This window comes from Ensifer sp. NM-2 (assembly GCF_003024455.1).
Taxonomy (GTDB): domain Bacteria; phylum Pseudomonadota; class Alphaproteobacteria; order Rhizobiales; family Rhizobiaceae; genus Ensifer; species Ensifer canadensis.
In genome coordinates, this window is the sequence record NZ_PVZR01000008.1 from 1 (window position 1) to 55,499 (window position 55,499).

At 61.7% G+C, this 55,499-nt stretch carries 56 protein-coding genes (1 of these 56 running past the window's edge); 24 read left to right on the top strand and 32 right to left on the bottom strand.

The window, feature by feature from the left end:
* Window positions 1-213 precede the first annotated feature (213 nt).
* From C6558_RS17125 to alr, 5 genes are all read right to left on the bottom strand, one after another.
* Window positions 214-954: an SDR family NAD(P)-dependent oxidoreductase gene (locus tag C6558_RS17125; RefSeq protein ID WP_025426434.1), complete on the bottom strand. Its 741-nt coding sequence runs from the start codon at window positions 952-954 to the stop codon at window positions 214-216.
* 12 nt (window positions 955-966) lie between these two features.
* Complete coding sequence (gene purF, locus C6558_RS17130) at window positions 967-2,457, bottom strand: amidophosphoribosyltransferase (RefSeq protein ID WP_025426435.1); 1,491 nt, start codon at window positions 2,455-2,457, stop codon at window positions 967-969.
* Between the two features lie 144 nt (window positions 2,458-2,601).
* Entirely contained in the window at window positions 2,602-3,225 is a 624-nt protein-coding gene (locus tag C6558_RS17135; protein ID WP_025426436.1) for a CvpA family protein, read from the bottom strand.
* 134 nt (window positions 3,226-3,359) lie between these two features.
* A complete protein-coding gene (gene radA, locus C6558_RS17140; RefSeq protein WP_025426437.1) occupies window positions 3,360-4,763 on the bottom strand; it encodes a DNA repair protein RadA in 1,404 nt (467 codons plus the stop codon).
* A gap of 158 nt (window positions 4,764-4,921) precedes the next feature.
* A complete protein-coding gene (gene alr / locus C6558_RS17145) occupies window positions 4,922-6,061 on the bottom strand; it encodes an alanine racemase (protein WP_025426438.1) in 1,140 nt (379 codons plus the stop codon).
* A gap of 154 nt (window positions 6,062-6,215) precedes the next feature.
* Here alr and C6558_RS17150 point away from each other — a divergent pair, with 154 nt between their 5' ends.
* From C6558_RS17150 to C6558_RS17160, 3 genes are all read left to right on the top strand, one after another.
* Window positions 6,216-7,073 (top strand): AraC family transcriptional regulator, encoded by an 858-nt coding sequence (locus C6558_RS17150; protein ID WP_025426439.1) that lies wholly within the window; start codon window positions 6,216-6,218, stop codon window positions 7,071-7,073.
* 123 nt (window positions 7,074-7,196) lie between these two features.
* Window positions 7,197-7,850, top strand: coding sequence for an AzlC family ABC transporter permease (locus C6558_RS17155; RefSeq protein WP_051509157.1), 654 nt, complete (start codon window positions 7,197-7,199; stop codon window positions 7,848-7,850).
* On the top strand, window positions 7,847-8,152 hold the full coding sequence (locus C6558_RS17160) for an AzlD family protein (protein WP_057226531.1): 306 nt from the start codon (window positions 7,847-7,849) through the stop codon (window positions 8,150-8,152). Before C6558_RS17155 ends, C6558_RS17160 begins: the two co-directional genes overlap by 4 nt.
* A gap of 18 nt (window positions 8,153-8,170) precedes the next feature.
* On the opposite strand, the gene C6558_RS17165 is transcribed toward C6558_RS17160, so the two are convergent.
* Window positions 8,171-9,673 (bottom strand): replicative DNA helicase, encoded by a 1,503-nt coding sequence (locus C6558_RS17165; RefSeq protein WP_025426442.1) that lies wholly within the window; start codon window positions 9,671-9,673, stop codon window positions 8,171-8,173.
* 328 nt (window positions 9,674-10,001) lie between these two features.
* Between C6558_RS17165 and C6558_RS17170 the strand changes: the two genes are divergently transcribed.
* From C6558_RS17170 to C6558_RS17180, 3 genes are all read left to right on the top strand, one after another.
* Window positions 10,002-10,445: a MarR family winged helix-turn-helix transcriptional regulator gene (locus C6558_RS17170; RefSeq protein WP_025426443.1), complete on the top strand. Its 444-nt coding sequence runs from the start codon at window positions 10,002-10,004 to the stop codon at window positions 10,443-10,445.
* A gap of 119 nt (window positions 10,446-10,564) precedes the next feature.
* Window positions 10,565-12,151 (top strand): MFS transporter, encoded by a 1,587-nt coding sequence (locus C6558_RS17175; protein ID WP_057226544.1) that lies wholly within the window; start codon window positions 10,565-10,567, stop codon window positions 12,149-12,151.
* Between the two features lie 18 nt (window positions 12,152-12,169).
* The gene (locus tag C6558_RS17180; RefSeq protein ID WP_025426445.1) at window positions 12,170-13,234 is read left to right on the top strand and encodes an HlyD family secretion protein; all 1,065 of its coding nucleotides are present in this window, start codon (window positions 12,170-12,172) and stop codon (window positions 13,232-13,234) included.
* A gap of 73 nt (window positions 13,235-13,307) precedes the next feature.
* On the opposite strand, the gene rplI is transcribed toward C6558_RS17180, so the two are convergent.
* From rplI to C6558_RS17215, 6 genes are all read right to left on the bottom strand, one after another.
* Window positions 13,308-13,883: a 50S ribosomal protein L9 gene (gene rplI, locus C6558_RS17185; RefSeq protein ID WP_025426446.1), complete on the bottom strand. Its 576-nt coding sequence runs from the start codon at window positions 13,881-13,883 to the stop codon at window positions 13,308-13,310.
* Window positions 13,884-13,916: 33 nt separating this feature from the next.
* Window positions 13,917-14,801, bottom strand: coding sequence for a DUF2232 domain-containing protein (locus tag C6558_RS17190; protein ID WP_225906189.1), 885 nt, complete (start codon window positions 14,799-14,801; stop codon window positions 13,917-13,919).
* 264 nt (window positions 14,802-15,065) lie between these two features.
* Entirely contained in the window at window positions 15,066-15,314 is a 249-nt protein-coding gene (gene rpsR / locus C6558_RS17195; RefSeq protein WP_025426448.1) for a 30S ribosomal protein S18, read from the bottom strand.
* 27 nt (window positions 15,315-15,341) lie between these two features.
* Window positions 15,342-15,788, bottom strand: a complete 447-nt coding sequence (gene rpsF, locus C6558_RS17200) for a 30S ribosomal protein S6 (protein ID WP_025426449.1) — start codon at window positions 15,786-15,788, stop codon at window positions 15,342-15,344.
* A gap of 284 nt (window positions 15,789-16,072) precedes the next feature.
* Window positions 16,073-16,585 carry a ClbS/DfsB family four-helix bundle protein gene (locus C6558_RS17210; protein WP_025426450.1) on the bottom strand — a complete coding sequence of 171 codons (513 nt, stop codon included), beginning with the start codon at window positions 16,583-16,585 and terminating at the stop codon, window positions 16,073-16,075.
* Between the two features lie 14 nt (window positions 16,586-16,599).
* Window positions 16,600-17,643, bottom strand: coding sequence for an aldo/keto reductase (locus C6558_RS17215; protein WP_057211451.1), 1,044 nt, complete (start codon window positions 17,641-17,643; stop codon window positions 16,600-16,602).
* A gap of 249 nt (window positions 17,644-17,892) precedes the next feature.
* On the opposite strand from C6558_RS17215, the gene fabD reads away from it, so the two are divergent.
* From fabD to gmk, 7 genes are all read left to right on the top strand, one after another.
* Window positions 17,893-18,837: an ACP S-malonyltransferase gene (gene fabD, locus C6558_RS17220; RefSeq protein ID WP_025426452.1), complete on the top strand. Its 945-nt coding sequence runs from the start codon at window positions 17,893-17,895 to the stop codon at window positions 18,835-18,837.
* A 27-nt stretch (window positions 18,838-18,864) separates the two neighbouring features.
* Entirely contained in the window at window positions 18,865-19,602 is a 738-nt protein-coding gene (fabG, locus tag C6558_RS17225; protein ID WP_057211450.1) for a 3-oxoacyl-[acyl-carrier-protein] reductase, read from the top strand.
* A gap of 336 nt (window positions 19,603-19,938) precedes the next feature.
* Window positions 19,939-20,175 (top strand): acyl carrier protein, encoded by a 237-nt coding sequence (locus C6558_RS17230; RefSeq protein WP_003531676.1) that lies wholly within the window; start codon window positions 19,939-19,941, stop codon window positions 20,173-20,175.
* 221 nt (window positions 20,176-20,396) lie between these two features.
* Window positions 20,397-21,662 carry a beta-ketoacyl-ACP synthase II gene (gene fabF / locus C6558_RS17235; RefSeq protein ID WP_025426454.1) on the top strand — a complete coding sequence of 422 codons (1,266 nt, stop codon included), beginning with the start codon at window positions 20,397-20,399 and terminating at the stop codon, window positions 21,660-21,662.
* 366 nt (window positions 21,663-22,028) lie between these two features.
* The gene (gene mltG, locus C6558_RS17240; protein ID WP_025426455.1) at window positions 22,029-23,219 is read left to right on the top strand and encodes an endolytic transglycosylase MltG; all 1,191 of its coding nucleotides are present in this window, start codon (window positions 22,029-22,031) and stop codon (window positions 23,217-23,219) included.
* Between the two features lie 103 nt (window positions 23,220-23,322).
* Window positions 23,323-24,210 carry a YicC/YloC family endoribonuclease gene (locus C6558_RS17245; RefSeq protein ID WP_025426456.1) on the top strand — a complete coding sequence of 296 codons (888 nt, stop codon included), beginning with the start codon at window positions 23,323-23,325 and terminating at the stop codon, window positions 24,208-24,210.
* Between the two features lie 3 nt (window positions 24,211-24,213).
* Window positions 24,214-24,873, top strand: a complete 660-nt coding sequence (gene gmk, locus C6558_RS17250; RefSeq protein ID WP_025426457.1) for a guanylate kinase — start codon at window positions 24,214-24,216, stop codon at window positions 24,871-24,873.
* A gap of 202 nt (window positions 24,874-25,075) precedes the next feature.
* Here the strand turns inward: gmk and rsmA are convergent, their stop codons facing one another.
* From rsmA to lptF, 6 genes are all read right to left on the bottom strand, one after another.
* Window positions 25,076-25,903, bottom strand: coding sequence for a 16S rRNA (adenine(1518)-N(6)/adenine(1519)-N(6))-dimethyltransferase RsmA (rsmA, locus tag C6558_RS17255; protein WP_025426458.1), 828 nt, complete (start codon window positions 25,901-25,903; stop codon window positions 25,076-25,078).
* Window positions 25,903-26,931, bottom strand: coding sequence for a 4-hydroxythreonine-4-phosphate dehydrogenase PdxA (gene pdxA, locus C6558_RS17260; RefSeq protein ID WP_025426459.1), 1,029 nt, complete (start codon window positions 26,929-26,931; stop codon window positions 25,903-25,905). Before pdxA ends, rsmA begins: the two co-directional genes overlap by 1 nt.
* A 15-nt stretch (window positions 26,932-26,946) precedes the next feature.
* Window positions 26,947-27,888: a peptidylprolyl isomerase gene (locus C6558_RS17265; RefSeq protein ID WP_025426460.1), complete on the bottom strand. Its 942-nt coding sequence runs from the start codon at window positions 27,886-27,888 to the stop codon at window positions 26,947-26,949.
* 184 nt (window positions 27,889-28,072) lie between these two features.
* Window positions 28,073-30,421, bottom strand: a complete 2,349-nt coding sequence (locus tag C6558_RS17270; protein ID WP_025426461.1) for an LPS-assembly protein LptD — start codon at window positions 30,419-30,421, stop codon at window positions 28,073-28,075.
* Window positions 30,421-31,503, bottom strand: a complete 1,083-nt coding sequence (lptG, locus tag C6558_RS17275; RefSeq protein WP_025426462.1) for an LPS export ABC transporter permease LptG — start codon at window positions 31,501-31,503, stop codon at window positions 30,421-30,423. The genes C6558_RS17270 and lptG overlap by 1 nt, the downstream gene beginning before the upstream one ends.
* The gene (lptF, locus tag C6558_RS17280; RefSeq protein ID WP_025426463.1) at window positions 31,500-32,669 is read right to left on the bottom strand and encodes an LPS export ABC transporter permease LptF; all 1,170 of its coding nucleotides are present in this window, start codon (window positions 32,667-32,669) and stop codon (window positions 31,500-31,502) included. Before lptF ends, lptG begins: the two co-directional genes overlap by 4 nt.
* Window positions 32,670-32,994: 325 nt before the next feature.
* On the opposite strand from lptF, the gene C6558_RS17290 reads away from it, so the two are divergent.
* Together C6558_RS17290 and C6558_RS17295 are read left to right on the top strand one after the other, a co-directional pair.
* Window positions 32,995-34,485 (top strand): leucyl aminopeptidase, encoded by a 1,491-nt coding sequence (locus C6558_RS17290; RefSeq protein ID WP_025426464.1) that lies wholly within the window; start codon window positions 32,995-32,997, stop codon window positions 34,483-34,485.
* Window positions 34,486-34,526: 41 nt separating this feature from the next.
* Window positions 34,527-34,976 carry a DNA polymerase III subunit chi gene (locus C6558_RS17295; RefSeq protein ID WP_107027578.1) on the top strand — a complete coding sequence of 150 codons (450 nt, stop codon included), beginning with the start codon at window positions 34,527-34,529 and terminating at the stop codon, window positions 34,974-34,976.
* Window positions 34,977-35,052: 76 nt separating this feature from the next.
* Here C6558_RS17295 and C6558_RS17300 read toward each other — a convergent pair whose 3' ends face one another.
* Window positions 35,053-35,979, bottom strand: coding sequence for a Gfo/Idh/MocA family protein (locus tag C6558_RS17300; RefSeq protein ID WP_025426466.1), 927 nt, complete (start codon window positions 35,977-35,979; stop codon window positions 35,053-35,055).
* A 329-nt stretch (window positions 35,980-36,308) separates the two neighbouring features.
* On the opposite strand from C6558_RS17300, the gene C6558_RS17305 reads away from it, so the two are divergent.
* Complete coding sequence (locus C6558_RS17305; RefSeq protein ID WP_025426467.1) at window positions 36,309-37,151, top strand: GNAT family N-acetyltransferase; 843 nt, start codon at window positions 36,309-36,311, stop codon at window positions 37,149-37,151.
* A 39-nt stretch (window positions 37,152-37,190) separates the two neighbouring features.
* On the opposite strand, the gene C6558_RS17310 is transcribed toward C6558_RS17305, so the two are convergent.
* Entirely contained in the window at window positions 37,191-39,080 is a 1,890-nt protein-coding gene (locus tag C6558_RS17310) for an ABC-F family ATP-binding cassette domain-containing protein (protein WP_057211449.1), read from the bottom strand.
* A 324-nt stretch (window positions 39,081-39,404) separates the two neighbouring features.
* On the opposite strand from C6558_RS17310, the gene C6558_RS17315 reads away from it, so the two are divergent.
* From C6558_RS17315 to C6558_RS17325, 3 genes are all read left to right on the top strand, one after another.
* Window positions 39,405-39,692, top strand: coding sequence for a hypothetical protein (locus C6558_RS17315; protein ID WP_025426469.1), 288 nt, complete (start codon window positions 39,405-39,407; stop codon window positions 39,690-39,692).
* Between the two features lie 69 nt (window positions 39,693-39,761).
* Window positions 39,762-40,040 carry a hypothetical protein gene (locus tag C6558_RS17320; RefSeq protein ID WP_025426470.1) on the top strand — a complete coding sequence of 93 codons (279 nt, stop codon included), beginning with the start codon at window positions 39,762-39,764 and terminating at the stop codon, window positions 40,038-40,040.
* An 88-nt stretch (window positions 40,041-40,128) separates the two neighbouring features.
* Window positions 40,129-40,599 (top strand): MarR family winged helix-turn-helix transcriptional regulator, encoded by a 471-nt coding sequence (locus C6558_RS17325; RefSeq protein ID WP_025426471.1) that lies wholly within the window; start codon window positions 40,129-40,131, stop codon window positions 40,597-40,599.
* A gap of 22 nt (window positions 40,600-40,621) precedes the next feature.
* Here C6558_RS17325 and C6558_RS17330 read toward each other — a convergent pair whose 3' ends face one another.
* Window positions 40,622-41,707: a GGDEF domain-containing protein gene (locus C6558_RS17330; protein ID WP_025426472.1), complete on the bottom strand. Its 1,086-nt coding sequence runs from the start codon at window positions 41,705-41,707 to the stop codon at window positions 40,622-40,624.
* Window positions 41,708-41,976: 269 nt separating this feature from the next.
* Between C6558_RS17330 and C6558_RS17335 the strand changes: the two genes are divergently transcribed.
* Window positions 41,977-44,622, top strand: coding sequence for an AMP-binding protein (locus C6558_RS17335; RefSeq protein ID WP_371412275.1), 2,646 nt, complete (start codon window positions 41,977-41,979; stop codon window positions 44,620-44,622).
* Here C6558_RS17335 and C6558_RS17340 read toward each other — a convergent pair.
* Window positions 44,563-45,075 carry a DinB family protein gene (locus C6558_RS17340; RefSeq protein WP_025426474.1) on the bottom strand — a complete coding sequence of 171 codons (513 nt, stop codon included), beginning with the start codon at window positions 45,073-45,075 and terminating at the stop codon, window positions 44,563-44,565. The two genes, C6558_RS17335 and C6558_RS17340, sit on opposite strands and share 60 nt — an antisense overlap.
* 141 nt (window positions 45,076-45,216) lie before the next feature.
* Here C6558_RS17340 and C6558_RS17345 point away from each other — a divergent pair, with 141 nt between their 5' ends.
* Both C6558_RS17345 and ndk read left to right on the top strand, forming a co-directional pair.
* On the top strand, window positions 45,217-45,906 hold the full coding sequence (locus tag C6558_RS17345; protein ID WP_025426475.1) for a glutathione S-transferase family protein: 690 nt from the start codon (window positions 45,217-45,219) through the stop codon (window positions 45,904-45,906).
* Between the two features lie 103 nt (window positions 45,907-46,009).
* A complete protein-coding gene (ndk, locus tag C6558_RS17350) occupies window positions 46,010-46,432 on the top strand; it encodes a nucleoside-diphosphate kinase (protein ID WP_025426476.1) in 423 nt (140 codons plus the stop codon).
* A 75-nt stretch (window positions 46,433-46,507) separates the two neighbouring features.
* Here ndk and C6558_RS17355 read toward each other — a convergent pair whose 3' ends face one another.
* Together C6558_RS17355 and C6558_RS17360 are read right to left on the bottom strand one after the other, a co-directional pair.
* Window positions 46,508-47,020 (bottom strand): hypothetical protein, encoded by a 513-nt coding sequence (locus tag C6558_RS17355; RefSeq protein ID WP_038575989.1) that lies wholly within the window; start codon window positions 47,018-47,020, stop codon window positions 46,508-46,510.
* Entirely contained in the window at window positions 47,017-47,574 is a 558-nt protein-coding gene (locus C6558_RS17360) for a CGNR zinc finger domain-containing protein (RefSeq protein ID WP_025426478.1), read from the bottom strand. Before C6558_RS17360 ends, C6558_RS17355 begins: the two co-directional genes overlap by 4 nt.
* 68 nt (window positions 47,575-47,642) lie before the next feature.
* On the opposite strand from C6558_RS17360, the gene C6558_RS17365 reads away from it, so the two are divergent.
* Complete coding sequence (locus C6558_RS17365; protein ID WP_025426479.1) at window positions 47,643-48,539, top strand: branched-chain amino acid ABC transporter permease; 897 nt, start codon at window positions 47,643-47,645, stop codon at window positions 48,537-48,539.
* A gap of 2 nt (window positions 48,540-48,541) precedes the next feature.
* Here C6558_RS17365 and C6558_RS17370 read toward each other — a convergent pair whose 3' ends face one another.
* The 5 genes from C6558_RS17370 to C6558_RS17390 all read right to left on the bottom strand — a co-directional run bounded on the left by C6558_RS17370 (window position 48,542) and on the right by C6558_RS17390 (window position 52,871).
* Entirely contained in the window at window positions 48,542-49,006 is a 465-nt protein-coding gene (locus C6558_RS17370) for a molybdenum cofactor biosynthesis protein MoaE (RefSeq protein ID WP_084814304.1), read from the bottom strand.
* A 4-nt stretch (window positions 49,007-49,010) separates the two neighbouring features.
* Complete coding sequence (moaD, locus tag C6558_RS17375) at window positions 49,011-49,271, bottom strand: molybdopterin converting factor subunit 1 (protein ID WP_057211447.1); 261 nt, start codon at window positions 49,269-49,271, stop codon at window positions 49,011-49,013.
* Window positions 49,268-49,855 carry a CDP-diacylglycerol--glycerol-3-phosphate 3-phosphatidyltransferase gene (pgsA, locus tag C6558_RS17380; RefSeq protein ID WP_025426482.1) on the bottom strand — a complete coding sequence of 196 codons (588 nt, stop codon included), beginning with the start codon at window positions 49,853-49,855 and terminating at the stop codon, window positions 49,268-49,270. The genes moaD and pgsA overlap by 4 nt, the downstream gene beginning before the upstream one ends.
* 230 nt (window positions 49,856-50,085) lie before the next feature.
* Window positions 50,086-52,110: an excinuclease ABC subunit UvrC gene (gene uvrC, locus C6558_RS17385; RefSeq protein WP_025426483.1), complete on the bottom strand. Its 2,025-nt coding sequence runs from the start codon at window positions 52,108-52,110 to the stop codon at window positions 50,086-50,088.
* Window positions 52,107-52,871 (bottom strand): SDR family oxidoreductase, encoded by a 765-nt coding sequence (locus tag C6558_RS17390; RefSeq protein WP_025426484.1) that lies wholly within the window; start codon window positions 52,869-52,871, stop codon window positions 52,107-52,109. Before C6558_RS17390 ends, uvrC begins: the two co-directional genes overlap by 4 nt.
* 364 nt (window positions 52,872-53,235) lie before the next feature.
* On the opposite strand from C6558_RS17390, the gene C6558_RS17395 reads away from it, so the two are divergent.
* A complete protein-coding gene (locus C6558_RS17395; RefSeq protein ID WP_025426485.1) occupies window positions 53,236-53,874 on the top strand; it encodes an outer membrane protein in 639 nt (212 codons plus the stop codon).
* A 50-nt stretch (window positions 53,875-53,924) separates the two neighbouring features.
* On the opposite strand, the gene C6558_RS17400 is transcribed toward C6558_RS17395, so the two are convergent.
* The 3 genes from C6558_RS17400 to C6558_RS17410 form a co-directional block, all read right to left on the bottom strand.
* Entirely contained in the window at window positions 53,925-54,515 is a 591-nt protein-coding gene (locus C6558_RS17400) for a glutathione S-transferase (RefSeq protein ID WP_025426486.1), read from the bottom strand.
* Between the two features lie 106 nt (window positions 54,516-54,621).
* On the bottom strand, window positions 54,622-55,338 hold the full coding sequence (locus C6558_RS17405; RefSeq protein ID WP_057211525.1) for a ribonuclease T(2): 717 nt from the start codon (window positions 55,336-55,338) through the stop codon (window positions 54,622-54,624).
* A 2-nt stretch (window positions 55,339-55,340) separates the two neighbouring features.
* A protein-coding gene (locus tag C6558_RS17410; RefSeq protein WP_025426488.1) for a hypothetical protein crosses the window boundary here: on the bottom strand, window positions 55,341-55,499 show its end. It continues 288 nt past the right edge of the window; 159 of the gene's 447 nt are visible here — the last part of the coding sequence; its start codon lies beyond the right edge, outside the window; its stop codon occupies window positions 55,341-55,343.

Genomic DNA, 55,499 nt, shown 5'->3' on the forward strand with positions numbered 1-55,499 from the left:
TTGCGATAACAACATGCGCAAAACGAGAGCTTAAAGCGCGGTAAGCGAATCCTACAGCGCCGCGCATCTTATTAGACGCGCGGCGCTGTAGCGCTTTGAATTGCTGCACATGCAGTAGAGATCGCGGCGCGCATTAACGCTGAATGTCAGCGCAAAATAAAAGGGCCACCGTGGAAACACGGTGGCCTTTTTGATCTCGGCTTTGTGGTGACGTCACTCCGGCAGGCGGTAGTCGACGATCTTCTTTTCGCGAACGATGTAAAGCTTGCCGGTCTCGGTCTGGTCCGGGCCGACCAGTGGCAGAAGCTCCGCCGCGACCTCGGAGGGGTGCGGCACGGTCTCCGGATCTTCACCGGGCATCGCCTGGGCGCGCATCGCGGTGCGGGTTGCGCCCGGATCGACGCTGAGGATGCGCAGCGGTAGTCGCTGTGTCTCTCCGGCCCATGTGCGGGCGAGCGCTTCGACGGCGGCCTTGGAGGCAGAGTAGGGGCCCCAGAACGGCTTGCACTTGTGGGCAGCGCTAGAGGAGAGAATGAGCGCACGTCCGGCATCGGACTTGATGAGCAACGGCTCGAGCGTGCGGATCAGGCGCCAGGTGGCATTGACGTTGATGTTCATCACCTTCTCGAACACCTTGGCCTCGACATGGCCGATCGGCGAGATGGTGCCGAGCACGCCGGCATTGGCGACCATGATGTCGAGTTTGCCCCAGCGCTCGTTGATCGCGCCGCCGAGCTTGTCGATCGCAGCCATGTCGGCGAGATCGAACGGAACGAGCGTTGCCGAGCCGCCGACCGCCTTGATCGCGTCATCCAGCTCTTCGAGGCCACCGACGGTGCGGGCGCAGGCGACGACGTGGGCGCCAGCCTTGGCGAGTTCGAGGGCCGTGAAATAGCCGATACCGCGCGATGCGCCGGTGACGACGGCGACCCGGTCTTTCAAATTGATCGTCATTTTATTGTCTGATTATCCGTTGCTGGCGAGAACCGAGAGTTTGCGGACATTGCTGGCGCCTTCCTGGTCGAGAAGGCGGGTCGGATAGTCCCCGGTGAAATAGTGATCGGTGAACTGCGGCGACTTGAGATCGCGCTTGATGCCGCCCACAGCCTCGTAGAGGCCGTCGATCGACAGGAACTCGAGCGAGTCCGCGCCAATGAAGCGGCACATGGACGCAAGGTCGGCATGCTGGTTGGCGAGCAGCTTGTCGCGGTCCGGCGTGTCGATGCCGTAGAAGTCCGGATGGAAGATCATCGGGCTGGCAACACGCACATGCACTTCGCGTGCACCGGCATCGCGGATCATCTGCACGATCTTGACCGAGGTGGTGCCGCGAACGATCGAATCGTCGACGAGCACGACGCGCTTGCCCTCGATCATCGCGCGGTTCGCCGAGTGCTTCAGCTTGACGCCGAAGGCGCGGATCTGCTGCGTCGGCTCGATGAAGGTCCGGCCGACATAATGGTTGCGGATGATGCCGAGCTCGAAGGGAATGCCGCTCTGCTGTGCGTAGCCGATTGCGGCGGGCGTACCGCCATCGGGAACCGGGACGACGACATCGGCCTCGACAGGGGCTTCCTTGGCCAGGTTCTGGCCCATGTTCTTGCGCGCCACATAGACGTTGCGGCCGCCGACGACCGAATCCGGACGGGCGAAATAGACGTATTCGAACAGGCAGAGCCGCTCCGGTTGCGGAGCCAGCGGCTTGCGCGAATCGATCGAGATCGAGCCGTCGGGCTGGATCTCGCAGATGATGATTTCGCCATTCTCCACGTCGCGCACGAACTTGGCGCCGATGATGTCGAGTGCGCAGGTTTCCGAGCAGAAGATCGGCTTGCCGTCGAGGTCGCCCATGACGAGCGGGCGGATGCCGTGCGGGTCGCGGGCGGCGATCAGCTTGGTGCGTGTCAGCGCCAGCATCGAGTAGCCGCCCTCGACCTGCGCGATCGCATCGGCGAAGCGGTCGGTGGTCGAAGCGTGCTTGGAGCGGGCGATGAGGTGGAGGACAACTTCGGTGTCGGAGGTCGACTGACAGATGGCGCCGTCCGAGATGATCTGGCGGCGCAGCGTCAGGCCGTTGGTGAAGTTGCCGTTATGGGCAATCGCGATGCCGCCTTCATGCAGCTCGGCAAAGAGCGGCTGGACGTTGCGCAGCGCCACTTCGCCTGTCGTCGAGTAGCGCGTGTGGCCGATGGACATGAAGCCCGGGAGCTTCGCGAGCGTTGCGGGATCGGTGTAGTGATCGCCGACGAGACCCATGCGCTTTTCGGTGCAGAACTGCTTGCCGTCGAAGGTGACGATACCGGCGGCCTCCTGGCCGCGATGCTGGAGCGCATGCAGGCCGAGCGCCGTCAGCGCCGCCGCATCCGGGTGCCCCAGGATGCCGAAGACGCCGCACTCTTCGTGCAGGGTATCGCCATCGAGTTCGTCATGGATTTCCGTGGATCTCAGATCGGTCATCACAGTCGCCTTTGCTCCGTGCCGGTGCGCATATCGTGATCAGGCCCGCCGTCTTCAAGCGATCTTAGCTGAAAACGGACACAAGCGTTATTCCCAAAAGGACAAAGCCCGCGCAGCGGGCTTTGTCGGCAGTTCTTCCATGTCTCAGCCGTTGGTGGCCGGGGCGTCGTCAACGGGCGCCTGGTCGGGCGAACCCGACGGTGCCTGTCCGGGCGTGCCGGCCGGGGTCTCGCCTTCGCCTTCGCCGGTCGTGTCCTTGCCGCGCAGGCGGTCGAGGATGGTGGCGTCGGCTTCCTCGGGCAGAAGCGCGATCAGCTTGTTGCCGAGATTGTCGAGAAGCGGCTTGGACTTCGCCTGCGTGACCCAACCCGGCTGCTGCTGCGGAGCGACCAGCCAGTTGAAGAACAGCATGGCGACGACCACGAGCAGGATGCCGCGCGCGGCGCCGAAGAGAAAGCCCAGCGTGCGGTCGAGCGCGCCGATGCGGCTGTCGATGATGAAATCGGCGACGCGCATGGTGATGAAGGAAATGATGATCAGCGCAACCAGGAAGATCACTGCCGCCGAGCCGATCAGCGCGACCGTGTCGCTGCTGGTATACTGCTTGGCATAGGGCAGGAGGTGCGGGTAGAGGAAGTAGGCCGCCGCCGCCGCGCCAACCCAGCTGGCAACCGACAGGACTTCGCGTGAGAAGCCTCGGACCATTGCCAGGATTGCTGAAAACAGCGCGACGCCGAGAACGATACCGTCGAGAATTGTAATGGGCATTTTGTCCTTACTCCGAACCCGGTTCGTCCGGGTCTCCTCAAGCCTATCCGCCGTCGGCCCTGCCTGATGTTCAGGGCATTGTTATGAGCCTGCTCAGAAGGCGTCCCGTGGAGCCGCTTGCAGCACCCGCACCTTCAATCTGCATCCTCTGCCGGTCTCAAGGCGTTTCGCGATCCCGCGATGCGCGCCACCAGATCCGGCAGGCTTTCCAACTCGCTCCACCGGCCATTGCCGTTCTTCGGCAATTCGGTCGAGGCAGCTGGCAGAACAGCCTGCGAGAAACCGAGCTTCTCGGCTTCCTTGAGGCGTTGAGCGGTATGCGCAACCGGCCGGATGGCGCCCGACAAGCTGACTTCGCCGAAATAGACGCAATCAGCCGGAAGGGCAAGCCCGGCAAGCGACGAAACCAGTGCGGAAGCCACAGCCAAGTCGGCGGCAGGCTCGGAAATTCGGTAGCCGCCGGCGATGTTGAGGTAGACGTCGTGCTGCCCGAGCCGCACGCCGCAATGGGCTTCAAGCACCGCAAGGATCATCGAGAGGCGGGCGGAGTCCCAGCCGACGATGGCACGGCGCGGCGTGCCGAGCGAGGTCGGCGCCACCAGCGCCTGCACCTCAACCAGGATCGGCCGTGTTCCCTCCATGCCGGCAAAGACGGCGGCCCCCGGCGATTTTTCGTTGCGCTCGCCGAGGAACAGTTCCGATGGATTGGCGACCTCGCGCAGACCCTTGTCCGACATCTCGAAGACGCCGATCTCGTCCGTCGGCCCGAAGCGGTTCTTCACTGTTCTCAAGATGCGGTAGTGATGGCCGCGGTCGCCTTCGAAATAGAGCACGGCATCGACCATGTGCTCGACCACGCGGGGACCGGCGATCTGGCCTTCCTTGGTGACGTGGCCGACGAGCACGACGGCGGTTCCCGTCTGCTTGGCAAAGCGGATCATCGCCTGCACGCCGGTCCGCACCTGGGTCACCGTGCCGGGCGCCGAATCGACGATGTCGCTCCAGAGTGTCTGGATCGAGTCGATGATGACGAGATCGGGGCGCTTGCCCTCGGCAAGCGTCGCGAGAATGTCCTCGACGTTGGTTTCAGCTGCCAGCAGCACGTCGCTGTCGGCAGCACCCAGCCGTTGGGCGCGAAGGCGCACCTGGGCCACGGCCTCTTCACCCGAGACATAGATGACACGGTGTTTCTGGCGCGCAAGGGCCGCTGCCGCCTGCATCAGCACTGTCGATTTACCGATGCCGGGATCGCCGCCGATGAGGAGGGCAGAGCCGCGAACGAAGCCGCCGCCGGTGGCGCGGTCGAGCTCGGATATCCCGGTCTGGATGCGCGGGGCGTCCTCGATTTCACCCGATAGCGTGGTGAGCGCAACCGGGCGCCCCTTCTTCGGCGCGCGGGACGGGCCGCCGCCGATGCCGGCTGTCGGGTCGTCCTCGATGATCGTGTTCCATTCGCCGCAGCCCTCGCACTTACCGGCCCAGCGGGTATGGATGGTGCCGCAGTTCTGGCAGACGAATTGTGTGCGGGCTTTCGCCATCGGCAACGACTTTCACAGTGCGGAGACTTTCGACGTGCCGTCTGTGGCGGCACTGCCGGTGATCGGAGAATCACTTTTGCCTTCACATAATGCCGCGAAACGCGGAACAAAAGGTGATTTTCGACGACGGACTGTAAAGTATCGGTGCGAAAGCCGGCTCAGACCGCGCCGATATAGTGGCGGTCGTAGCGATGGCCGAGGCTGGTCAGCATCTCATAGCCGATCGTGCCGCCGGCGCGCGCCACGTCGTCCAGTGCGACATGCCGGCCGAACAGCTCGATATAGTCGCCGGCGCGCACCGCGTTTTCCGGCAGGTCGGTGACGTCGAAGAGGCTGAGGTCCATCGTCACCCGGCCGACATGCGGCACCTTCTCGCCGTGCAGAAAGCCGAAGGCGCCCGAAGGCGTCGCCTGGCGCAAGGTCACGCCACCGCCCGAGACGGAGCGGTGATAGCCATCGGCATAACCGACGGCGACGGTGGCGATGCGGCTGTCGCGGTTGAAGCGGGCAGACGCTCCGTAGCTTGCGTGCCCGCCGGCGGCGACGTTGCGTACCTGAATGATGCGGGCTTCTGCCGTCACGACCGGCTTCATCGGATTGGCGACGTCATTGACCGCTTCGCCGCCATAGACGGCGATGCCCGGGCGCGTCAGGTTGAAATGGTAGTCGTCGCCCAGGAACACGCCGCCGGAGTTTGCCAGGCTGGCATCAACGCCTTCGAATGCAGCAGAGGCTTCGCGGAAGCGTTGCAACTGATAACTATTGAGCGGGTTGCCCGGATCGTCGGCGCAGGCGAGGTGGCTCATGATCAGGACCGGCGAGAAGCTCGCCGGGCGGGCCGGATCGTTGGCAAGAGCGACGGCTTCTTCGACCGACAGCCCCAGGCGGTTCATGCCGGTATCGACATGCAACACGCAAGGGTGGTCGCCGCGCTCGGACAGCGCCGCCATGAAAACGGCAAGCTGCTCCTCCGAGTTGATCACCGGCACGAGATCATTGTCGAAGAACAGCACCTCATTGCCGGGCCACATGCCGGCCAGAATGTAGATCCGGCCTTCCGGCACCAGCGGCCGCAGGTCAGCACCTTCTTCCGCATTGGCGACGAAGAAATCGCGGGCACCGGCGGCGTAAAGCGCTGGCGCCGCCTCGTCGATGCCGAGGCCGTAGGCATCCGCCTTCAGCACCGCAGCGGCACGGGCCTTGCCCGAGCGGGCATTCATCGAGCGCCAGTTGTCTGCCAATGCGTTGAGGTCGATCGTGAGCCGGTTGGAGGCGGAGAGGAATTCTGGACTGAGCATGCCTGGCACTCTGCGTGGACGATGAAGGACCAATACAGCCAACCACGCTTGCCCGCAAATGCCGTCCTGTCGGATGGCGGCATTCGGTTGGGCGGCGAGGGCGAAGAGCACTTTTATGCAAGACGCTGGTCGTGGCGGACGTTAGGATCGCCACATGCACACGATTTCGCAGGAACAGGCCATCGATGTCATGCCGCTGGAAGGCGCGGAGCGGACCCGATTCTGGCGGGACCTCCGGTTCGATGGCATGGAATGCCTGACCGCGACTTTCATTACGCACGAATTTGCGCCGCACGCGCACGACACCTTCAGCATCGGCGCGATCGAGGCCGGCTCGCAGATCAGCAAGATCAGGGGCGAACGATCGCAAGCGGGGCCCGGCGACTTCTATCTCATCAATCCAGACGAGATCCATGACGGTCACCCAGGTGGTAGCGGTTACCGCTATCGCATGGTCTATCCGAGTACCGAATTGCTGGTGAACATTCTGGAAGATGTCACCGGGCGGCCGTTCAAGGGAACGCCGTCCTTTTCCAAGCGCATGCTGTGCGATCCGGATCTGGCCCACTCCTTCTATCACGCCCACAAGGCGCTGGAGCACGCGACTGGCGCGCTCGAAGCCGAGGAACGCATGTTCGGCGTGCTCGCCACCATGTTCGAGCGGCACGGCAGCACGATCATCGTGCCGGTCGAAACGAAGGAGCAGTCCGCGGTCCAGCGGGCGCGCGACTATCTGACCGAGAACTACGCGCAGGATATCGGCCTGGAGGAGCTGGCCAAGGTCGCGGGCCTCAGCCGGGCGCATCTGATCCGCGCCTTCCGGCGCCAGTTTCACATCACACCGCATGCCTTCCTGACTGACAAGCGCGTGCGGGCGGCAAAGACACTGCTGCGGCACGGCTGGTCGGCGGTCGATACCGCCTATCAGTGCGGGTTTGCCGATCAGGCGCATTTCAGCCGACACTTCAAGGCTCGAACCGGCGTCACGCCCGGCGCCTTCCGCGCCGGTTGATCACTTTCGTTCAATACGCCCCGCTCGGGCCGGTTTAGGTGTGCTCCGTTCGTTATCGATCGGGAGGCATGAACATTGAGCGACACGGGATTCGGTCCAGACTTTCGAGCCGGAGCCATGGCGATGGCGCCGCTCATCGTGGCGGTCATGCCGATTGGGCTCGTCTTCGGCGCAGTTGCCGCCGGCAAGGGGCTTTCGGGCGCGGAGGTGACATTGATGAGCGCGCTGGTTTTTGCCGGCGGCTCGCAATTCGTGGCCATGGACATCTGGACGCATCCGGCCTCTTGGGCGGCACTCGCTTTCTCCGCCTTGCTGGTCAATGTCAGGCACGTGCTGATGAGCGCGTCGCTCGGCGCCAAGCTCCAGGGGTTCTCAGGCCCGACGAAATACGCCTCGATGCTGCTGCTTGCCGACGAGATATGGGCAATGGCGGAGATGCGCGCGAAAGAGGGCAGGCTGACGCCCGCCTGGTTCGCGGGAATCGCCGTGCCGTTCTACTTCGTCTGGGTGACGACAAGCCTTGCCGGCGCGTTGCTGGGGGCCTTCCTTGGCGATCCGAAGGTGACGGGGCTCGACTTCGCCTTTCCCGCGGTTTTCATCGTGCTGGTGATGGGTTTCTGGAAAGGCCGTGAGACCGGGGTTGTGCTTGCCGCAAGCGCCGCTGCCGCGGTGCTGACGCATCAGTTTCTGCCGGGTGTCTGGTACATCGCCGCTGGTGCTGCTGCCGGGGTTGCGGTCGCGCTTCTTGCCGGCCGTAGCCAGGAGGTGCACGCATGACCGTCGATCCGAACACGCTTCTGGCCATCGTCGCCATGGCAATCGCAACCATTGCCACCCGCATCGGCGGCCTGGTGCTCATTCGGTTTGTGACGATCGGAGAAACGCAGAAGCGGGCCCTGGAGGCGATCCCGCCGGCCGTGTTGATGGCGGTGATCGCGCCGACGGTGCTGGTCACCGGGCCGGCGGAAACGATCGCTACGGTGGTAACGGCACTCGTCGCCATGCGGTTGCCGTTGCTCGCCGCTGTCGCGGCCGGCGTCGTGACCGTGGCGATCTTCAGAATGTTGCTGGGGGCGTAAAGACGCCCCCCGACTTTCTCAGTGTTCTTCGTATTGGGTGAAGGACGGATCGGCCAGATCGGTAAAGCGGGTGAATTCCGACTGGAAGGCGAGCTTGACGGTGCCGGTCGGTCCGTGACGCTGCTTGGCGATGATCACGTCGGCCGTGCCCTTCACCTGTTCCATCTTCATCTTCCACTCGTCGTACTTCGGATCGAATTCGTCGCGAGGCTCGAGGTTCTTCACGTAGTATTCCTCACGGAACACGAAGAGCACGACGTCGGCGTCCTGCTCGATCGAGCCCGATTCGCGAAGGTCGGAGAGCTGGGGGCGCTTGTCTTCGCGGCTTTCCACCTGACGGGAGAGCTGCGACAGCGCGATGATCGGCACGTTCAGCTCCTTGCCGAGTGCTTTCAGGCCGGTGGTGATCTGGGTGATTTCCTGCACGCGGTTGTCGCTCGATTTGCCCGAGCCGGTCATCAGCTGAATATAGTCGACGACCAGGCAATCGAGGCCGCGCTGGCGCTTGAGGCGGCGCGCACGGGCGGAGAGCTGGGCGATCGAGATACCACCGGTCTGGTCGATGAACAGCGGAACTTTCTGCATCATCTGCGAGCAGGCGACGAGCTTTTCGAAGTCGGCTTCGGAGATGTCGCCGCGGCGGATCTTCGAGGAGGAGACTTCGGTCTGCTCGGAGATGATACGCGTTGCCAGCTGTTCGGACGACATTTCGAGCGAGTAGAAGCCGACGACGCCGCCGTTCTTGGCCTTGAACGAACCGTCCGCCTGAACCTCCGGGTCGTAGGCGGCGGCAATGTTGTAGGCGATGTTGGTGGCAAGCGAGGTCTTGCCCATGCCGGGACGTCCCGCAAGTACGATCAAGTCCGAGCGCTGCAGGCCGCCCATGCGGGCGTCGAGCGACAGGATGCCCGTCGAAATACCCGACAGGCTGCCGTCGCGCTCGAACGCCGCGCCGGCCATGTCGATGGCAAGCGCGACCGCATCGTTGAAGGACTGGAAACCGCCGTCGTAGCGGCCGGTTTCGGCGAGCTCGAACAGGCGCCGTTCCGCGTCCTCGATCTGGCCCTGCGGCGGCATGTCGAGCGGTGCGTCAAAGGCGATATTGACCATGTCCTCGCCGATGGTGATCAGCGAACGGCGCAGCGCCAAATCGTAGATTGCGCGGCCGTAGTCTTCGGCGTTGATGATCGAGACGGCGCCGGCGGCAAGGCGGGCAAGATACTGCGCGACCGTCAGGTCGCCGACCTTTTCGTCGGCCTTGAGGAAGGTCTTGATCGTCACCGGGTTGGCGGTCTTGCCCATGCGGATGATGTCGCCGGCAACCTCGTAGATGCGGCGATGCAGGGGTTCGAACAGGTGGACCGGCTTCAGGAAGTCCGAGACGCGATAGAACGCATCATTGTTGACGAGGATCGCGCCGAGCAGCGCCTGTTCGGCTTCAAGGTTGTTCGGCGCCTCGCGGTAATGCTGGTCCGATTGGTCCTTGCCGATAGGGGCGAGCTTTCGCGCTGCGTCGTTCATGGTCGTTCGTCTCTGCCTCTTCTGGTGTGCACCCGGTTTGCTGTCTGCGTCTCTGCGGGTCAAGTGCAGCAGTGCCACAGTCGCAGACCATGTGGCGCGGCCCATCGCATTTGCCCGTTGTTCGACTGATCCACAGGCCGACATCACGAAAGTGCAAAAAATAAAGTCCGCATGAAGAACGACGTTGACGCCGCGAATCGCTGCAATCGGCGACTGCGCCAATTCTAGCGCCGTTTGCCCCCTCTCAAAACGCCGTCTTGAAAATTGCCTTGGGATGGATTAAATAGGAGCAGAATAATTAGCATGCTACTAATATGGAAAAGGTACTATGTATCAGCCCATCGTCAATCGCGAACTGTTCGACGCCTTGTCGATGGTCAATCGTAAGCTGCGGGCTGTCTTCGATGCCAGGGTGAAGGAGCGTGGCCTGACCCTGGCTCGGGCGAGGGCGCTGTTTGCGCTAACCAAGAAGGATGGCTTGAACCAGCGCGAACTGGCCGACGAACTGGATATCGAGACGCCGACGATCGTGCGCCTGCTGGACGGAATGGAAAAGCAGGGTTTCATCGAGCGCAGGGTCGAGGTGTCGGATCGCAGGGCCAAGCAGATCCACATGACCGAACTTGGGCGCACCATCGCCGACGAGATCCTGAAGCTTGCCGACGAGATCCGGGCAGAAGTGCTGCAGGGCGTCGGTGAAGACGAGGTCGCGGCGGTGCTGAAGGTCGTGCGCACCATCGCCGATAACGTTCAATCGCTGGCGAAGGAATGACATCGATGAGTGCCGCCGCAAGGCCCGCAGCAAACGACAACAGGACAGCCCTTGGCGACGACGAGGCGGAGGCGCCCTCTGGCGAGCCAGCACAACAGCAAGTCACGGCCACCGCAACGATGCCCGTGCCACGGCCGATGAGCGTTGCCAGGTCCGCGACCTACGTCGTCTGCTCGGCGCTACTGTTCCTCACCCAGGGCCTCGGCATGAATCTGGCGCTCGCCAATCTTACCCAGCTGCAGGGATCACTTTCCGCCACCTCGATCGAGGCCGCCTGGCTTTCGGCAGCCTACATGGCGCCGAATGTCTCTCTCTCGATCGCGCTCGTCAAAATCCGGGCGCAATACGGACTGCGCCGGTTCGCAGAAATCGGCATTGTCGGCTTTGTTATCGTTTCGCTGATGAACGTCTTTGTTTCCGATCTGCAGTCGGCGATCGTCGTTCGCTTCATCAGTGGCATCGCGGCGGCCCCCATGTCGACGCTCGGTTTCCTCTATATGCTGGAGGCCTTCCTGCCGGCGCGCAAGCTGACGGTCGGTCTTGCCCTGGCGCTGACCTGCACGACCATTTCGGCACCGATCACCCGGCTGATCTCGCCGAAGCTGATCGAATACGGCCAATGGCATGGGCTCTATACGCTCGAGATGGCCCTGGCGCTGATGGCGCTGCCGATCATCTACCTGCTGCCGCTGACGCCGGTGCCGCACGCCAAAGTGATCCAGCGCACCGATATTCTGAGCTACCTGCTGGTGGCTGTCGGCTTCGGCTGTATCGCCATCGTGCTGACCATGGGGCGGCTCTACTGGTGGTTCGAAGCGCCGTGGCTGGGTGTGCTCCTGGCTGTGGCGATCGTGGCGCTGACCAGCGTGGTGCTGATCGAACTCAATCGTGAACTGCCGTTGATCGACGTTCGCTGGCTCGCCTCCAGGGAGATCCTGCATTTTACCGCGGTGCTGCTGGTCTTTCGCCTTGTCGCCTCGGAGCAGTCGGCGATCGCGGCAAACTTCTATCAGCTGCTCGGATTGCAGTTCGAGCAGGTCGCGACGCTTTATTGGGTCATTCTCGGCGCATCGATCGCCGGCGGCCTTTTGTGCGCCGCACTAATGAATCCTGACCACGCCGAGTTCGTGCATGTTCTGGCGCTGAGCCTGCTGGCTGGCGGTGCCTATATCGACAGCCAGGCGACCAATCTGACACGACCCGAGCAGATGTATATCAGCCAGGCCATGATCGCCGCCGGAACCGCTCTGTTCCTGCCGCCGGCCATGGCCAGCGGCTTCAAGGCGGCGCTGATGAAGGGGCCGAGCTACATTCTCAGCTTCATCGTCATCTTCCTGTTCACCCAAAGCATCGGTGGCCTGATCGGCACCGCGACCTTCGGAAGCTTCGTCACCCTGCGGGAGAAGTTCCATTCCAATGTGCTGGCCGAGCAGATCGTGATGTCGAACCCGCTCATCGCCCAGCGCCTCAGCCAGCTGGCCGCAAGCTATGGCCGGGTGATCGGCGACAGGACCTTGCTGAACGGCGAGGGCGTGGCGTTGTTGGGGCAGCAGGTTACCCGCGAGGCCAACATTCTCGCCTACAACGATGCCTTTCTGCTGGCGTGCGGCATTGCCCTTTGCGCGTTGGCCGGTCTGCTGGTGCATATCCTTTACAAGCGGATCGCGGCGCGCCTTGCGCCTCCCGCACCCGCCTTCTCTTCTTGACGAACAGAGTTGACGACCATGCTGAAATCCTTGCGCTCACCCACCACGATCATCGTCTTGCTCGCCGGCCTCTCGGGCCTCGCCCTGGTTCTCTATGCCTGGCGACTGCCGCCGTTCCCCAGTTCCGTCGAGATGACGGAGAACGCCTATGTCAGGGGTTACCTGACGGTCATGAGCCCGCAACTGTCAGGTTATGTCGCCGAGGTGCCGGTGCACGACTACGAGGAGGTCAAGGCCGGGCAATTGCTCGTCAGGATCGACGACCGGATCTACGCCCAGAAACTGGCCCAGTCAGAGGCGACACTTGCCGCCCAGAAGGCATCGCATGCCAATTCGCGTCAGCAGGAACTGTCGGCCAAGGCCGGTATTGCTGCCAGCGCAGCACAGCTGGACAGCGCGAAGGCTGCGTTCAACAGAGCGAGCGCATCTTGGGACCGAATCCGGCCGTTGGCGGAGAAGGGCATCTCGACACGCAGCGAAGCCGATCAATCGCGCGCAGCGTTCGAACAGGCACAGGCCGCCGTCAACCAGGCCGAAGCGGGGCTGGAGGTTTCGCGCCAAGCACTGGCCACCACGCTTGGCGCCCGTGCCGGTCTGCAGGCTGCCGTTGCCGGCGCCGAGGCCGCCGTCGAACTGGCCCGGATCGATCTGGAAAACACCCGGATCGTCGCTCCCCGTGACGGAAAGCTCGGCGAGATCGGTGCGCGCCTCGGCCAATATGTCACCGCCGGCTCGCAATTGCTCGCCGTCGTGCCGCATGATGTTTGGGTGCTTGCGAATTTCAAGGAAACGCAGCTCGACGGCATGAAGGCCGGCCAGCCGGTGACCATTTCGGTCGATGCGCTGCAAAGGAACACGCTGACCGGGCACATCGAGCGCTTTGCGCCTGCCGCCGGCTCCGAGTTCAGCATCATCCGCCCGGACAACGCCACCGGCAATTTTACCAAGGTCGCCCAGCGCGTGGGCGTCCGGATCGCCGTCGATCCCGGCCAGCCGCTTGCCGATCTCTTGTCGCCCGGCCTGTCGGTCGTCGTACGTGTGGACAAGGATGCAGCACCTGTGGCCGAGCTTGCCCACAGCTGAAGTCAAGCCGACAGCAAAGAAAAAGCCCGGGTCCAAGGATCCGGGCTTTCGCATTCAGAATGGCCTGTAAGGCTTATTCTTCTTCGCCTTCGAATTCGGCTTCCGGGTTGAAGAAGTCTTCCGGCTTCAGGGCATCTTCGTCAACGCCGTAGATGGCGTCGGCCGAGGTCAGGCTTTCGCCCTTTGACTGGCGCTCAGCTTCTTCAGCCGAACGGGCAACGTTGACTTCAACCGCGATTTCGACTTCCGAATGCAGGTGCAGCGTGACGTTGTGCAGGCCGATCGACTTGATCGGGTGGTTCAGGTCGACCTGGTTGCGGCCGATGTTGAAGCCTTCTGCAGCCAGCACTTCGATGACGTCGCGAGCGGCAACCGAACCGTAGAGCTGGCCGGTTTCGCCAGCGGAACGGACGATGATGAAGGACTTGCCGTCGAGGTTCTCGGCAACCTTCTGGGCTTCCGACTTGCGCTCGAGGTTACGGGCTTCGAGCGTCGAACGCTCGGATTCGAAACGGGCCTTGTTAGCAGCGTTGGCGCGCAGTGCCTTGCCGAGTGGCAGCAGGTAGTTGCGTGCGAAGCCGTCGCGAACCTTTACGGTTTCGCCCATCTGGCCGAGCTTTGCGATACGTTCGAGAAGAATGACTTGCATGTTCGTTTCCTTTCAGAGTTCAGTTTTCGTTGGTCAGTTTTTTTCCACCGGGGTGACTGCGATGGTGCGTCGCGTATCGGTCAGGCCCGTGAGGAGGAAGAAGATTGCCGGGATCGTGAACACGAGCACCGACAGGTATGCGATCCACAGCACGGGAAGCCGCCAGGACTTGCCGCGCGTGCGGAAATGGAAGGATGCGAAGCCGGCGAGCAGGAAGCCTGCACCGAAGGTTCCGCAGACCAGCGCGCCGATCGTGGCAGGCGCGCCACCCAAGAAGGTCAGGACAAGGCCGCCGAGAAAGATGAAGATCGCATTGCGGTGCATGCGCAGCGTCGACGGAATGTCTTCGCGGGGGCGCAGCGACCGGCCCGACATCTGCACGATGCGGGTGGCGACATAATAGGCGGAAAACAGCATCACCACCCAGACGGCGCCCTGGATGAGCGGCAGCGCCAGCGTGAAGATCGACTTGATCTGGGAGATCGCCGCAGCATCGGGGTTGTAGAGCGGTTCCTGCGCCTTCACCGCCTGAATGACGATGTCGACCATACGGTCGGACACATCAGAATCATATCCGACGATGAAGCCGACGATGATCATGCCCGCGGTCACCAGGCCGGCGAGGTGGCTGAGAATGTCGGAAAGCGGGTACCAGGCAAGCGCGCCATCAGGTCCGCCGAGCTCAGTGGCCGGGCGCGCCAGATTGGCGAGATGGCTGAGCCAGCCGGCCGGAATGAGCGTCACGACGAGAATCAGCAGCGCGAAATAGGGCGAGACCAGAGCGGCGGCAGTAGCGCCGGCGCTGACGATGGCCGTGATGGCGGCCGCATTGCCCCAGCCAAGACCGGCAATGAGAATGGGAAGCGCCGAAGCGGCATAAAGAACGATCGCAAGCGACGACTGCGTATTCGCGCCCATCGACAGAAGGGCAGCGGTAAAGCCGGCGAGAACGCCGGTCAGCAGCGATGTCTTGTTCAACTTGTTCACGTTCGCTGTCCTGCTTCGTGCAGTTAGGGGATGGCCAAAGGCTCAACCCCAACATGGGATTTCCGAGTGTTTCCACACGGGTTCCGATCCGCGCCCAACGCGGAAGGGAGAGGGCAAGGCGATCACCCAAGGGGAGCGCCTTGCCCTAGAGTCGGTTTCCGTTGAGTCAGGCGACCAACGGAACGTCAGCCGTTCTTACGAAACGACGTAGGGCAGCAGGCCGAGGAAGCGGGCGCGCTTGATCGCCTGGGCGAGTTCGCGCTGCTTCTTCTGGGAAACGGCCGTGATGCGGGAAGGAACGATCTTGCCGCGCTCGGAAATGTAGCGCTGCAGAAGACGGATGTCCTTGTAGTCGATCCGCGGAGCGTTTGCGCCCGAGAAGGGGCAGGTCTTGCGGCGACGGTGGAACGGGCGGCGAACCGGAGCGGAAGAAACTTCAGCCATTGTCTTTAATCTCCTAAAGCTTCTTGATTAAGCGCGGTCTTCGCGCGGACGACGCGGGCGGTCTTCGCGGTCGCCACGGTCCGGACGCGGACCACGGTCACCGAAGCCACGCTCCGGACGGTCGCCATCGCGGCGCGGACGGTCGTCGCGGTCGCGCTTCTGCATCATGGCAGACGGGCCTTCTTCGTGCTTCTCGACGGCAATCGTCATGTAGCGCAGGACGTCTTCGTTGATGCGCATCTGGCGCTCGATTTCATGAACGGCCGCTGCCGGAGCATCGATGTCCATGAGAACGTAGTGAGCCTTGCGGTTCTTCTTGATGCGGTAGGTGAGGGACTTGAGGCCCCAGTTCTCGACGCGACCGACCTTGCCGCCGTTTGCTTCGAGCACGCCCTTGTACTGCTCGACGAGACCGTCGACCTGCTGCGGCGTGATGTCCTGGCGGGCCAGGAATACGTGTTCATAAAGAGCCATTGTGGCTTACCTTTCTTGCGTTAATCAGCCCGGACATCGGCGGCTAAGCCTCAACGACTGTTCTTATTGGCTGACAGGCAGCCGGCAAGAAAGTGTTGTATCGAGACGGTCGAGAGCGGAGACACGGGAGGCCGGAAAGACTTGCAATCCTAACGGCTCCCCTCGAGGAAGCCGGCCCTCCGTTCAGCCACCAGCCAGAAGACCGGGCATTTCGAACAGCGCGCTTATACGCATATTTCATCGAAAGGCAAGGCTTGCGCGGTCTTTTCGCCACGCTTTGCCCTTTAAGCGGCTCCCTTGAGCTTCTTCCACTGGCGCAAACGACCTCGCGCATTGGCATAGGGCGAGGACGTGTTGAACTGGATCATCCGGCCGAGCGGCCATTTGCCGTACCACGCCTGTCCGTAGAGGGTCTGATCGTCACGCGCCTCGATCAGTGCGACCAATGCGTCCTTGCTGGCCGCGAGGCGAGACAGGAGTTCCGAAGGCGGGAGCGCTCGGTAGTCGCCGTAGAATTTCTGCGCGAGACGACCGAGCTCGTTCCACTTGTACCCCGTTTCCGGAAAGTCGACCGGCAGACCTTGCTCGTCCCATTCGATCCATTTGACCACCAGTTCGCCCCAACCGGTGAGGTAGGCGACGAGGTCGCCGACGCTCATCATCGTGCCCTTGGCGTGTCCATCGAGCGATGGTTCGGCGAATCCCGCCGGCGGAATGCCATCGAGTTCGCGCTCGAGCTTGGCGAATTCGGTCTCGATGGCGTTCAGCAATTCCGCTTTCGTCTGGGGCACGGCCATCTGCTGTTTCGCGCTCAGATCGGCATCGGATAGAGCCGGTGCAGGCGACGAATGCCGTTCATGACATCCTGCGACAGCGTCATTCCGGCAGCGCCGAGATCCGTCTTCAACTGATCCATCGAGGTTGCGCCGATGATGACGGACGCCATGAACGGGCGGGCGAGGCAGAAGGCGATCGCCAGTTGCGACGGGTCGATCCCGTGTTCGCGGGCAAGCGCCACGTAGCCGGCGACGGCCGGTTCCTGGTGTGGCGTGAAGCGACCGCCGAGATCGCCGTTGATCGCAAGGCGCGACCCAGTCGGCCTGGCGCCGTCAAGATACTTGCCGGTCAACAGGCCGGCGGCGAGCGGCGAATAGGCGAGCAGCCCGACGTCCTCGTGGTGTGAGAGTTCGGCAAGGTCGAGGTCGTAGGCCCTATAGAGAAGATTGTATTCGTTCTGGATCGAGGCAACGCGCGGCAGCCCGTGCCGCTCCGCCATGTCGATCAGCTTCATCGTGCCCCAGGCGGTGTCGTTGGACAGGCCGATCGCGCGTACCTTGCCTGCCTTCACCACGTCGCCGAGCTTTTCGAGGATAGCCTTCAGGTCGGCGGCCACATGGGCCTTGTTCTGCTTGGCGGGCTCATAAGACCAGGCGTTGCGGAAATGGTAGTGGCCGCGGTTCGGCCAGTGGATCTGGTAGAGATCGATGTATTCGGTCTTCAGCCGCTTGAGGCTGGCGTCGACCGCCTCGCCGATGCCCTCAGGGGTGATCGGGCCGCCGTTGCGGATGTAGGGGCGGCCGGAGCCAGCGACCTTGGTGGCGACAACGACGTCGTCACGGCGGCCGCGCTTGCCCAGCCACTCGCCGATGATGCGCTCGGTATTGCCGTAGGTTTTGGCGGAAAGCGGGGTCGTCGGGTAGAGTTCGGCGGTGTCGATGAAGTTCACGCCTTTGTCGAACGCATAGTCGAGTTGTTCGTGCGCCTCAGCCTCGGAATTCTGAGAGCCCCAGGTCATTGTGCCCAGGCAGATTTCGGAAACCTTGATGCCGGTCCGGCCAAGCGTGTTGTAACGCATGCAGTGATGGTCCTTGTGAAAGGCGAGCCTCGACCCGGGAGGAAAGGGGTGCCCGCGGCAGAATTGGGTGAAGGCCGCAAGCCCAGGGGACGGTCGATCGGGCAGGGCGGCGATGCGCGGCAAACTTACGCCTTGATTGGCGAAGATCAAGGGCAAAAGGCCGGCTGAAGCCCGCAAAGCCGGGCCCGCGCGCTTGACTCGCCGGTCAGGAATGTGAATGGAGAGGAAAACCAGGGAAGGGACAATCCCATGAGTATTGCATTCACGTTTCCGGGCCAGGGCAGCCAGGCTGTCGGCATGGGCAAGGATCTGGCGGACGCGTTTCCGGAAGCAGCGGCAGTGTTTGCCGAGGTCGACGACGCGCTCGGCGAAAAACTCTCCGAGATCATGTGGAACGGCCCCGAGGAAACGCTGACGCTGACGGCGAACGCCCAGCCGGCGCTGATGGCGGTATCGATGGCGGTGATCCGTGTGCTCGAAGCCAAAGGCCTCGATCTGAAGAGCAAAGTCTCGTTCGTGGCCGGACATTCGCTCGGCGAATATTCGGCGCTCTGTGCCGCCGGAACCTTCTCGATCGCCGACACCGCGCGCCTGCTGCGCATCCGTGGCAACGCCATGCAGGCGGCCGTGCCCGTTGGCAAGGGCGCGATGGCGGCCATCATCGGTCTTGAGCATGCGGACGTCGACGCGATCTGCCGCGAAGCTTCTGCTCTCGGCTCCTGCCAGATCGCCAACGACAATGGCGGCGGTCAGCTGGTGATCTCCGGCGAGAAGGCGGCCGTCGAAAAGGCTGCGGCACTTGCATCCGAAAAAGGCGCCAAGCGCGCGCTGATGCTGCCGGTCTCTGCGCCCTTCCATTCGAGCCTGATGGCGCCTGCCGCCGAGGCAATGCGTGAAGCGCTTGCCAAGGTCGAAAAGCACAATCCGTCCGTGCCCGTTATCGCCAACGTCCTGGCCGCTCCCGTCAGCAACGCCGAAGAGATTGCGCGCCTTCTCGTCGAGCAGGTCACCGGCCAGGTTCGCTGGCGCGAGACGGTGGAATGGTTCGCCGCCAACAACGTCACGACGCTTTATGAAGTGGGCTCCGGCAAGGTTCTTACCGGGCTTGCCCGCCGGATCGACAAGTCAGTCACCGGTATTACTGTCAACACGCCTGCCGATATCGACACCGCGCTCTCGGCGCTTCTGGCCTGAGTGCTCCAGTTATAAGGAATCAATCCGATGTTCGATCTTTCCGGCCGTAAGGCTCTTGTAACCGGTGCATCCGGTGGTATCGGCGAAGAAATCGCCCGCATGCTGCACGCTCAGGGCGCAATCGTCGGCCTTCACGGCACGCGCGTCGAAAAGCTCGAGGCGCTTGCCAACGAACTCGGCGAGCGTGTCCAGCTGTTCCCGGCCAATCTTTCCGATCGCGCCGAAGTCAAGGCGCTCGGCGAAAAGGCCGAGGCTGAACTGGGCGGCGTCGACATTCTCGTCAACAATGCCGGCATCACCAAGGACGGCCTTTTTGTTCGTATGAGCGACGACGACTGGGACAATGTTCTGGAGGTCAACCTGACCGCCGTGTTCCGCCTGACCCGCGAGCTGACCCATCCGATGATGCGCCGCCGCTTCGGCCGTATCGTCAACATCACGTCGATCGTCGGCGTCACCGGCAATCCCGGCCAGGCCAACTACTGCGCCTCGAAGGCCGGCATGATCGGCTTTTCGAAGTCGCTCGCCCAGGAAATCGCCACCCGCAATGTCACGGTCAACTGCGTTGCGCCCGGCTTCATCGAGAGCGCCATGACCGGCAAGCTGAACGACAAGCAGAAGGAAGGCATCATGGGAGCGATCCCGATGAGGCGCATGGGCACCGGTGCCGAGATTGCATCTGCCGTCGTTTATCTCGCTTCGAACGAGGCAGGCTATGTCACCGGCCAGACCATACACGTCAACGGCGGCATGGCAATGATCTGACGAGGTGTCCGGGGCCTGCATGCCACGCACGCGAAACGGGCGTGATCTTGGCCTGCAATGCTCCGGCACACCACCGGCCAAATGCCTGAAATTCAATGTTGAGCAAGCGATTGTCAGGCATTTTCGCACTTTGCGGCAGACTTAAACCGTGTTAATCGGGCCATGACTGTTAGCAGTCGACCGGCCCCGCCAGGTGTCCGGCAGCCTTGGCTGCCTTGGGTTTGCCGCGGTTCTGGTTGGATGGATTGCCCGTTGGACCGTCTTGGTCTATCAGGCTTATTGAGAGTACCGGTGCCAGAAAGGCGCCCAGAGAAACGAAGGTCGAGGAACTCCGACATGAGCGATATCGCAGAACGCGTAAAGAAAATTGTTATTGATCATCTTGGCGTCGACGCCGAAAAGGTCAGCGAAGGCGCAAGCTTTATCGATGACCTCGGCGCGGACTCGCTCGACACCGTCGAACTGGTCATGGCATTCGAAGAAGAATTCGGCGTCGAAATCCCGGATGATGCCGCGGATTCGATCCTGACTGTCGGCGACGCCGTCAAGTTCATCGAAAAAGCTCAGGCCTGATCTTTTGCGATCAAGCCATTGGCGGGCCGCGTTCAGCGGCCCGTAATCAGCCCAGGGGAAGTGGGCTGTCTCGCGCTGGGCGCGGGTTTTCGATCAGCAAAGCGGTCCCGCATTTCCCTCTGATCGTTGCTACAAGAACTTAAAATGGATGCACGGATCGGGTTCGTCACGCGTGGTCCGATCCGGCTCTGAAATTGAACAGTCAGGGTGGGTCGCGGACTATGAGACGTGTCGTTATCACCGGTACCGGCATGGTATCTCCCTTGGGTTGCGGAACCGAGGCAACTTGGGCGCGCCTGATCGCGGGCGACAATGCTGCGCGCAAGGTCACGGAATTCGAAGTCGAAGATCTGCCCGCGAAGATCGCGTGCCGCATTCCGTTCGGCGATGGCTCGAACAACACCTTCAATGCCGACGACTGGATGGAGCCGAAGGAGCAACGCAAGGTTGACCCCTTCATCGTCTATGCGATGGCCGCTGCCGACATGGCGCTGGCCGATGCCGGCTGGAAGCCCGAAAACGACGAAGACCAGATTGCAACCGGCGTCCTGATCGGTTCGGGCATCGGCGGTCTCGAAGGCATTGTCGAAGGCGGCTATACGCTGCGCGACAAGGGGCCTCGGCGCATTTCGCCCTTCTTCATTCCCGGCCGTCTGATCAACCTTGCCTCGGGTCAGGTCTCGATCCGCCACAAGCTGCGTGGTCCCAATCACTCTGTGGTCACCGCCTGTTCGACCGGCGCCCACGCCATCGGCGACGCAGGCCGCCTGATCGCGCTCGGCGATGCCGACGTCATGGTTGCCGGTGGCGCCGAATCGCCGATCTGCCGTATCTCTTTGGCCGGCTTTGCCGCCTGCAAGGCGCTATCCACGCAGCACAATGATGATCCGCAGAAGGCATCGCGTCCCTATGATGTCGACCGCGACGGCTTCGTCATGGGCGAGGGTGCCGGCATTGTGATCCTTGAAGAGCTGGAACACGCCAAGGCGCGCGGCGCCAAGATCTATGCTGAAGTCGCCGGCTACGGTCTCTCTGGCGATGCTTACCACATTACCGCGCCGTCCGAGGATGGCGACGGTGCCTACCGCTGCATGCAGATGGCGCTGAAGCGCGCCGGCCTGACGGCGGCAGACGTCGACTACATCAACGCCCATGGCACATCGACGATGGCCGACACGATCGAGCTTGGCGCCGTCGAGCGGCTGGTCGGCGAGCATGCCTCGAAGATCTCCATGTCGTCGACCAAATCGGCGATCGGCCACCTGCTGGGCGCCGCCGGCGCTGTGGAAGCGATCTTCTCGGCGCTGGCGATTCGCGACGGCGTCGCACCGCCGACGCTGAACCTCGACAATCCCTCCGTCGAGACCAAGATCGATCTCGTACCGCATGTTGCGCGCCAGCGCGAAATCAACGTCGCGCTGTCGAATTCCTTCGGCTTCGGCGGCACGAACGCTTCGCTGGTTCTGCGCCGCTACACCGGCGTTTGATATTGCCGAATTATCAACGGGGCGATGCATGTCACTGGCCCGTTGATCCTGCTTTTGCCGCATTGCTCGCTACAAGCATGTAGCAGGAGGACGTGTCGGCCCTTTTCAGGGATTGGCGCTGCCTGACGGCTATGTTCGCGCAAGGCACATCTGACAGTTTGTTGTATCGCTATTGCCGGGCGCATGCTGGCTGTCTTCGAGCGAAAACGCCGTTGACCGGCGGGTGCGCCGAGACCATTTATTCCACTGCCAATCCAAGGGGATGGCTGCGGCTCAAACGTTTTGTTTTATACCTGCCACGGTCCAGGCCGAAATTCGCACCGCGGCAGCTAGAATGAGGATGCGAATTTCGGGTTCGGGACAATCGTGAGCGACTCAAACGAGAACGGCGCGGCGCAATTCGGCCGCAGCGACACCGGGAACAACGGGCCGATCATTCCGAAATCGGCCAGCGAAGCCTTGCGCCCCGAGAAGGCGCCGCAGCCGCCTACGAAGCGTTCGCGCAAGGCGCGCAGCCAGGTCGTGATCTTCCTGAATTTCGTCATGACCGTTATCGTCTTCGTCGCGCTCGCAGCGGCCGGTACCGTCTATTATGCGATGCATCAGTACGAAAAAGCAGGCCCGCTCGAAGCCAACAAGAACTTCATCGTCAGAAGCGGCGCCGGTATCAGCGAGATCGCCAGCGGCCTCGAGCGTGGCAACATCATCACCGATGGCCGCGTCTTCCGGTTCGTCTCGGAGGCTTACCTGGACAACGACACACTGAAGGCCGGCGAGTACGAGATCAAGGCTGGATCATCGATGCAGGAGATCATGCAGCTCCTGAAATCCGGCAAGTCCATTCTCTATTCCGTGTCGCTGCCGGAAGGTCTGACCGTCAAGCAGATGTTCCATCGCTTGTCCGATGACGAAGTCCTCGTCGGCGACCTGCCGCAGGAGCTGCCTGCCGAAGGTTCGCTGAAGCCTGACACCTACAAGTTTACGCGCGGCACCAAGCGCGTCGAAATCGTCCAGCAGATGGCGGCTGCCCAGAAGGCGCTTGTCGACCAGATCTGGGAAAAGCGCGATCCGAACCTCCCGGTCTCGACTGTCGAGGAGTTCGTGACGCTTGCGTCGATCGTGGAGAAGGAAACCGGACGCGCCGACGAGCGCCCGCGTGTTGCCTCGGTCTTCATCAACCGGCTCGACAAGGGCATGCGCCTTCAGTCCGATCCGACGATCATCTACGGCATTTTCGGCGGTGACGGGAAACCGGCGGACCGGCCGATCCTGAAGTCGGACCTCGATAAGGATACGCCCTACAATACCTATATCATCAAGGGCCTGCCGCCGACGGCGATCGCCAACCCGGGCCGCGCCGCACTTGAAGCCGTTGCCAATCCGTCGCGCACACCGGAACTCTACTTCGTGGCCGACGGCACGGGCGGCCACGTCTTTGCCGTGACATTGGATGAACACAACGCCAATGTTCGCCGCTGGCGCAAGGTCGAAGCCGAAAAGGCAGCCGAAGCGGCAAAGGCCGCCCAGGACGCGGCAACGACGGCACAGCCTCAGTAACAACGGCCTGCATTGTGGACGGACTTGTCACGGCGCGGATATCCCTTGCGGGATACCGCGCCGTCGCCTTATTGCTTTTCCAGAAAATGCCACGGAGGTGAGGATGCCGCTCCAATCGATGACCGGCTTTGCCCGGAGAGAAGGCAGCAGCGGCCGGCATCGCTGGGCCTGGGAATTGCGCTCCGTCAACGGCAAGGGCCTCGATGTCAGGCTTCGCCTGCCGCAGGGACTTGAGCGGTTCGAGCCGGATGTGCGCCGGCTCACTGCAGAATTTTTCTCAAGAGGCAATCTGCAGATCAGCCTGTCCGTCAGTGGAGCGGAGAGCGCTGTCGAAGCGGTGGTGAACCAGGCGGCGCTGACGGCTGTCCTGACCTTGCGCGAACAGCTCGGAGACCTCGTCGATCCCGCACCGCTCAAGTTCGACACGCTGCTGGCGATCCGAGGCATTGTCGACTTCCGTGAGCCCGAGGAGAGTGAAGCGCAACGCGCGTCCCTCGACGACGATATCATGACGGGCCTCAAGCTTGCTCTCAGCGATCTGCGCAGCATGCGCGCCGAAGAGGGCGGGGCGCTCTGTCAGATCCTGCTGGCGCAGGTCGGCAGCATCGAAGCACTGACGGCAACAGTCGAGAATGATCCCTCGCGCAGCCCGGGGGCAATTGCCGAAAGGCTGGCGCAGCAGGTGGCGCTGGTGATGGGCAGCGGCTCTTCGCTCGATCGCGACCGGCTGCATGCCGAAGTGGCACTGCTTGCGACCAAGGCCGATTTGAGAGAGGAGCTGGACAGGCTTGGCTCTCATATTGTCGCTGCCCGCGACCTCTTGTCGAAAGGCGGGCCGGTCGGCCGCAAGCTTGATTTCCTGGCACAGGAATTTAACCGCGAATCGAATACGATCTGTTCCAAATCGAATGCGGCAGTGGTCTCCGCCGCCGGCATCGAGTTGAAAGTGGTGATCGATCAGTTCCGCGAACAGGTTCAAAATCTGGAGTAACGCATGAAACCGGCGACCCCTTCGCCCATCAAGATCGCCCGCCGCGGGCTGATGCTGGTCATTTCCTCACCCTCGGGTGCGGGAAAGTCGACGATCGCGCGCAATCTGCTGGAAGCCGATCCCGATATGAGCATTTCGGTAAGCGTGACCACGCGTCAGCGCCGTCCGAGCGAAATTGATGGACGGCACTATCACTTCAAGTCTATCCGCGAGTTCGAAGCATTGCGGGCGACCGACTCGCTGCTGGAATGGGCTGAGGTTCACGGCAATTTCTACGGCACACCGCGCGACGCCGTCGAAGCGGCGATGGCTGCAGGCCGCGACATGCTTTTCGATATCGACTGGCAGGGCGCACAGCAGCTTCAGGAGAAGATGGCCGGCGACGTCGTCTCGATCTTCATCCTGCCGCCGTCGATGGCCGAGCTGCAATCGCGGCTGCATCGTCGCGCCGAGGACAGCGAGGAAGTGATCGCCACGCGTCTGGCCAATTCACGTGCAGAAATCGAGCACTGGCGCGAGTACGACTATATCGTTCTCAACGACGATCTCGACCGCGCCTTCTCGGCGGTACGCGCCATCGTCGAGGCCGAGCGCCTGCGCCGAGATCGCCGCCCGGGCCTGTTCGAATTCGTCAATGGACTTCTGACGGAAAACCCGTTCTGACCGGAGGCATGGCCGGCAATGCCGGCCATCCGTAGATATTGCTATCGCGGGTACGTTTGCCGCTCCCGCAAAGCCGCAGCGCCCTTTCGGGCGACATGCGCTAGAGCGTTTCCGGTTTAAGCGGAGTCGCAGAAACGCTCTATCTCCTTGTTTTTATGCATTTCCTGACGGAAAACCGCTTCGCACTTTTCCTGGAAATGCTCTAGAGGCAGTTTGCCAGCCGACAGAATTCTTCCACGGAGAGCGTTTCGGCGCGCCGCTGTGGATTGATGTCGGCTTTTGCCAGCAGCGTTTCGCCACCAAGCGGCTTCAGGCTCTGGCGGAGCATCTTGCGGCGCTGGCCGAAGGCGGCGTGCGTCACTTTCTCCAAAGACGACACCGCGCAGGGGATCGGATTGGCGACCGGCTCCAGATGCACGACCGAGGATGTCACCTTGGGCGGGGGCGTGAAGGCCTGCGGCGGCACGTCGAAGGCCATGCGGGCGTTCGTTCGCCAGCCACACAGAACCCCCAGACGCCCGTAATGATCGTCGTCAGCGTCGGCCACGATCCTCAAGCCTACCTCGCGCTGAAACATCAGTGTCAGCGACTGCCAGAAGGGCGGCCATGTCTTTGGCAGCAGCCAATTGACCAGAAGCTGCGTGCCGACATTATAGGGCAGGTTGGCGATGATCTTGACCGGGCCACCACCGGTGATCTCCTCAAAGTCAATCTTGAGCGCGTCACCCTCGATGACATCGAGACGGTTCGGATAGTGGCCGGAGATTTCGGCAAGCGCCGGCAGGCAGCGCGCGTCCCTTTCGATCGCCACTACCTTCTTTGCGCCAAGTGCTAGGATTGCTCGCGTCAGGCCGCCCGGGCCTGGGCCGACTTCGATGACTGTCACGTCCTCGAGCGGGCCGGCCGTCCGGGCAATCTTCTGTGTGAGATTGAGATCGAGCAGGAAGTTCTGCCCGAGCGCCTTCTTGGCGTCGAGGCCATGGCGTTGGATGACATCCCGAAGCGGCGGGAGCCCGTCGAGAGCGGCCATCAGACGATAACTCCTGCGGTATTGTTGGAAAGTTCTGCCGCGAGCTTCAAGGCTGCGAGCAGGCTGTCGTCCCTGGCAATGCCCTTTCCGGCGAGGCTGAAGGCGGTGCCATGATCGGGCGACGTGCGGATGAAGGGGAGGCCGAGCGTGACATTGACGCTATCGTCGAAACCAAGTGCCTTGGCGGGGATGAGCGCCTGGTCGTGATACATGCAGATCGCCACGTCATAGGTCGCACGCGCGCGGTCGTGAAACATCGTATCGGCGGGCAGAGGCCCGGTTGCATCGATGCCTTCGGCGCGCAGCCGTTCGACGACCGGACGGATAATGGCATCGTCTTCGGCGCCCAGCGCTCCACCTTCGCCGGCGTGGGGATTGAGCCCGGCGAGTGCCAGCTTCGGCCTGTCGAGGCCGAAGCGCGTGCGAAGATCCGCCGCGGTAATGGTGCAGGTTCGATAGATCAGATCTGCCGTGAGCTGGGCGGGCACGTCTTTCAGCGGGATGTGGATGGTCACCGGCACGGCACGAAGCTTGGGGCCGGCCAACATCATCACCGGCAACAGGGGCTCGCCGGTGGCCTTCTCCGCGAGATCAGCAAGGTATTCGGTATGGCCGGGGAAGCGGAAGCCGGCTTCGTAGAGCACGGCCTTGGCGATCGGGTTCGTGACGACGGCTGAAGCCTCGCCATCCATGACCAGCTGTACCGCTGTGTCAATCGACCCCGTTACGGCCGGAGCGTTGGCAGAATCGGCCTCGCCAGCAATGACGGGAGAAGGGCAGCGCACCGGCAGAACGGGCAAGGCGTCGGCAAAAATGGAGACGGCATCCCGGCAATCGGTCTCGCGGATCGCAACCGTATGCCCGAGCAATGCTGCCCGCGCCGCGAGAACTGTGGGGTCACCGATGAAAAGGAATGGCGGGGTCGCGCGTTCACGGCGGCCAAGCCAGGTGGTCAGGCTAAGGTCGAGTCCGATCCCGGCAGGATCGCCCATGGTCAGGGCAAGGGGCCCGCCGGTCGTGTCACGCATTTTTGCCCGCTGATCTTACTTGTTGACGATCTGCGCCTTCTTGCGCAGTTCTTCGAGGTACTTTTCGCTGTTCGGGTCTTCACCGCCGGCCTTCTTCTTGCCGATGTCCTCGGCGCGGAAGACGATTTCGGCTGCGGTGTCGTCATTGACCTGGCGCTTCTTGCAGATCGCCAGGAATTCGACGCCCTTTTCGGTCACGCGTGTTCCCGTCGTGTTGCCGTCGCCGGCCTTCTCGACGAGCGGCTTCCACTCGTCCGGCAACTGCTGGACAAGCATGCGGCCGAGATCGCGGATAGAAACGTCACGGTAGTTTGCCGCGAAAACCTTGGCGGTATCGCATCCCGGGAACTGACCACGCGCTGCGTTGGCTTCCGCCTGACGCTTGCCGGTGATGGCGCCGCGCTTCTTCTCCGGAATGACGAAGATGACCTGCTTGAGATAGTATTCCGTTGTGACCGGCTTGGTGCCTCCGCCTTCCATCATGCGCTTGACGAGATCAGCGCCTTGCAGGCGACTTGAGTTGCCGAAACGGAAGTTGACGGCGCGAGGCCAGCTCATCTGCACCGCGATGAACTGCTTGAAATGGTCGGAACCAACGCCGGCTTGATCGAGAATCTTGCCGAGCTGCTCCGGCGAGAGCTTGTTGCCGGCTGCAAAGCGCGCATAGGCCGCGTCCACGTCCTGCGTACTGACCGACTGGCCGATCCGCGCGATCTCGCCACGCTTAAGCACCTCGTCGACGAGCTGCTTCTTGGCTTCTTCTGCGCCACCAGCCTGGCGTTGCAGGCGAAGGAAGGCGACGCGCTTGGCAACGTCGCCGGAGGTGATCACGGTGTTGTTGACCGTTACCGTCACCTGGCTTGCAGCTTGCGCGCTGGCGCAAACGGCAATGCTCAGGCTGCCGGCCAAAGCCAGTGCCGAAAGCGTCCTCAAGATCGACATTTTCCCGCCCATCATCTTTTCCTGTCCTTCGCGCGGGCGAAGCCTGGTGCTTCGATCCGCAGCCCGGCTCACGCCGTTGTTCTATCTTGTCGGAGGGAATGCATAATACATGCGGCCAAACGATGACAAGACCGTTTGGCCGGCCCGACAGCGGGCAGAGGGGCAAACATGTGGCGAATGCCCCTCGGATCGAAGCGTATCAATAGTAGTCCAGCTCTTCGAACTTCGTGTCGCCGACATTGACGTCGCCAAGCGTACGGAAGCTGATGCGGGCGCCGATCGACCAGTCGTTCGCAATCGTGTTGTCGGTATCGCGTTCCTGCTTGTAGACGAGCGAGAACAGCGTGTCTTGATCGTCATAGGTGATGCCGAAGCCATTGCGCGAGATGACATCGTTGTTGATGTCGTAGGTTATCGCGCCGAAGACGGACCAGTAATCGTGGAACCTGTAGGCCGCCGCGGTCTGGATTTCGTCCTGGTTGTCGAGCGAGCCGTAAAGCGGCTGCGCCTCGATGCGCGTATAGGTCATTGCCGCCTGCCAGGTAAGGCCAAGATACCCCACGGTGGCATCGGCGCGACGCAGCGCCAGGTCCTCTTCATCGAGACGGCCGGAAAGGCTGGCCATAAGGCCAGACGGCGCATCGACACCGAACATGGCGACGTAGTCGGACCGTGTGCTCTCGAGGCCCGAATTCGCTCCCGCCTGGACCAAGTCTTCCGTTGCGAACGAGTTCAAACCGCCAAGCTGGTAGGATTGGCCGACGATGCCGCGCAAGCCGTAGCCGCTGTCGAATGTCCCGGTATAGCGAAGACCGACGTTGGCGCGCGTGCCGCCTTCGATGCGGTCGAAGCCGGAGTACTTGTCGCGATCAAACAGGTTCGTCGCGTCGAAGACAAAGCTCTGCGCATCTTCGTTTGGCAGGCCACCGGGATGCTGCTCGTCGGGACGGGCATAGATCTGGGCGATCGGCTCGAGTACGTGGCTGCTGTTGTCGCCGACGAAGAGGATCGGATAGCGCGCTTCGAGGCCCGCCGTCAGCATCCGCCGCGTCGCGGCGTCGCTGTTGTCATAATCCCCGGCATAACCAGGCCCCGGATCCGTCATGTTCAGGCCGAGCGCATCACCGCGCGCGGCAAGCAACGGCGTCAGCACGAACCCGCCCGGAGCAATGTAGGTACGCTTCCATTCGAGTTCGGCCGTGAGGCGGTGCGACGTGCCCTCGAGACCTAGGTACCTGTTGACGTCTGGAACGGCGTCAAGGTCAAGCCGGTTTCGCTTGATGTTGGTGAGGTTCACCGTCGCCGAAAGTTCGCCTCCCAATACCGGCTCTGGCGCCTTGTAGGAATAATCCAGAACCTGCGCGGTAGGCTGCTGGTTTTCAGCGATGCTGTTCGGATCTGCGTCCTGGATATCGAAATAGAAGGCGCGCAGGTCGAAGAAGTTCCGCTTGCCAAGCCCGGTCAGATACGCCTGGTTGACGTAGGTCGTTCCGTCGAAAGTCGACAGTTCGTAGGTCTTGGCGAAGTTGTTGTCGGATTGGACGAGGACGTTCCAGCCGAAGCTCCAGCGCGGATTGATCTCGAATACGCCCCTGGAAGCGACCATGCCGCGGTTCGTTTCAAGCGCGTCGACCGTACCAGGCGTGAAGCGGCTCTTGTCGAGCTGGCTGATGCCGGCGAAGCGCAAGGTGTGAAGGCCGTTGTGGAAGCTCTGGCGAAACTCGCCTTCGAGCAGGAAGCCTTGGCGGCTCAGGCCCGTCACGGTGGCGGTCGCGTCCATATAGGGCGAGATCGCCCAATAGTAGGGGACGCCCACGCCTGCGCCGAGCTTCTGTGTGTACTGAAACTGCGGGAACAGGAAGCCGCTCTTGCGCTTGACCGTATGATCAGGCAGTTCCATCACCGGAATATAGGCGATGGGCTTGCCAAAAAGCTCGAAACGGGCGTTTTCCAGCCGTATCGTCCGCGTACGTCCATTCTGGACGACGCGCTGGGCCTTGATGTGCCACAGCGAACGGTGATCGGGCTTCGTCGTGCAGGGCGTGCACGCGGTGTAAACGGCCTCGTTGAGGATGAATTCTTCGCCGTTCCGCCGTTCGCCGCTGGTCGCAGCAAGCCGTGTCAGATCGGTCGTCTCTATCCGCAAGGCATCAATGAAGCCGTTGCCGAAGTCATCGGTGACGTCCATCTTTTCGGCATAGACGACATTGCCGCCCGGCTCGATCAACTGGATTTCACCGGTGGCATGAATGCGGCCCGATTTCTGGTCGTATTCGACCTGTCGGGCCACCATCTTGTAGCCGCCGTAATCGATCTGCACGTTGCCGCGCAAGATGACCTTTTCGGCGTCCTTGTTATAGACAAGCTCATTGGCGGACAGAAGCAGCTTGGCATCTTCCGGCATGTTCGGGCGCAGCGAATCAAGGCGCTCCGACGTCTGCTGCGCGAGCGCGGGTGCACTCATTCCCATGGCAAGTGTCTGCAGCGCCACTCCTGCGAGCAGGGCAGCGTTGATCAGCTTTGTACGTTTGCGGTTGCCTACCGCCACTAGCCATCCTCCTGATTTAAAAGAATCGTCGAGCCCAGCGCCATCGCTACAACAACTGGCAACCAGGCTGCAACGAAGGGAGGTACAATACCGCTGCTCCCGAATGCTTTGACAAGCACGGTGACGACATAAAGCACGAAGCCCGACAGGATTCCACCGAGAATCACCGAGCGCGATTGGTTGAACCGGCTAAATTTCAGCGACACGCACGCAGCGATCAGCGTCATGGCGACAAGCAGCAGCGGCAGTGACAACAGGGAGTGGAATTGGGTTTCCATGCCGTTTGTGGAAAAGCCGAAGGAGCGCGCCACCTCGATCTTCCGCGGAAGGTCGAAAAACTGAATGGAATCAGCCTTTGCAAGCCTTTCCTGAACAAACTCTGGCTTCAGATTCGTGCGGAGTTGTGCCGTTTGCAGACGGCGAGGCAGCTGTCCGCTGCTTGTTTCCGTTACGCCATTAAGAAGCCAGTAACCATCTTCGAGTTTAGCGGAGGCGGCATCCTGTCTCAGAATGATCGAACCCTGTGGATCAAAGTGGATGACGGTGACGTTCAGAAGTGTGGTGCCGCCATCCTGAACCGAGCGTGCGCCGATGATCGTATCGGTGCCTTCATAGATCTGTCGCAGCCAGGGAATCGAGCCGGCATCCGAGGTGCGCGATGACCCGAGGGCAGCAAGCAGGGTCTCTTCCTTCTTCGTGCCCCAGGCTGCGAGCGGGTTTAGCGCAAGCACGGCGAGTACGCCGAACAGGAAGGCGCCAAGCACGAACGGGCGCAGGAACTGCCACACCGAAATGCCCGCGGCGCGGGTAACCACGAGCTCGTAGCGGCGGTTGAGCGAGATCAGAGCCGCCATCGCCGAGAAGAGTGCCACGAAGGGCACGGTTTGTTGCAGGATGGTCGGGATCCGGAACGCGCTGATCAGCAACGCGCCGGTGACCGAATAGTGCGGAAGGTTGGACAGGCGGCTCGCCTGTTCGCTGAAGTCGATGATGAAGACCAGCGAAAAAATGCCGACCAGAAACCAGAAGGTCGTGACAGCATAACGGGTCAGAAAGTAGCGGCCGAGTGTGGTGAAAATCATGATGCGTTGCTCCCGTCAGATGAGGGGCGCACGAGGCGAAGGCGAACCATCAGCTCGGACAGCTTTTCCTGCCAGGTCATCGGAATGTCGAGACGCCGGTTGCTGGCGAGTTGGTGAATGGCGAGCGCTCCGGTCGCAAGGGGCACGATATACATCAACGGAACGAACCAGACGGAATCCTCGGCGCTGTTGCCCGCATAGAACGTCATCCATCGGATGACGAGGGCAGAGCCGAGTGCGCTGACCATCGGATGGACGCGCGCCTCGCGGTGCGAGCGTGCATCACTGCAGAAGACAAGCGCGATCAGGCCGAACACCAGCGGGAACGTCCATTCCGTCAGGCGGCGGTGCAGTTCGGCGGTGAAGGCAAGCGGGTTGCCCTGGTAGACAGAATCATTGGGATCCGGATTGAAAAGATTGGGAAGGTCGCGATCCTTGGCGCGTATCGTCGCTTCGCGGGTCGCCTTCGTCATGTCGGCCAGATCGAAGGCGTAGGAATCGAATTTGATGATCGACACGCCGCCGTCCGGCAGTTTGCGTTGGACTTCGCCGTCCTTCATGACCAGCGCCGAGCTTTTCTCGTCCACGGCACCTTCGCGCGCATAATAGACGAGCTCGAAAGCCGGGTTGCGCGAATCGGCAACGAAAATCCCCTCAAGCACACCACCGCCGCGCCGGCCGCCAACCTGGACATAGAGGCCGTCAGTAATCTTGCGGAAGGCGTTCTCCTGGACGACCGAGGAAAGCAGGTCGGCGTTGGCCGTTGCTAGCATCTTGCGCACAGCGACGCGCGAATAGGGCTCGACAAAATTGTCGACCACGAACGACAGGACGCTAAGGCCAGCGGCGAGATAGATGATCGGCCGGATGATGGTCATGCGCGAGCTTCCGGCCGCGTTCAGCACCGTCAGCTCCGAATCGGTATTCATCGTCGTGAGCGTCTGGGTTACGCCGATCACCAGGGCGAAAGGCAGAATGATCGGCACGACCGACGGCAGAATGAGCGTTGCCAGCTTCAGGAAGGCGAAGACGGACTGCCCGCTATCGGTAACCAGGTTGACGTTGGTCAGGGCCTGCGTCGTCCACACGATGCCGAGCAACGGCAAAAGCGTAGCGAGGAACATGGTCAGGGCACGCCGGAAAATGTAGCGTTCGATCAGCTTCATGTCCGTTTCCGGTCCAAATCCATGCTCATGTTTCTGTGCCGCACCGCCGCATCGAAACGCCTGTTGCTGCCGCCGCCATCAGCGGGAACCGAGCTTCCGTCTCACGTCCGGCGCTGCTCAAATCGTAAAGCAACTGGGATAATTTAAGACGAAGAACCTCGGTTAACCGCATGTAAACATCTGCGGGCATCTTGCCAAGCCGTTGAAAAGCGAGAAGGGTGCCGACCACAGCTTTGACGGTGGTAGACGCAGCGAATGTTTGTCACTGTCACCCCCCGGTAACAGGGCGGGTCGTGTAAGACCGAAAAATGCCCGGAGTTTTGTAATGTCTATGAAATTTGAGTTCACCTTCGCCAAGTCCCATCGCCCGGCGGGTGGTGTTGCGGTCCTCCTGAAAGCCGCCGCAGGACAGGCGGCGGGCGCCGATGTCGCCGATCCGGAAGGCGTGCTGGCCAAGGCGGCGAAGGTCAAGAAGTTCAGCGGCAAGGCATTCTCCACCCTCGATATCATTGCCCCGCATGGCTCGCCCGCGGACCGGATCGTGGTTCTTGGTCTTGGTGACACCGATGCATTGACCGATCACGATTGGCTGAAGGCAGGCGGCGCGGCAGCCGCAAAATTGCGTGGAGCCGACAAGGCCACGATCTTCATCGACGTCCCCGACCTCGATGTCACCGGCAAGGCGGCGGCCGACTTTGCGCTCGGCATGGAAATGAACGCCTACAGCTTCGACGGTTACAAGACGAAGAAAGCGGACGACGATGCCAAGCCGGCAGGCAAGCCGGTCAAGGTGACGATCGTTACCGGCGCGGTGATTGCAGCGAAGAAGGCTTTTGCGACGGCGCAGGCGGTCGGCGAGGGCGTATTTCTCGCCCGCGACCTGGTCAACGAGCCGGCAAACGTCCTCGGTCCGCTGGAGTTCGCCGCCAAGGCGAAGGAGCTGGAAAAGCTCGGCGTCGAGGTGGAAATCCTCACCGAAAAGGAAATGAAGAAGCTTGGAATGGGTGCGTTGCTCGGCGTTGCCCAGGGCTCGACGCGTCCGCCGCGGCTGGTCGTGATGCAGTGGAAGGGCGGCAAGTCCAAGGATCGCCCGGTCGCCTTCGTCGGCAAGGGCGTCGTGTTCGACAGCGGCGGCATTTCGATCAAGCCCGCGGCCGGCATGGAAGAGATGAAGGGCGACATGGGTGGTGCTGCCGCCGTCACCGGCTTGATGCACGTGCTCGCTGCCCGTCACGCCAAGGTCAACGTCGTCGGCATCATCGGGCTTGTGGAAAACATGCCGGATGGCAGCGCACAACGCCCAGGCGACATCGTCACCTCGATGTCAGGGCAGACGATCGAGGTCATCAACACCGATGCCGAGGGACGTCTCGTTCTGTGCGATGCACTTTGGTATTGCAACGACCGCTTCAAGCCGCAGGCCATGATCGACCTTGCGACGCTGACAGGCGCCATCATGGTTGCGCTCGCGACCCATCACGCCGGCCTGTTTTCGAATGATGACCGCCTGGCCGGCCAGCTGTTGGCCGCCGGCATTGCCACGCAGGAGCGCCTCTGGCGCATGCCGCTCGGCAAGGAATACGACAAGATGATCGACAGCAAGTTTGCCGACATGAAAAACACCGGCGGACGTCATGGCGGCGCGATTACGGCGGCGCAGTTTCTGCAGCGTTTCGTCAAGGATACGCCCTGGGCGCATCTCGATGTCGCCGGAACCGCCATGGGCTCGCCGACCGACGAAGTCAATCAATCCTGGGGCTCCGGCTTCGGCGTTCGCCTGCTCGATGAGCTGGTCCGCGCGAGCTATGAGTCCTGAGCGGCATCGTGAGCCGCGGTGAAGGTCGTGGAGAGATCGGTGTGATCGAGGTCCTTTTCTATCACCTGACGGAATCGAAGCTCGAGGACGCACTTCCACCGCTGCTCGATAAAAGCGTCGAGCGCGGCTGGAGGGTGGTGGTGCAGACGGTCGATGGCGAGAGGCGCGATGCGCTCGATACGCATCTCTGGGTTTACAGGGACGAAAGTTTCCTGCCGCACGGGACAGATGCCGGGGAACTCGCTGCCGAGCAGCCGGTTCTCCTGGTGGCGGACGATGGCAATCACAATGCCGCAACCGTTCGCTTCGTCGTCGACGGTGCCAACCCGCCACCGGTCGATACTTACGAGCGGATCGTCTTCATGTTCGACGGCTACGACCAGGAACAGCTCGAAGCCGCTCGCGGTCACTGGAAGCGGCTGAAGGGTGAGGGCCACAACCTCACCTATTGGCAACAGAACCGTGACGGACGCTGGGAAAAGAAGGCCTGAGCGACGCAAGAACGGCTTCAAGAAGACAAAGCCCGCGGCAAACCGCGGGTTTTGTTTTTCGATCCTGTCCGGACGCCTAGTCGTGGAAGGCTTCGACGAATTTGCGTCGGCCGAGCATGAAGGCATCGGCGACATGGCGCAGCGGCGCCAGATCGACGTCCGACGTCTTGGCCCTGATGATTTCGGCGAAGCGCTTGTAGAGCATCGGATATTCCTGCTCCGGCTCCTCATGCACAATCTTGCCGTCGACCGAGAGCTTTGCGCCACCTTCCGAAAGCACCATTTCGCCTGATGCGGTCTGCGCGACGATGTCCCAACTCTGTTTACCGGTCTGGCGCCAGTCGAACTCTGCCGAAACCGCCAGCTTGTTCGCGTCGGTGAAGGCGATCGTGGCGGCGATCGGGGCGTCGCGGTTCTCCGGGAATTCCAGCGTGGCTGCGGTTATGAACAGCGGCCGTGGCAGGATATGCGTTACGATCGACAGCGCATTGATACCCGGATCGAAGATACCGAGGCCACCGGCCGCCCAGATCCATTCCTGATTCGGATGCCAGTGCCGCACGTCCTCCTTCCAGATGATCTTCACATCGTGGATTGCGGTCGCGGTGAGAAACGACTTCGCTGCCTCTACTGCCGGTGCATAGCGCGAATGCCAGCTTGCAAACAGTGACAGCCCCTTAGATGCAGCCAGAGCCTCCAGATCCGCGACTTCGCTCAATGTGGCGCCTGGCGGTTTTTCGAGGAAGACATGTTTGCCGGCCTCAAGGGCCGTGCGCGCGGCCTCATACCGGTATTGCGGTGGCATGCAGAGCGATACCGCGTCGATTGCGGGAACGGCCTCCAGCATCGCTTCGATCGACTTGAAATTATCGATGCCATCGACGGTGCCGTGGCGGCTCGCCGCAGCAATCAGGTGGTAGTCGTCGTTCTTGGCAATGGCCGGCAGGTGCTGGTCACGAACGATCTTGCCGACGCCGACAAGCGCGATTTGAATTGGAGGCATGGTGTTTCGCTCATATTAGTATGATTTATTGTCGGTTCTTGTAGCAGATTGCGCGGCGCGGGCAAGCACTGCCGAAGAGACGCGAGCCCGGTTTGCTGAACGCCAAACAAACGGCAACGGACCCATTCTTTCTGGCCTCCTGTGCCCTACAGCGCCGCGCGTCTTATCAGACGCGCAAAGGTCGCTGTAGCACTTTGAATTGCTGCATGTTTTTATCCTTAAATCGAATAGGATTTAAGGAGCATGCAGTAGCTTCTACAATCCATGATGCCAATCCACATGTGCAGCAAACGCGACACGCGCGGTGACCGGCAGAACGAGGAGAGATTATGCACCACGAAATCCGCCATGCCAGCCGCCACGAACTCGATGCCATCATCGATTGGGCGGCCCGCGAAGGCTGGAACCCGGGGCTCGACGATGCGGCGGCATTCTGGGCGGCGGATCCGGAAGGATACTGGGTGACGGAGCGCGAGGACAAGCTCGCAGCCGCCATATCGCTGGTGCGCTACGACGAGAACTATGCCTTCCTTGGCTTCTACATAACGGCACCGGATTTCCGCCGGCAGGGTATCGGCGGCCAGATGTGGCAGCACGCCTTGGCGGCGGCGGGACAACGCATTGTCGGTCTCGACGGTGTCGTTGCCGAGCAGGAGAACTACCGGCGGTCTGGCTTCGTTCTCGCCCACGCCAATATCCGCTATGGCGGCATCGTCGACGCGGTCGAGCCTCCGGGTACGGACCTGGTGGAGGTTGCGCCGATCCACATGCCGATGCTGATCGACTACGACCGTCGCTTCATGCCAGCCCGGCGCGACACTTTTCTCACCGAATGGCTGAGACCGGGCCGTACGCGACGAAGCGTCGTGCTGCTCCGGGACGGTGCGATTGCCGGCTACGGCACCTTGCGCGCCTGCCGGCAGGGCTACAGGATCGGTCCGCTCTTTTCCGAAAGCGAGACGGCAGCCGACCTGGTGTTTCGAAAGCTGGCTGCGACGGTGAAGGGCGAGGAGATCCACCTGGACATTCCCGAGCCGAATGCCTCGGCGCGTGCGCTCTGCGAGCGCTACAACATGAAACCGGTTTTCGAAACGGCGCGGATGTATCGAGGCGTCGTGCCCGATCTGCCGCTCGCCCGCATCTACGGCATCACCACCTTCGAACTCGGCTGACCGGCGACGTGCCGGGACAGCCATTTCGAAAGTGTCGGATCAGATGGCCATCGCCTCTTCGTACTCGGACGAGAGCTCGAGCCATTGTTCCTCGGCATGCGCAAGTTTGTCGACTGCGTCGGAGCGTTCCTTGGCCTTCTGCGCGGCCTTCGCCGGCGACTTTTCGTAAAGCGTTGGGTCGGCGAGTTCAGCGTCGAGCGCTTGAATCACTTTCTCCAGCTTTCCCGTCAGCGATTCGATTTCGTTGATCTTTTTTCTGAGAGGTGCCAGCGATGCGCGCTTGTCCGCGTTGGCCTTGCGCTGGTCCGCCTTTGACAGGGAATCGTCCGCTCCGGCTGCCTTGGGTTTGTCCTCCTTGGCCTTAGGGCCGCCGACGATCAGGCTCCGATAGTCTTCCAGGTCGCCGTCGTAGCTCGTCACCGTTCCGTCCCGCACGAGCCACAGCCGGTCGGCGGTCGCCTCGATCAGGTGGCGGTCGTGCGAGATCAGGATCACGGCGCCGGAATAGTCGTTGAGCGCGGTGATCAACGCATTGCGGCTGTCGATATCCAGATGGTTGGTCGGCTCGTCGAGGATCAGCAGGTTGGGCGCGTCGAAGGCAGCCAGCCCCATCAGCAGGCGTGCTTTCTCGCCGCCCGAGAGGTCCTTGGCAGGCGTTTCCATCTTCTCGGTCGCCAGGCCCATCTGCGCCACGCGGGCGCGCACCTTGGCTTCCGGTGTTTCCGGCATGCGACGACGCACATGTTCGACGGCGCTTTGGGTCGGGATCAGATCATCCAGCTGGTGCTGCGCGAAGAAGCCGACCTTGAGGTTCGGCGCGATCTTCAACTCGCCGGATTCTGGCGCCAGCCGCCCGGAGATGAACTTGGCGAAGGTCGACTTGCCGTTGCCGTTCGAGCCGAGCAGCGCGATGCGATCATCGGTGTCAATCCGCAGGTTGAGGCGCTTGAGGATCGGGTTGCCGGGCTCGTATCCGACGGTTCCGCCGGTGACGGCGATAATCGGCGATGCGGCCTCTTTCTCCGGCTCTGGGAAGGAGAAGCCCTGAACGTGATCCTCGATCACGGCCGCAATCGTACCCATGCGCTCCAGTGCCTTGACGCGGCTCTGCGCCTGGCGGGCCTTGGTGGCCTTGGCCTTGAAGCGGTCGATGAAGCTCTGGAGGTGCTTTCGCGCCGCGTCGTTCTTGGCCTTCGCCTTCATCTGCAACTCGTCGGCTTCCGCCTTCTGTCGCTCGAACTGGTCGTAAGGCCCGCGATAGTAGGCGAGCTTCTTCTGGTCGAGATGCACGATGGCGTTGACCGCCGTGTTCAACAGATCGCGGTCGTGGCTGATGATGATGACGGTGTGCGGATAGCGGCGAATGTAATCTTCGAGCCAGAGCGTACCTTCGAGGTCGAGATAGTTGGTCGGCTCGTCGAGCAGCAGCAGGTCCGGCTCGGAGAAGAGAACGCCTGCGAGCGCCACGCGCATCCGCCAACCGCCGGAGAAGGAGGAGGCAGGGCGCAGCTGCGCTTCGTGATCGAAGCCGAGGCCGGCGAGAATGCTCGCCGCACGCGCCTCCGCCGAGTGGGCGCCGATATCGGCGAGCCGGGTCTGGATTTCTGCAATACGGTGCGGGTCGGTCGCGGTCTCCGCCTCGGCGACCAGCGCCGTGCGTTCCTTGTCCGCCTTGAGCACGATCTCGATCAGCGGTTCCTCGGTGCCGGGCGCTTCCTGTGCGACCTGGCCGATCCGCGCATTCTTGGGCAGCGAAATTGTGCCGGCTTCCGAAGCGAACTCACCGGTAATGATACGGAACAGCGTCGACTTGCCGGCACCGTTTCGTCCGACTAGCCCGGCCTTCGTGCCCGCCGGAAGCGTCACGGATGCGTTTTCGATGAGGAGACGGCCCGCGATGCGGGCGGAAAGGCCGGAAATCTGGATCATTGCGGCCTTTTGCCCGGACTTGAGCCGGAAGGCAAGAGGTGCGTCGCGACTGCAGTTTCGGCCCGGCGCGTGGATGTCTGGTTCGCGGATTTCAAGGGGCCATTGTTATCAATTCATGAACAACGCGTTCCGACAATCGATACTACACATCCTCATCGTGAGGGACCATCTGTTTAAGCGAAGGGCAGCGAAAGCTCTTCCGACCGCCTCGATCGACTGAACGCCATCGGCAAGGCCACCGCGTTCCAGGAAAGACCGATCCGGCCAAACGTAGTTTTGATGAAACCCTCGTTCAAGCGAACGAGCCTCCCAGGAGCAAAGACGATGAAAACCACGATCCACACCGCACTCGCCGCAGCTCTCGTTGCAACAGCCGTTCTCGGCGGCGCCTCCGCCGCCTTTGCCGGCGGCAGCTATTACGAAGGCATCAGCCCGACCCCGCTGTTTACCGAACGCGCTCCCAAGGCCGCCGGTAGCTCCGCCTTGAACATCCGCGGTTCGGAAGCCGGATATGTCGACCGTACGTCCACCGGCTCGGTCCACAATTACGATGCCAGGCCGCAGGTTGTTCAGGGCGGCGAAGGCGAATACTACCAGGGCATCTCCCGCTAAGGCGCATTCCGTCTCCGGTCATGGGGCTTCCAGCCCCATGACGCTCCATCCCCATCAAGGAAAACTCCCATGAAAAAGTCCATCGCAACGCTTCTCGTTGCAGCGGCAACGTTGGCCGGCGCATCCACCGCCTTTGCCGGCGGCAGCTACTATGAAGGCGTCAGCCCGAAGCCGCTCTTTACCGGTCGTGCAGACGCTTCGGCAGGTGCCGGCGTGTCCGCAAACACCGTCGACGGTGGTGATTACTATGCCGGTATCGAGAACAAGGCGGTTGACGCCGCGGCGACAGGCGCGATTGCCAACGGCAATGCGAAGGCCTTCGGCAAGACCGGTCAGGACAGTCAATAACCCACGCCAAACGGACGACCAGATAACCCGGTCCCGCCAAGCGGGGCCGGGTTATCTCGTTTTGGCGTTGCCAATGAGGTGATTTGCCATGACAGAAAAAATTCACGTCGCTGAGCGGCTCTTCGAACTCTACCACTGCGTCCACCGCCTGGTGAACGCGTCCATGAGTGAAGAAGGCGTCTCGCTCGCGCGCAGCAAGTTCCTGTTCTATCTCAGCGAACTCGGGCCATGTCGCTGCGCCGACATCGCTTCGGCACTCAGCTTTGCCCCGCGAACCGTCACTGAGGCGATCGACGGACTTGAGCGCGACGGGATGGTCGTCCGCGAGCCGGATCCCGAGGACCGGCGAGCAAAGATCATCTCGATTACCGACCTCGGCCGGGCCGGCCTCGAAGCGGCGCTCCGGCCACGTCGTCAGATGATCGAAGAGCTTTTCTCGGCGCTCGATGACAATGAGCGCACGGATCTTCATCGCCTGCTCGGTCGGCTGGGTGACAAGGCTTGCGAAATCGGCACGAGCCGGATGGCCGTGCATGAGCGGCAGTCAGAAGCGGCATGAACCCTGGAGATCGCGACGCGCTTTAGGCAGCGTGCGGCGAATAGATCTTCGCCCGTTTGCCGCCAAGCTCCGGCGTATAGGCAAGAATTCCCGAGCGCGATCCCGTTCGGGCGGCCGCAAGCGCCAGTTCGGCCTGCTGCATGACGTCGGCTGGCGTCGCCATCGGCTGGGCCGTCGCGATGCCGGCCGAGAGCGAAAGGGTTTCGGTCGTGAAAGCACGGCCGGGCAGGGCGACGCGCAGCGCCTCCACCGATTGCTGGATGCGCTGCGCAATTGCTTCGGCGTTCTCCTCTGTGACGTCGCTGCAGAGGAACGCAAATTCCTGGCCGCCGACGCGTGCGACGAAGTCACTCTTCTTGATCGACTTGCGAAACAGCGTCGAAAGTTTGCCGAGCGCCTTTTCTGCCGCGCTGCCGCCGTGCTGCTCGGCGATACCGCGCAACCCCTCGACTGACACGACAAGCAGGGCAACCGGCTCGGTTATGCCTTCGGCTTCCAGCATTGTTCTCAAACGCGCCGCCAGGGCCAGGCGATTGGGCAGGCCGGTGGCGGGGTCGCGGGTCAACGGTTTGCGGCTTTCGGCGAACTCGCCTTCCAGCGCTGCAAAGCGCTCGGCGCTTACCTGCAAGGCTGTTTGAAAAGCCTGTTCTTCATTCATCAGCAGGCCGGCCGCATCCCGCAACCTCGCTGCGTCGTCGGCAAACTCCGACAGGCCGGCAACCGGGTCGGCGACCAGGCGGTCTTTGAAGCGGTCGAGCTGGCTTCTGAAGGCGTGTTTCTGCGCCAGGCTGTGCCTCAGCTGCAGAGCAAGTTCGCTCAGGGCCTCCTGTGCTGCTGCCCTTGCCCTGTCGGCGGCAAGTGCCCCGTGAGCCACCAGATGATGCTTGAGGCCGAGTTCGTCGAGGGCGTCCTGCTGCGGCGTGGCGCCGAGCGCCGCCAGATCGCGCGAAAGCTGCGGTAGCCGGCCGGACAAGGCTTCATAGACAAGTTCATAGTTGCGTGGCAGTGCCGCGATGCCAAGCTGAGACATGGATTGCGCCACCTTCAAAATGATGGTGGTGCTTTTCGTCTGCGATCGGCCGGTGTTCGCGGCAACTTGCCTGGTCATTCCGTGGTCGTCCTCGATGCCTGTATGGGATCCGAAAACACTATGGCGGCGCTGCGTTTAAGGGAGTCTGAAGATACCAGGCGCGATACCAGATCTGCCCGGTATGGTTGTCGAAATCCCACCGCAGGAGGGACTGGCGCAACCGATTGGAGCGGAAAGTCGAAAGTTGCTGTTTTAGTTCATGTTTATAGTTGACGGAGCTTGTCAACAATTATATCCCGCCTTGCTAAATCGGGCGGGAGGCTCGAATGCAGAGTGATGGTTTGACAATGCCCCCTTCATTCATCGCGGATCTTGCGGCGTGGGGCGAGCGTCCCGCTCTGGTTCTTCCCGGTCGGCGTTTCGTCAGCTACCGCGACCTGCACGAAAGGGTCGACCGTCAGGTCGCACTTTTTCCGCGCACCCGCGCGCTGATAAAGCTTGAGCCCGAACTCTCCGAACATGCCATCATTGCCTATCTCGCAGCGCTTAAGGCCGGACATGTGGTTGCCATGCAGGCGCCGCGCGCCGCCGGCACTGCGGCCTGGACGGACATGTTCGAACCGGACTGTGCCTATTGCCGGATCGACGGCCGTTGGCGAACCGAACATCTGGGGGGCAGTGACAAGCCGTTGCATCCGGACCTCGGCCTCCTGCTGTCGACCTCTGGCAGTACCGGGTGCGGCAAGGCGGTGCGGCTTTCGGCTGGCAATGTTTCGGTCAATGCCCGCTCGATTGCCGAATATCTGGAGCTTGGCGCCGACGATCGCAGGTGCTTGATCCTGCCGCTGCATTACTCCTATGGCCTTTCGGTGCTGAACGCCCATCTGACTGTCGGCGCCAGCCTTTACGTTCCCAGCGGCTCGATCCTTGATCCAGGATTCCTTGACGGTCTTGCGGCCAGCGGCTGCACCAATCTTTCCGGCGTGCCCTATTCCTATGAACTCCTGGAAAAGGTCGGCTTTCGCGACCGTGCGTTCCCGCAACTGCGTTTCATGACGGTTGCCGGCGGACGTATGGCGCCGGAGCGCGTTCGTGCCTATGACGAGCATCTTCGCGCCCAAGGCGCCGCTTTATTCGTCATGTACGGTCAGACCGAAGCGACGGCCCGCATCGCCTATGTTCCCCCCGCGCGGCTCAAGGGCAATGAAGACCGGATCGGCGTCGCCATTCCCGGTGGCATGCTATCGATCGCGGATGATGAGGGGCGAGCGATTGCCGGTGCCGGTGTCGCCGGCGAACTTGTCTATCGCGGCCCCAATGTGATGATGGGCTACGCCTCGTCGCGGCAGGACCTGGCCCGCGGCGCAGACCTTGACGAACTGCATACGGGCGACCTGGCGGTCCGCGAAACCGATGGCCTTTTCCGCATCGTTGGACGCATGAAACGCATGTCCAAGATCGCTGGCCTGCGCATCGGCCACGATACCCTCGAGCACGCGCTCGAGCGGCGCGGTGTTGTGGCGGCAATCGTCGGCGATGACGAAGGGCTGCATGCCTTCTTTCAGGGCGAAGGCCGACTCGAGGACGTGCGCCGCCTGCTCGTTGCCGCGAGCGGCCTGACACTTGCCCACATCATGGCCACGCACGTGCCGGAAATCCCGAGGTTGCCATCGGGCAAAGTCGACTATGGTGCCCTGAGCCTTGCAGCAAAGCAGGCGATCGCCGCCGGCCACGGCGATCGCGAAGGTATCGAAAGCCTCTTCCAGCAAGTGTTCTATCCTGCACGGGTGAAGCCGGAGGATAGCTTCCTCTCGCTCGGCGGAGATTCGCTGCGTTTCGTGCAGCTCTCGATTGGTCTCGAAAAGGCGCTTGGACAGGCTCCGGAGATGTGGGAGGCCATGCCGATCGCAACACTTGCGGCGCTGGAAAAGCGAGAAACGGCGACGGCAAGGATCGGAATGGATCTGATCATCCGTGCCTTGGCTATATTGCTCGTCGTTCTTCACCACGAAACCCTGTGGCCGCTGCCGGGCGGATCGGCTGCCATGGTTATCCTTGCCGGTTTCAGCCTCGCCCGATTCCAGATGGGGCCGCTTCTGGCCGGTGGTGGCTTGGCTATTCTGCGACCACTCACGCAGATCCTCGTGCCCTATTATCTCATTGTCGGCGCCTATGCCGCCGTTTGGGGCGAAGTCCCCTGGGCATCGATCTTCCTTGTCGGCAATTTCGGTTTCGCCGATCCGGAGACCCGTGGCATGGTGCCCTACCTCTATTGGTTCATCGAAGCCTATTGCCAGATGATGCTGGTCTTCGTGGCGCTGTTCGCGATCCAGCGCTTCCGGCGGCTTGCTGCTCGGCAGCCCTTTGCGATGGGCATGCTGTTGCTCGGCGTGGCGCTGATCGCCAGGCTGGCCTTGCCGATACTCTGGCCGATCGGCAACCGGCAGATCTTCACCTTGCCATGGATCTTCTATCTCGCTGTGATCGGCTGGTGCGCCGCGATCGCCGAAACGCATCTGCAGCGACTGCTTCTGGTGGTCGCGGGAGCTGGCGCCTTCCTGTTTTTCGGCCTTTACGAGGGCGTCTGGATCGGCACGAAGATCAAGTATCTGCTGTTGATCGCCGTGCTCGTTGCTCTGGTCTATGCGCCGCGCGTCAGCGTTCCGCGCTGGGCAGCGCAGCTGGTGCTGCCGCTATCGGCTGCCGGCTTCCATATCTACATCCTGCACCGTTTCGTGCCGGAGCTGTTGATGACGCCGCTGCAGCCGCATCTCCCAACGGTGCTCTTTTCCACAGTCTCGATCGCAGGCGGCATCGCGCTTGGCCTCGCCGCCTGGCTCTTGCAACGCCAATTGCTCAAGGCGGCTGTGAACGGAAGGCCCAAGCCCGGACTGTCGCTTAATCATCTGCGGCCGAGTGCCAGATGGGCTGTTTTAGTTCGCCCACTTTTCGCCTTCGGTCCACAAAAAGAACGCGAGATCCAGCACAATTGATGGACGCCCAAGCGCTGTCAGCGTCGCGTGCACCTGGCCGCGGTGATGGGTCTGGTGATTGAAGACGTGGGCGAGCGTTGGCCCGAGCTTCTGCGTGACGATCACTGGTGAGCTCAGCGTCGTGTAATTGAAGGTGGCGGCAAACCGCGCCTCATCGAGCCCGTAGATCCAGGCAATCATTCGCGCATCTTCCCGTTCGCGTGCGCTGGTAAGGCTGGCGAGATCTTCATGGAGCATCGTATCCAGCGCTGTCGGCGCGTCGCCTTCGCCGGTGAAACGTTTCATCCAGATCCGATCCGCGGCAAGGATATGATTGAGCGTCGCAAGCGCTGACCCGAAGAATGCACCCTTGCTCTGCCTCAGTTCGCTGTCCGGAAGTTCTGCGGCCGCTGCGTAGAGCCGGCGGTTGGCCCAGATGTTGTAGTCGGCGAACATGCGAAAATGATCGAGCATCTGTTTCTCCTTCGTGGTCGCGAAGTTAGCGCAGATCCGCATTCCTGTGGCGAATGCCACCCATGAAATTTAATCATTTGATCGTTCGATCCGTCTGGCGTCGAATGAGGTGAGACGATCCAATTTTCGCCGGGAGATCACGTGAGCAGGAAACTCTATTCGCTTTGCGGTGCCGACAGGGCCCGACCTTTTTCACCGCATGTCTGGAAGACCAAGCTGTCGCTTGCGCATAAGGGGCTCGACTTCGACGTCGTTCCGATCGGCTTTACCGAGATCCCCAAGGTAGAGGAAGGCGCCACCAAGCTCGTGCCGCTTCTGCGCGACGGCGACCGGCTGGTACAGGACAGTTTTGAGATTGCCGTCTATCTCGACGAGAACTACCCGGATCGGCCGTCGCTGTTTGGCGGACCGGGCGGCATGGCCATGGCCCGCTTCATCGAGGGCTGGTCGCAGACGACGCTGCATCCGGCAATCGCTCGCATCATCATCAAGGATATTCACGACAGGCTCGATCCGGTCGATCGGGTCTATTTCCGCGAAAGTCGCGAGGCGCGCTTCGGCACTTCGCTCGAAGCGGTGGCTGAAACCGGAGGCGCGGCCCTTGCGACCTTCTCCGACAAGCTTGAGCCGCTGCGCCATATGCTGAAGTTTCAGCCCTATCTCGGCGGCGAGCGGCCACTCTTTGCCGACTACATCGTCTTCGGTGCGCTGCAATGGGCGCGTATCGTTTCGCCGCAACGCCTGCTTTCCCAAGGCGATCCGGTCACCGACTGGTTCGAGCGTTGCCTCGACCTGCACGATGGCATCGGCCGCTCTGTGACAGCGGCGTGAAACCCGCAAGGCTCGCGGCGAATCGTGAGTGAACCCCCTTGTTTTGCGCGGAATTGGCGGCTAATGAACCGCCACTTCTCAAGAAAACAAGGGAATTGAGCCAATGGCGATTGAACGTACCTTTTCGATGATCAAGCCGGACGCAACGAAGCGTAACCTGACCGGCGCCATCACCAAGATGCTCGAAGACGCCGGCCTGCGCGTCGTTGCTTCCAAGCGCGTCTGGATGAGCCGCCGCGAAGCTGAAGGCTTCTACGCCGTTCACAAGGAACGTCCGTTCTTCGGCGAACTCGTCGAGTCCATGTCTTCGGGCCCGACCATCGTTCAGGTTCTCGAAGGCGAAAACGCCATCGCCAAGAACCGCGAAATCATGGGCGCCACCAACCCGGCAAACGCTGATGAAGGCACGATCCGCAAGGTTCACGCCCTTTCGATCGGCGAAAACTCGGTTCACGGTTCGGACGCTCCGGCAACGGCTGCTGAAGAAATCGCATACTGGTTCTCCGGCACCGAAATCGTCGGCTGAATTCAATATCTGCATTTCCGGCCATAACGGCTTGAAATCACTCGATTGAACCGGAGCGGAAACGCTCCGGTTTTTTCATATCGGGCACTTTGCCGTTTCAAAATGCTCCGGCGCCTTGCCGTCCCGGAAGACCGCCGGATTCTTGTCGTATGCCGGACCCTCGACCAGTGGCTTCGCCGGCAAGATATCTTGGTCGACATCGGAGGTGACGGTGGTCTCCAGTTTCTGCAGCGTTTCGCCCGCAGGTCCTTTCACCTCGATCGTCACCGCATAGGGCCTTTCCTTTTTCACACAAGTCAGATCGGGACTTTCCAGCACCACTCTGTCGAGCTTTGGAAAGAGCTTGCGCGTCACCTTGAGCGACTCGCCGCCCACCGGGTTCTCGAATGTCGCGATGACAATGCTACCCTCGGGCACGGGCTCCGTCTTCTGGAGCGTGATCGTGTAGACGGCATAGGCGAGGCGGTAGTTGAAGATGAACATCTTGCCAGTCAGCTTTAGCGGATCGGGGCCGGTCTCCCGTTGGCAGCCGGCGATCAGCATCACCGTCATCATGGCCGCAAGCGTTGCAATCGTCCGTATTATCATTGTGCCTCCTCCTTGCTGCGGCGATAGTGACGCTTGGCCTTGCTGCGGTTGCCGCAGACGGCCATGTCGCACCAGGTCCGGCTGCGGTTGCGGCTCCTGTCCAGAAATAGCCAGCCGCAATTGGGGCAGATCTTCAGCCGATCGGGTTCGGGATTGGCGACGAGGCTGAGTGCGGAATGGGCCGTAGCGGTGTCGAGCGCGACGGCGTCTCCACCGTTGCCGGCACCACGCAACACCGCGGCGATCGCCTCGAGCAGGTCGGCCATCAAGTCTACCCGCTGCTCGGCCTCCGCCTGCGCCCGAAAATGCCGATCCGTTGCCTCGCGCAACGTCAAGAGCCTGGTGCGGTTCGGCTCGGCAACGGGCAACAGCGTGCCAAAGCGTTGGCTCTCGGCGCAGAACCGGTTGGCGGCTCCGGCGAAGCCGTCGAGCGCCGGGACGTCGGCAAAGCGATCGATCCGCCTCGCGGGATCAAAGCGCAGGATGACGGAGTTGGCGACATCCAGCGCCAGCGCGCCGCCGGCAAATCGGTGTGCGGTCCAGGTGAAGGTCATGAACAAATCCTAACTGGTAAATGTGATTTTACCAGTTATATTGATGTTGTCACGCTCCCGGATGCGCCATGCTCTATTTCCTGCAGCAGATCGCCAATGCCGTCCCTATCGCCGCGCTCTATGCTGCGCTGGCATTCGGCTATGCCATCGCCTTTGCCGTGACCCGCCGGGCCGATCTCACCTACGGTGCTCTCTTTGCCTTCGCCGGCCAGATGTTCGTGCTGTTTGCCAATTTCGGCTGGAACCAACTGTGGCTGGTGCTGCCGGTAGCGCTCGGCCTCGGCGCCGCAGCGGGCCTCACACTCGGCGTCGGGGCAGGGCTTGTCGCCGGGCGCTATGTGATGCGCCCGCTTGCATTCTCGTCGGCCAACACTGTCGTCGTCGCGTCGCTTGGCTGTCTTCTGGTGCTGATGGAGACCGCGCGGCTGGCGTCGGAAACGAAGAGCCTGTGGCTGCCACCGTTTCTGAACGGCAACATCGTCTTCTGGTCCGATGCCAAGTTCCCGGTGACGCTGACGGTGATCCAGTTGCTCAACACGCTGTTGATGGTGGCGCTGGTCGCGAGCGGTCACTGGTTTCTGGCGCATAGTCGCGCCGGGCGGTCGTGGCGAGCGGTGTCAGAGGATCGTGGCGCTGCTGCCCTGTGCGGCATCGATGCGGCGCGTGTCTATATCGCCGCCTATGGCGCCGCGTCGCTGATCGCCGCCTGCTGTGGCATCCTGGCCGCGTCCTACTATGGCAACATGGATTTCGGCACCGGGCTAACCTTCGGGGTCAAGGTGCTGTTCATCGCGGCGATCGGCGGCCAGACCTCGCCGCTTTGTGCCGCGCTCGGTGCAGCAGCGATCGGCCTGCTCGAAACGCTCTGGGGCGCGTATGGCCCGATCCTCTGGCGGGATTTCGCGATCTTCGGCTTCCTCGTCATCGTGCTCGCGGTGACGCGGCAGGAGAAAATCATCCCCTGATGTCAGCGTTTCCAGCGATCACGCGCCGTGTCGTCGGCATCCTTGGCGCTGACCCAACCGCCGGCCGTTCCGTCGCTCGAGTGCTCCTTCTTCCAGAAGGGAGCGGAGGTCTTGAGGAAATCCATGATGAAGTTGGCGCCATCGAAAGCCGCCTGCCGGTGCGGCGAGGCGGTGATCACCAGCACGATGTTTTCGCCGGGATTGATCTTGCCGTAGCGATGGATCGCCGTTGCCGCTTGCAGCCCGAAGCGTTCGACCGCCAGCCTGCAGATGCGTTCGATTTCGGCTTCGGCCATTCCAGGATAATGCTCTAACTCGAGAGCGGTCAGCGTGCCCGCTTCGTCGCGGCAGAGGCCCGAAAACGTCACAACCGCCCCGATGTCAGGGCGGCCGGAAGAGAGCTTGGAAACCTCGGCCGAAAGATCGAAGTCCTCGCACTGCACGCGCACGGTGACGGCCGCGCCCATGGCGTCAGCCACCGGTCATCGGCGGGAAGAGAGCGATCTCGCGCGCGCCGGCGATCGGTTCGCCATGCTCGACATGCTCCTGGTTGATCGCTGCGCGGATGACGTTCTGGTGCTCGAGCGCCGTCTCGTATTCTTCCCCAAGGGTTTTCAGATGCGCAAGCAAATCGGCAATGGTGACGACGTCGGCCGGGACTTCCAGCGTTTCCTCACCCTTGCCAATGCGTTCGCGCACCCAAGAGAAGTAGACGAGATTGACGGTGCTCATTCGTTGACCACATGTTTCAGGCCGGCGCGGAAATAGTCGTAACCGCTGTAGAGCGTGATCGCCGCGGCAATCCACAGCAGAACGATACCGGCCTCGGTCGTATAGGGCAGGATCTTGTCGCCAGCGGGGCCGGCCAGCAGGAAGACGATCGCCACCATCTGGATCGTCGTCTTCCACTTGGCGATGCGGGTAACCGGGACGCTGACCTTCAGCGCTGCCAGATACTCGCGCAGACCCGAAACGAGGATCTCGCGGCACAGAATGATGATGGCGGCCCAGATCGACCAGCCGGCAATCGTGCCGTCGGCGGCAACGAGCAGCAGGATCGAGGCGACCAGCAGCTTGTCGGCGATCGGATCGAGCATCTTGCCGATGTTCGAGGTCTGCTTCCAGATGCGGGCGAGATAACCGTCGAAGAAGTCGGTGATCGAGGCGATGGCAAAGAGAGTGACCGCCGTCCAGCGCGCAAAATCCGAACTGTGCAGCCGGCCTTCGACGAAGAAGCAGAGCACGATCAGCGGCACGATCAGGATTCGGAAATAGGTGAGCAGGTTGGGGATGCTGTAGGCGACGGGCGTGGGCATGGATTCGGGTTCTCTGTCTTCCTCGGAGGTACAGAATGACTTTGCGACCCTCAGGTCAACAAATCATTGTGCGAAGGTTGTCATAATTGGCGCATCTCACCTGAACGCCCGGTGAATTGCCACTGCATAATTCCTTAAATCGGTATCGATCGGGGGGCGAAACGATGCGGCAAGGTTGAACCATTACAGCGTCTTCCGCGTGTCCTCTTCGACATGCTGCGCTGCAACGGTCATTTTGCCGCGTCCTCATGGAAATGCTCGTAGACCAGCCGGGCGACCGCTTCGGAAATGCCGTTGACCGCCATCAGGTCGTTCATGCCGGCGCGGGAAACGGCCTTGGCGGTACCGAAATGGGTGAGCAATGCTCGCTTGCGCGTCGGCCCGATACCGGCAATCTCGTCGAGCGGGTTCTTGACCATCTCCTTCTTGCGCCGCGCGCGGTGGGAGCCGATGGCAAAACGGTGCGCCTCGTCCCGTAGGCGCTGGATGAAATAGAGCACCGGATCTCGCGGCGGCAGGGTGAAGCTGTCGCGCCCGAGCGCGAAGAAACGCTCGCGCCCGGCGTCGCGGTCGACACCCTTGGCGACGCCGATCGCCGTCACGCAGTCTTCGACATCCAATTCCCTCAGGATCGTGCGGACAGCCGTCATCTGTCCCTGGCCGCCGTCGATCAGGATGACGTCCGGCCAGGCCGGGAAGGCTGCATCTTCGGCGACCTCGGCAGTCCGGTCCGGTTTGCCTTCTTCCTTGAGCAGGCGCGAGAAGCGGCGGGTCATCACCTCGCGCATCATGCCGAAGTCGTCGCCGGGCGTAATGTCGGTCGATTTGATGTTGAACTTGCGATACTGGCCTTTGACGAAACCTTCAGGGCCGGCGACCACCATGCCGCCGACGGCATTGGTGCCCATGATGTGGGAGTTGTCGTAGATCTCGATCCGCCGTGGGGCGCGTTCGAGCTTGAACGTTTCGGCAAAACCTTCGAGCAGTCGCGACTGCGACGCGGTTTCAGCCAACTTGCGGCCATGCGCCTCGCGGGCGTTGGCAAGCGCGTGATCAACAAGATCCTTCTTTTCGCCGCGTTGAGGCACCTGGATCGACACCTTGTAGCCCGACTTTTCGCTGAGCGCCTGGCCGAGCAGTTCCTGCTCCTCGACTGCCTCGCACAGCAGGATCTGCCGCGGACAGGGCTTGTCGTCGTAGAACTGCGCGAGGAAGGCCGAAAGCACCTCTGCCGTCGGCAGCGATGGGTCCGCCTTCGGGAAATAGGCGCGGTTGCCCCAGTTCTGCCCGGTGCGGAAGAAGAACACCTGGATGCAGGAGGTTCCGCCCTCGTGGTGGATCGCAAAGACGTCCGCCTCTTCGACGCCGGCCGGGTTGATGCCCTGGTGGCTTTGAACGTGGCTGAGTGCTGCGAGCCGGTCGCGATAAAGTGCGGCACGTTCGAAGTCGAGGTTTTCCGCAGCCTCGCCCATCGCCGCCGCAATCGTCGCTTTCACCGCCTGGCTCTTGCCGGAGAGGAAGTCCTTGGCCTCGCGCACAAGTTCGGCATAACCCTCATTGCTGATTTCGCCCGTGCAGGGCGCCGAACAGCGCTTGATCTGGTGCAGAAGACAAGGACGCGTGCGTGTCTCGAACACACTGTCGGTGCAAGTTCTCAACAGAAAGGCGCGCTGCAGCGAGTTGATCGTGCGTCCGACGGCGCCCGCCGATGCGAAGGGGCCGAAATAATCGCCCTTTCGGCTGCGTGCGCCGCGATGTTTGTAAAGGGCGGGCGCACGGCTGTCGCCGGTGACCAGAATATAGGGAAAGGACTTGTCGTCGCGCAGAAGCACGTTGAAACGCGGCCGGAGCCGCTTGATCAGGTTGGCTTCAAGCAGAAGCGCCTCGATCTCCGTGCGGGTGGTGACGAACTCCATGTTCGCCGTTTCGCGAATCATCCGCGAAATACGGTTGGAGTGGCCGCGCCCCTGGGCGTAGTTGCCGACGCGCTTCTTCAGGCTGCGTGCCTTGCCGACATAAAGGACGTCGCCGGCCTCATTGAACATGCGATAGACGCCAGGGCCGTTCGGCAGCCGCTTGACGAAGGCCTGGATCAGTTCGGCGCCCTTGAGGCCCACGACCTCGTTGCGATTCTCCGCCCACTCGATCGCCGGGCCTGCGGGCACGCCTTCAGGCGCCTCGATCAGGTCGTCGTCGTCTTCGATGTCATTGCCGTCATAAAGGATGCCGCCGTCAGTCGGCACGCGTCCGTTCATTCCACTATCTCCCTGATATCAGGCGTTTCCCAGGCGAGGTGCTGGCCGCCATCCAGCGCGATCATCTGTCCGGTAATCGACGGCGTGTCGAAAAGGAATCGGATCGTCCGCCCGAATTCGCCGAGCGCCGGACCGCGCTTGAGGATCACCGCATCGACCTGAGCCTGGAAATCGCGAGGATCCTGCCGCTCGTTCGGCAGTGTCGGCCCGGGGCCGATGCCGTTGACGCGAATATCCGGCGCAAGTGCCTGAGCCATCGTTTGTGTTGCCGTCCACAGTGCGGACTTGGACAACATATAGGAATAAAAACGCGGGTTTGGAGACCAGACGCGCTGGTCGATCACATTGACGACGAGGCCGGAGACGCCGCGTGGCAGCTGGCGGGCAAAATCGCGGGCGAGCAGGGAGGGTGCTTTTACATGCAGGGCGAAATGCCGGTCCCAGACGGCTTCGTCGAAAGCGTCGAGGCTATCCTTCTTGAACAGCGAGGCATTGTTGACGATCAGGTCGATCGGTCCGAGCGCTTCGTTGGCTTGCGCCATCAGCGCCAAGGTTTCCTGTGTGTCGGTAAGGTCCGCCTTCACGGCAACGGCTGCGACCCCGGTTTTGACAAGCGAAGCCGCAAGCGCCTCCGCCTCATCGAGCGAGCCATTGGCGTGGATTGCGACCGCGAAGCCGTGCGCCGCGAGGTCTTCAACTATAGCCTTGCCGATCCGTTTGGCGCCACCGGTTACGAGTGCCGCCTTCAGTGATTTCTTCACGTTTCATCCCGCTTTTCGAATCTTCGCGCCAGCGGACGAAGATATAGGCAAGAAACGCCGCCCTGAAACTCTCCCTGACGATTCATTTCGCAAAAATTAATGGAATTCGCGTAAATTGTATTATTTTGAAGCCATATAGTATATCTTTCGTTAATCTTGAAAGATGGTTAATAAAACTCCTGTGGCGTGAAAGCAACATCAAACTTTGGGCGTGATTGTGCCACCAAAATTTCACATTTTGGCTCTTGTGAATCCTCATTTGCTGGCCAATTTCAGCTCAACCGGGCGGGTTAATTGAAAGTTGTCCGATGTTTCATTGCGGGATCCCAACCCTCGAGGCATCGGTTCGTAAAGGAGAATATTTATGCGTACGTTCACCACCACCCTCATGGCTTCGGCCGTATCCCTCATCGCCTTCCAGGCCGCCCACGCTGCAGACGCGATCGACGAAGTTCCGGCGGCTCCGGCGGCTGAATACACCGAGCCGGCTGCGAAGAACTGGTCGGGCGCTTATGTCGGTGGTACCGTTGATTGGCGCCATGGCGAAGCCGACGCGACCGGCAACAACCCCGCGGTTGGATTTGGCGGCGGCCTCTATGGCGGCTACAACGTTCAGAGCGGCCAAATGGTTTACGGTGGTGAAGCCGATATCGGCTACGCCGGCAACGATTCTCATTCCAGCAACCGCAGCGTTACGCAAGGTGTGAACGGCTCGATCCGCGGCCGCGTCGGTGTCGATCTGAACCCGGTCCTGGTTTACGGCACGGCCGGTCTCGCCGTCGGTAACGCCAAAGTTAGAACTCAGGCTGGCGCCGACGACAAGACCATGGTCGGATGGACGGCTGGTGCTGGTGCCGAAACCTTCGTGACGGACAACATCACCGCCCGCGTTGAGTATCGCTACACGGACTACGGCTCGAAGGACTTCCATATGGGCGGTACGAGCGTCTCGACCGGTTACGATGAGCAGAGCGTTCGCGTCGGTATGGGTGTGAAGTTCTGATCGGCTTCTGCCGGATCAAAGAAAGAAGGCCGGGGTGACCCGGCCTTTTTTTATGCTTTGAATTTGGAATAATCCGGAAAGTGCTTTTCGAACTTCGCCGGCCAGTTCTTGAGCTTGGCGCGACCCCGCTGCCATTCGCCGCTGAAGCGCAGCTCAATGTAGCGCAGCAGTGCCGCGAGCGCGAAATGCCCCGCATGCAGCTTGGCTCCGGTCTTGGGTAGGTTTTCGTTCAGATGGTCGAGGCCGCGTTCGATCTTCGTCCATTGCATGTCGATCCAGGGCTGATGGACCTTTTCCGGCGGGTGGATGCGCTTCTCGTAGACGATCGCCAGCAGGCAGTCACAAATGCCGTCACACAGCGCCTCGAGGATTTCGATATCCAAGCGCTTGCCGGCATTCTTCGGGTAGAGCTTGCCTTTCGTTCCCCGGTCGATGAAGTGCATGATCGTGCGGCTGTCGTAGATAGACTTGCCATCGCCGGTAATCAGCGTCGGAATCTTGCCGAGCGGATTGCTGCCGATAAGCTCTGGCGAGTTGGCATTGGTATCGGTCAGCACGCTTTCAACCGCAAACCCGGCATAATGCGCGGCCATGCGGACCTTGTTGGAGTAGGGGGATGTGGGCGAGTAGAGTATTCTCATCGAGCATCTTTCACTTTCGCGCGCACCGCCCGAAATCGAGTACGGAAGGCCACACGCAGTTTCAAAACATAGGAGCGGCTCCCGCACCCATTGGCAAGGTATCGGCCTAGGATGCTGGAGGCAGTGTCACGGTGTCTCTTCGGCAGGCCTGGCGATCCACTTCGGGGCAGGGCCGGAAGCTCAGCGCCTTGTCGAAGCAGATCCTGATTTCCTCCAGCCGCTTGCCCTCGCAGGTAACAGCGACGGCGTTTGTCGTCATGCCCGGATTTCTGGCCACGAACGCGGCCTCGATGGCGCTGACGGACATCGAATTTTCGCGACGCGCAGCACCGAGTTCCGCCGGCAATGCAACGCGCTCGCGCGCTGCACGTGTCACGGCGAAATAGTCCTGCTGGCTGAGGCCCGAGCAGGTGCCATGTTTGCGCCATTGATGGCCGATCAGCCCCATCGAAGGAATGAGATCGAGATACTGGCGGCCGAGCGCTTCCGGCACACGATCGGATTGGCGCGTCGGGCAGAAATCGGGGTACCCTCGCTCATCCTGCGGCCACAGCCCATGTACGATCAGCCCGCGGTTGCTGCCGATCTTGCACTGTCCGATTTTGCCTGATGGGTCGTTGTCATCGCACCAAGTCGGCGACCAAGAGAGTGAGAGGACGTAGAAATCAAAGCCCTGGCCGACGGGGAGGGCGACATCCGTTTTTGTGTGGCCTGCAGTTTGCAATGGCGGCTTCTTCTCGGCGCTGTCTTCGCTGCAGCCGACAAGTGCCAACACAACGAAAAGCGCCGGCAGGAGCCGGCGCTGTCGGCAATACCTCGGCATGGTCAGCGAAGCGAAGCGCAATGTGCGCCGTAGACATACCAGGGATCGAGGCCGCCGACGCAGAACTCGATGCTCCGGCCGATGCCGGCAAAGCCCCAGTTGCGCTCGATGAGATAATAGAGCGGCCGCTGGTCGCCATCCGTCATGACGGCAGTCGCGCG

Excerpts from the sequence above, each read along its gene's own strand:
- C6558_RS17160 (WP_057226531.1), top strand. The coding sequence starts at position 7,847 with ATGACCGTCGATCCGAACACGCTTCTGGCCATCGTCGCCATGGCAATC.
- C6558_RS17230 (WP_003531676.1), top strand. The coding sequence starts at position 19,939 with ATGAGCGATATCGCAGAACGCGTAAAGAAAATTGTTATTGATCATCTT.
- C6558_RS17210 (WP_025426450.1), bottom strand. The coding sequence starts at position 16,585 with ATGGCCGTGCCCCAGACGAAAGCGGAATTGCTGAACGCCATCGAGACC.
- radA (WP_025426437.1), bottom strand. The coding sequence starts at position 4,763 with ATGGCGAAAGCCCGCACACAATTCGTCTGCCAGAACTGCGGCACCATC.
- gmk (WP_025426457.1), top strand. The coding sequence starts at position 24,214 with ATGAAACCGGCGACCCCTTCGCCCATCAAGATCGCCCGCCGCGGGCTG.
- fabG (WP_057211450.1), top strand. The coding sequence starts at position 18,865 with ATGTTCGATCTTTCCGGCCGTAAGGCTCTTGTAACCGGTGCATCCGGT.
- C6558_RS17400 (WP_025426486.1), bottom strand. The coding sequence starts at position 54,515 with ATGAGAATACTCTACTCGCCCACATCCCCCTACTCCAACAAGGTCCGC.
- C6558_RS17355 (WP_038575989.1), bottom strand. The coding sequence starts at position 47,020 with ATGATAATACGGACGATTGCAACGCTTGCGGCCATGATGACGGTGATG.
- alr (WP_025426438.1), bottom strand. The coding sequence starts at position 6,061 with ATGCTCAGTCCAGAATTCCTCTCCGCCTCCAACCGGCTCACGATCGAC.
- C6558_RS17150 (WP_025426439.1), top strand. The coding sequence starts at position 6,216 with ATGCACACGATTTCGCAGGAACAGGCCATCGATGTCATGCCGCTGGAA.
- C6558_RS17360 (WP_025426478.1), bottom strand. The coding sequence starts at position 47,574 with ATGACCTTCACCTGGACCGCACACCGATTTGCCGGCGGCGCGCTGGCG.
- C6558_RS17135 (WP_025426436.1), bottom strand. The coding sequence starts at position 3,225 with ATGCCCATTACAATTCTCGACGGTATCGTTCTCGGCGTCGCGCTGTTT.
- fabD (WP_025426452.1), top strand. The coding sequence starts at position 17,893 with ATGAGTATTGCATTCACGTTTCCGGGCCAGGGCAGCCAGGCTGTCGGC.
- C6558_RS17395 (WP_025426485.1), top strand. The coding sequence starts at position 53,236 with ATGCGTACGTTCACCACCACCCTCATGGCTTCGGCCGTATCCCTCATC.
- C6558_RS17405 (WP_057211525.1), bottom strand. The coding sequence starts at position 55,338 with ATGCCGAGGTATTGCCGACAGCGCCGGCTCCTGCCGGCGCTTTTCGTT.
- C6558_RS17290 (WP_025426464.1), top strand. The coding sequence starts at position 32,995 with ATGTCTATGAAATTTGAGTTCACCTTCGCCAAGTCCCATCGCCCGGCG.
- ndk (WP_025426476.1), top strand. The coding sequence starts at position 46,010 with ATGGCGATTGAACGTACCTTTTCGATGATCAAGCCGGACGCAACGAAG.
- C6558_RS17165 (WP_025426442.1), bottom strand. The coding sequence starts at position 9,673 with ATGAACGACGCAGCGCGAAAGCTCGCCCCTATCGGCAAGGACCAATCG.
- rplI (WP_025426446.1), bottom strand. The coding sequence starts at position 13,883 with ATGCAAGTCATTCTTCTCGAACGTATCGCAAAGCTCGGCCAGATGGGC.
- C6558_RS17245 (WP_025426456.1), top strand. The coding sequence starts at position 23,323 with ATGCCGCTCCAATCGATGACCGGCTTTGCCCGGAGAGAAGGCAGCAGC.
- C6558_RS17330 (WP_025426472.1), bottom strand. The coding sequence starts at position 41,707 with ATGACCAGGCAAGTTGCCGCGAACACCGGCCGATCGCAGACGAAAAGC.
- pdxA (WP_025426459.1), bottom strand. The coding sequence starts at position 26,931 with ATGCGTGACACGACCGGCGGGCCCCTTGCCCTGACCATGGGCGATCCT.
- C6558_RS17340 (WP_025426474.1), bottom strand. The coding sequence starts at position 45,075 with ATGCTCGATCATTTTCGCATGTTCGCCGACTACAACATCTGGGCCAAC.
- C6558_RS17315 (WP_025426469.1), top strand. The coding sequence starts at position 39,405 with ATGAAAACCACGATCCACACCGCACTCGCCGCAGCTCTCGTTGCAACA.
- C6558_RS17370 (WP_084814304.1), bottom strand. The coding sequence starts at position 49,006 with ATGGGCGCGGCCGTCACCGTGCGCGTGCAGTGCGAGGACTTCGATCTT.
- C6558_RS17215 (WP_057211451.1), bottom strand. The coding sequence starts at position 17,643 with ATGCGTTACAACACGCTTGGCCGGACCGGCATCAAGGTTTCCGAAATC.
- rpsF (WP_025426449.1), bottom strand. The coding sequence starts at position 15,788 with ATGGCTCTTTATGAACACGTATTCCTGGCCCGCCAGGACATCACGCCG.
- C6558_RS17325 (WP_025426471.1), top strand. The coding sequence starts at position 40,129 with ATGACAGAAAAAATTCACGTCGCTGAGCGGCTCTTCGAACTCTACCAC.
- rsmA (WP_025426458.1), bottom strand. The coding sequence starts at position 25,903 with ATGGCCGCTCTCGACGGGCTCCCGCCGCTTCGGGATGTCATCCAACGC.
- C6558_RS17170 (WP_025426443.1), top strand. The coding sequence starts at position 10,002 with ATGTATCAGCCCATCGTCAATCGCGAACTGTTCGACGCCTTGTCGATG.
- lptG (WP_025426462.1), bottom strand. The coding sequence starts at position 31,503 with ATGATTTTCACCACACTCGGCCGCTACTTTCTGACCCGTTATGCTGTC.
- fabF (WP_025426454.1), top strand. The coding sequence starts at position 20,397 with ATGAGACGTGTCGTTATCACCGGTACCGGCATGGTATCTCCCTTGGGT.
- C6558_RS17180 (WP_025426445.1), top strand. The coding sequence starts at position 12,170 with ATGCTGAAATCCTTGCGCTCACCCACCACGATCATCGTCTTGCTCGCC.
- pgsA (WP_025426482.1), bottom strand. The coding sequence starts at position 49,855 with ATGCCCACGCCCGTCGCCTACAGCATCCCCAACCTGCTCACCTATTTC.
- lptF (WP_025426463.1), bottom strand. The coding sequence starts at position 32,669 with ATGAAGCTGATCGAACGCTACATTTTCCGGCGTGCCCTGACCATGTTC.
- C6558_RS17265 (WP_025426460.1), bottom strand. The coding sequence starts at position 27,888 with ATGATGGGCGGGAAAATGTCGATCTTGAGGACGCTTTCGGCACTGGCT.
- C6558_RS17310 (WP_057211449.1), bottom strand. The coding sequence starts at position 39,080 with ATGATCCAGATTTCCGGCCTTTCCGCCCGCATCGCGGGCCGTCTCCTC.
- C6558_RS17320 (WP_025426470.1), top strand. The coding sequence starts at position 39,762 with ATGAAAAAGTCCATCGCAACGCTTCTCGTTGCAGCGGCAACGTTGGCC.
- C6558_RS17175 (WP_057226544.1), top strand. The coding sequence starts at position 10,565 with ATGCCCGTGCCACGGCCGATGAGCGTTGCCAGGTCCGCGACCTACGTC.
- purF (WP_025426435.1), bottom strand. The coding sequence starts at position 2,457 with ATGACCGATCTGAGATCCACGGAAATCCATGACGAACTCGATGGCGAT.
- C6558_RS17305 (WP_025426467.1), top strand. The coding sequence starts at position 36,309 with ATGCACCACGAAATCCGCCATGCCAGCCGCCACGAACTCGATGCCATC.
- C6558_RS17190 (WP_225906189.1), bottom strand. The coding sequence starts at position 14,801 with ATGGGCGCGAATACGCAGTCGTCGCTTGCGATCGTTCTTTATGCCGCT.
- rpsR (WP_025426448.1), bottom strand. The coding sequence starts at position 15,314 with ATGGCTGAAGTTTCTTCCGCTCCGGTTCGCCGCCCGTTCCACCGTCGC.
- C6558_RS17125 (WP_025426434.1), bottom strand. The coding sequence starts at position 954 with ATGACGATCAATTTGAAAGACCGGGTCGCCGTCGTCACCGGCGCATCG.
- C6558_RS17365 (WP_025426479.1), top strand. The coding sequence starts at position 47,643 with ATGCTCTATTTCCTGCAGCAGATCGCCAATGCCGTCCCTATCGCCGCG.
- uvrC (WP_025426483.1), bottom strand. The coding sequence starts at position 52,110 with ATGAACGGACGCGTGCCGACTGACGGCGGCATCCTTTATGACGGCAAT.
- C6558_RS17300 (WP_025426466.1), bottom strand. The coding sequence starts at position 35,979 with ATGCCTCCAATTCAAATCGCGCTTGTCGGCGTCGGCAAGATCGTTCGT.
- C6558_RS17335 (WP_371412275.1), top strand. The coding sequence starts at position 41,977 with ATGCCCCCTTCATTCATCGCGGATCTTGCGGCGTGGGGCGAGCGTCCC.
- moaD (WP_057211447.1), bottom strand. The coding sequence starts at position 49,271 with ATGAGCACCGTCAATCTCGTCTACTTCTCTTGGGTGCGCGAACGCATT.
- C6558_RS17155 (WP_051509157.1), top strand. The coding sequence starts at position 7,197 with ATGGCGCCGCTCATCGTGGCGGTCATGCCGATTGGGCTCGTCTTCGGC.